Annotated in this window: 56 protein-coding genes and 2 pseudogenes; 26 read left to right on the top strand and 32 right to left on the bottom strand. The window is 60.2% G+C overall.

Annotated features, from left to right (window positions below):
* Positions 1-19: 19 nt before the first annotated feature.
* The 5 genes from AB4Z35_RS25140 (at position 20) to AB4Z35_RS25120 (ending at position 5,954) form a co-directional block, all read left to right on the top strand.
* On the top strand, positions 20-1,045 hold the full coding sequence (locus AB4Z35_RS25140) for an ABC transporter substrate-binding protein (RefSeq protein WP_442100013.1): 1,026 nt from the start codon (positions 20-22) through the stop codon (positions 1,043-1,045).
* Entirely contained in the window at positions 1,042-1,986 is a 945-nt protein-coding gene (locus tag AB4Z35_RS25135) for an ABC transporter permease (protein ID WP_008003976.1), read from the top strand. Before AB4Z35_RS25140 ends, AB4Z35_RS25135 begins: the two co-directional genes overlap by 4 nt.
* Positions 1,987-1,992: 6 nt before the next feature.
* Positions 1,993-2,802, top strand: coding sequence for an ABC transporter permease (locus tag AB4Z35_RS25130; protein ID WP_007976227.1), 810 nt, complete (start codon positions 1,993-1,995; stop codon positions 2,800-2,802).
* Positions 2,803-2,818: 16 nt separating this feature from the next.
* Positions 2,819-3,973, top strand: a complete 1,155-nt coding sequence (locus tag AB4Z35_RS25125) for an ABC transporter ATP-binding protein (protein WP_442100012.1) — start codon at positions 2,819-2,821, stop codon at positions 3,971-3,973.
* Positions 3,974-4,238: 265 nt separating this feature from the next.
* Positions 4,239-5,954 (top strand): amidase, encoded by a 1,716-nt coding sequence (locus AB4Z35_RS25120; RefSeq protein ID WP_442100011.1) that lies wholly within the window; start codon positions 4,239-4,241, stop codon positions 5,952-5,954.
* A 360-nt stretch (positions 5,955-6,314) separates the two neighbouring features.
* Here AB4Z35_RS25120 and AB4Z35_RS25115 read toward each other — a convergent pair whose 3' ends face one another.
* On the bottom strand, positions 6,315-7,313 hold the full coding sequence (locus AB4Z35_RS25115; RefSeq protein ID WP_008003985.1) for a bile acid:sodium symporter family protein: 999 nt from the start codon (positions 7,311-7,313) through the stop codon (positions 6,315-6,317).
* Positions 7,314-7,397: 84 nt separating this feature from the next.
* On the opposite strand from AB4Z35_RS25115, the gene AB4Z35_RS25110 reads away from it, so the two are divergent.
* A complete protein-coding gene (locus tag AB4Z35_RS25110) occupies positions 7,398-8,186 on the top strand; it encodes an AraC family transcriptional regulator (protein ID WP_442100010.1) in 789 nt (262 codons plus the stop codon).
* A 673-nt stretch (positions 8,187-8,859) separates the two neighbouring features.
* On the opposite strand, the gene AB4Z35_RS25105 is transcribed toward AB4Z35_RS25110, so the two are convergent.
* Positions 8,860-9,960 carry a polyamine ABC transporter substrate-binding protein gene (locus tag AB4Z35_RS25105; protein WP_442100009.1) on the bottom strand — a complete coding sequence of 367 codons (1,101 nt, stop codon included), beginning with the start codon at positions 9,958-9,960 and terminating at the stop codon, positions 8,860-8,862.
* A gap of 469 nt (positions 9,961-10,429) precedes the next feature.
* A complete protein-coding gene (locus tag AB4Z35_RS25100; protein WP_442100007.1) occupies positions 10,430-11,755 on the bottom strand; it encodes an OprD family porin in 1,326 nt (441 codons plus the stop codon).
* A gap of 349 nt (positions 11,756-12,104) precedes the next feature.
* On the opposite strand from AB4Z35_RS25100, the gene AB4Z35_RS25095 reads away from it, so the two are divergent.
* Positions 12,105-12,725, top strand: a complete 621-nt coding sequence (locus AB4Z35_RS25095) for a glutathione S-transferase family protein (RefSeq protein ID WP_442100006.1) — start codon at positions 12,105-12,107, stop codon at positions 12,723-12,725.
* Positions 12,726-12,835: 110 nt separating this feature from the next.
* Here AB4Z35_RS25095 and AB4Z35_RS25090 read toward each other — a convergent pair whose 3' ends face one another.
* Positions 12,836-14,242 carry a purine-cytosine permease family protein gene (locus tag AB4Z35_RS25090; protein WP_442100005.1) on the bottom strand — a complete coding sequence of 469 codons (1,407 nt, stop codon included), beginning with the start codon at positions 14,240-14,242 and terminating at the stop codon, positions 12,836-12,838.
* Positions 14,243-14,566: 324 nt separating this feature from the next.
* Here AB4Z35_RS25090 and AB4Z35_RS25085 point away from each other — a divergent pair, with 324 nt between their 5' ends.
* From AB4Z35_RS25085 to AB4Z35_RS25050, 8 genes are all read left to right on the top strand, one after another.
* The gene (locus tag AB4Z35_RS25085) at positions 14,567-15,052 is read left to right on the top strand and encodes a flavin reductase family protein (protein ID WP_442100004.1); all 486 of its coding nucleotides are present in this window, start codon (positions 14,567-14,569) and stop codon (positions 15,050-15,052) included.
* 228 nt (positions 15,053-15,280) lie between these two features.
* Positions 15,281-16,324 carry an LLM class flavin-dependent oxidoreductase gene (locus AB4Z35_RS25080; protein ID WP_442100003.1) on the top strand — a complete coding sequence of 348 codons (1,044 nt, stop codon included), beginning with the start codon at positions 15,281-15,283 and terminating at the stop codon, positions 16,322-16,324.
* Between the two features lie 194 nt (positions 16,325-16,518).
* On the top strand, positions 16,519-16,668 hold the full coding sequence (locus AB4Z35_RS25075) for a hypothetical protein (RefSeq protein ID WP_442100024.1): 150 nt from the start codon (positions 16,519-16,521) through the stop codon (positions 16,666-16,668).
* A 91-nt stretch (positions 16,669-16,759) separates the two neighbouring features.
* Complete coding sequence (locus AB4Z35_RS25070; protein WP_442100002.1) at positions 16,760-17,437, top strand: isochorismatase family cysteine hydrolase; 678 nt, start codon at positions 16,760-16,762, stop codon at positions 17,435-17,437.
* Between the two features lie 5 nt (positions 17,438-17,442).
* Entirely contained in the window at positions 17,443-18,804 is a 1,362-nt protein-coding gene (locus tag AB4Z35_RS25065; protein ID WP_442100001.1) for a purine-cytosine permease family protein, read from the top strand.
* Positions 18,805-19,245: 441 nt separating this feature from the next.
* Positions 19,246-19,779: a DUF3304 domain-containing protein gene (locus AB4Z35_RS25060; protein WP_442100022.1), complete on the top strand. Its 534-nt coding sequence runs from the start codon at positions 19,246-19,248 to the stop codon at positions 19,777-19,779.
* Complete coding sequence (locus tag AB4Z35_RS25055; RefSeq protein ID WP_442100000.1) at positions 19,767-22,085, top strand: T6SS phospholipase effector Tle1-like catalytic domain-containing protein; 2,319 nt, start codon at positions 19,767-19,769, stop codon at positions 22,083-22,085. The genes AB4Z35_RS25060 and AB4Z35_RS25055 overlap by 13 nt, the downstream gene beginning before the upstream one ends.
* A 37-nt stretch (positions 22,086-22,122) precedes the next feature.
* Complete coding sequence (locus AB4Z35_RS25050) at positions 22,123-22,644, top strand: DUF3304 domain-containing protein (protein WP_442099999.1); 522 nt, start codon at positions 22,123-22,125, stop codon at positions 22,642-22,644.
* Between the two features lie 13 nt (positions 22,645-22,657).
* On the opposite strand, the gene AB4Z35_RS25045 is transcribed toward AB4Z35_RS25050, so the two are convergent.
* The 5 genes from AB4Z35_RS25045 to AB4Z35_RS25025 form a co-directional block, all read right to left on the bottom strand.
* Positions 22,658-22,894, bottom strand: a complete 237-nt coding sequence (locus tag AB4Z35_RS25045) for a hypothetical protein (protein WP_442099997.1) — start codon at positions 22,892-22,894, stop codon at positions 22,658-22,660.
* A 56-nt stretch (positions 22,895-22,950) separates the two neighbouring features.
* On the bottom strand, positions 22,951-24,297 hold the full coding sequence (locus AB4Z35_RS25040; protein ID WP_442099996.1) for a glutamine synthetase family protein: 1,347 nt from the start codon (positions 24,295-24,297) through the stop codon (positions 22,951-22,953).
* A 20-nt stretch (positions 24,298-24,317) separates the two neighbouring features.
* A complete protein-coding gene (locus AB4Z35_RS25035; protein ID WP_008000492.1) occupies positions 24,318-24,872 on the bottom strand; it encodes a helix-turn-helix domain-containing protein in 555 nt (184 codons plus the stop codon).
* A gap of 25 nt (positions 24,873-24,897) precedes the next feature.
* Complete coding sequence (locus AB4Z35_RS25030) at positions 24,898-26,187, bottom strand: NAD(P)/FAD-dependent oxidoreductase (protein ID WP_442099994.1); 1,290 nt, start codon at positions 26,185-26,187, stop codon at positions 24,898-24,900.
* Positions 26,188-26,394: 207 nt separating this feature from the next.
* Positions 26,395-26,730, bottom strand: a complete 336-nt coding sequence (locus tag AB4Z35_RS25025; protein WP_442100021.1) for a hypothetical protein — start codon at positions 26,728-26,730, stop codon at positions 26,395-26,397.
* Positions 26,731-26,998: 268 nt separating this feature from the next.
* On the opposite strand from AB4Z35_RS25025, the gene AB4Z35_RS25020 reads away from it, so the two are divergent.
* Together AB4Z35_RS25020 and osmE are read left to right on the top strand one after the other, a co-directional pair.
* Complete coding sequence (locus AB4Z35_RS25020) at positions 26,999-27,238, top strand: hypothetical protein (protein WP_442099993.1); 240 nt, start codon at positions 26,999-27,001, stop codon at positions 27,236-27,238.
* A 13-nt stretch (positions 27,239-27,251) separates the two neighbouring features.
* A complete protein-coding gene (osmE, locus tag AB4Z35_RS25015; protein ID WP_442099992.1) occupies positions 27,252-27,602 on the top strand; it encodes an osmotically-inducible lipoprotein OsmE in 351 nt (116 codons plus the stop codon).
* 143 nt (positions 27,603-27,745) lie between these two features.
* Here osmE and AB4Z35_RS25010 read toward each other — a convergent pair whose 3' ends face one another.
* From AB4Z35_RS25010 to AB4Z35_RS24965, 10 genes are all read right to left on the bottom strand, one after another.
* The gene (locus AB4Z35_RS25010; RefSeq protein WP_442099991.1) at positions 27,746-27,946 is read right to left on the bottom strand and encodes an SPOR domain-containing protein; all 201 of its coding nucleotides are present in this window, start codon (positions 27,944-27,946) and stop codon (positions 27,746-27,748) included.
* A 117-nt stretch (positions 27,947-28,063) separates the two neighbouring features.
* Complete coding sequence (locus tag AB4Z35_RS25005) at positions 28,064-28,762, bottom strand: alpha/beta hydrolase (RefSeq protein WP_442099990.1); 699 nt, start codon at positions 28,760-28,762, stop codon at positions 28,064-28,066.
* 42 nt (positions 28,763-28,804) lie between these two features.
* Positions 28,805-29,578 (bottom strand): 1,6-dihydroxycyclohexa-2,4-diene-1-carboxylate dehydrogenase, encoded by a 774-nt coding sequence (locus AB4Z35_RS25000; protein WP_442099989.1) that lies wholly within the window; start codon positions 29,576-29,578, stop codon positions 28,805-28,807.
* A 178-nt stretch (positions 29,579-29,756) separates the two neighbouring features.
* On the bottom strand, positions 29,757-30,770 hold the full coding sequence (gene benC, locus AB4Z35_RS24995; protein ID WP_008000509.1) for a benzoate 1,2-dioxygenase electron transfer component BenC: 1,014 nt from the start codon (positions 30,768-30,770) through the stop codon (positions 29,757-29,759).
* A gap of 10 nt (positions 30,771-30,780) precedes the next feature.
* Entirely contained in the window at positions 30,781-31,269 is a 489-nt protein-coding gene (gene benB / locus AB4Z35_RS24990; protein ID WP_442099988.1) for a benzoate 1,2-dioxygenase small subunit, read from the bottom strand.
* The gene (gene benA / locus AB4Z35_RS24985; RefSeq protein ID WP_442099986.1) at positions 31,266-32,630 is read right to left on the bottom strand and encodes a benzoate 1,2-dioxygenase large subunit; all 1,365 of its coding nucleotides are present in this window, start codon (positions 32,628-32,630) and stop codon (positions 31,266-31,268) included. Before benA ends, benB begins: the two co-directional genes overlap by 4 nt.
* A 258-nt stretch (positions 32,631-32,888) precedes the next feature.
* Complete coding sequence (locus tag AB4Z35_RS24980) at positions 32,889-33,848, bottom strand: AraC family transcriptional regulator (RefSeq protein WP_442099985.1); 960 nt, start codon at positions 33,846-33,848, stop codon at positions 32,889-32,891.
* Positions 33,849-33,901: 53 nt separating this feature from the next.
* Positions 33,902-34,831: a catechol 1,2-dioxygenase gene (gene catA, locus AB4Z35_RS24975; protein ID WP_442099984.1), complete on the bottom strand. Its 930-nt coding sequence runs from the start codon at positions 34,829-34,831 to the stop codon at positions 33,902-33,904.
* 55 nt (positions 34,832-34,886) lie between these two features.
* Positions 34,887-35,177 carry a muconolactone Delta-isomerase gene (gene catC, locus AB4Z35_RS24970; RefSeq protein ID WP_442099983.1) on the bottom strand — a complete coding sequence of 97 codons (291 nt, stop codon included), beginning with the start codon at positions 35,175-35,177 and terminating at the stop codon, positions 34,887-34,889.
* A gap of 10 nt (positions 35,178-35,187) precedes the next feature.
* The gene (locus AB4Z35_RS24965) at positions 35,188-36,327 is read right to left on the bottom strand and encodes a muconate cycloisomerase family protein (protein ID WP_442099982.1); all 1,140 of its coding nucleotides are present in this window, start codon (positions 36,325-36,327) and stop codon (positions 35,188-35,190) included.
* A gap of 124 nt (positions 36,328-36,451) precedes the next feature.
* On the opposite strand from AB4Z35_RS24965, the gene AB4Z35_RS24960 reads away from it, so the two are divergent.
* Positions 36,452-37,339, top strand: a complete 888-nt coding sequence (locus tag AB4Z35_RS24960; RefSeq protein WP_442099981.1) for a LysR family transcriptional regulator — start codon at positions 36,452-36,454, stop codon at positions 37,337-37,339.
* A 25-nt stretch (positions 37,340-37,364) separates the two neighbouring features.
* Here AB4Z35_RS24960 and AB4Z35_RS24955 read toward each other — a convergent pair whose 3' ends face one another.
* Together AB4Z35_RS24955 and AB4Z35_RS24950 are read right to left on the bottom strand one after the other, a co-directional pair.
* Positions 37,365-37,604: a DUF1652 domain-containing protein gene (locus AB4Z35_RS24955; protein WP_442100020.1), complete on the bottom strand. Its 240-nt coding sequence runs from the start codon at positions 37,602-37,604 to the stop codon at positions 37,365-37,367.
* A gap of 125 nt (positions 37,605-37,729) precedes the next feature.
* A complete protein-coding gene (locus tag AB4Z35_RS24950; protein WP_442099979.1) occupies positions 37,730-38,629 on the bottom strand; it encodes a polysaccharide deacetylase family protein in 900 nt (299 codons plus the stop codon).
* A gap of 197 nt (positions 38,630-38,826) precedes the next feature.
* Between AB4Z35_RS24950 and AB4Z35_RS24945 the strand changes: the two genes are divergently transcribed.
* Positions 38,827-39,507, top strand: a complete 681-nt coding sequence (locus tag AB4Z35_RS24945; protein ID WP_442099978.1) for an SOS response-associated peptidase family protein — start codon at positions 38,827-38,829, stop codon at positions 39,505-39,507.
* 297 nt (positions 39,508-39,804) lie between these two features.
* Positions 39,805-40,263, top strand: coding sequence for an REP-associated tyrosine transposase (locus AB4Z35_RS24940; RefSeq protein WP_442100019.1), 459 nt, complete (start codon positions 39,805-39,807; stop codon positions 40,261-40,263).
* Between the two features lie 108 nt (positions 40,264-40,371).
* Here AB4Z35_RS24940 and AB4Z35_RS24935 read toward each other — a convergent pair whose 3' ends face one another.
* The 3 genes from AB4Z35_RS24935 to AB4Z35_RS24925 form a co-directional block, all read right to left on the bottom strand.
* A complete protein-coding gene (locus tag AB4Z35_RS24935; protein WP_442099977.1) occupies positions 40,372-40,518 on the bottom strand; it encodes a hypothetical protein in 147 nt (48 codons plus the stop codon).
* A 66-nt stretch (positions 40,519-40,584) separates the two neighbouring features.
* The gene (locus AB4Z35_RS24930) at positions 40,585-40,896 is read right to left on the bottom strand and encodes an AzlD domain-containing protein (protein ID WP_015095729.1); all 312 of its coding nucleotides are present in this window, start codon (positions 40,894-40,896) and stop codon (positions 40,585-40,587) included.
* Entirely contained in the window at positions 40,896-41,594 is a 699-nt protein-coding gene (locus AB4Z35_RS24925; protein WP_033052535.1) for an AzlC family ABC transporter permease, read from the bottom strand. Before AB4Z35_RS24925 ends, AB4Z35_RS24930 begins: the two co-directional genes overlap by 1 nt.
* Positions 41,595-41,763: 169 nt before the next feature.
* Here AB4Z35_RS24925 and AB4Z35_RS24920 point away from each other — a divergent pair, with 169 nt between their 5' ends.
* The 4 genes and pseudogenes from AB4Z35_RS24920 to AB4Z35_RS24905 all read left to right on the top strand — a co-directional run.
* The gene (locus tag AB4Z35_RS24920) at positions 41,764-42,699 is read left to right on the top strand and encodes a sensor domain-containing diguanylate cyclase (protein ID WP_442099976.1); all 936 of its coding nucleotides are present in this window, start codon (positions 41,764-41,766) and stop codon (positions 42,697-42,699) included.
* Positions 42,700-42,983: 284 nt separating this feature from the next.
* The gene (dapA, locus tag AB4Z35_RS24915; protein ID WP_442099974.1) at positions 42,984-43,859 is read left to right on the top strand and encodes a 4-hydroxy-tetrahydrodipicolinate synthase; all 876 of its coding nucleotides are present in this window, start codon (positions 42,984-42,986) and stop codon (positions 43,857-43,859) included.
* Between the two features lie 60 nt (positions 43,860-43,919).
* The gene (locus tag AB4Z35_RS24910) at positions 43,920-44,282 is read left to right on the top strand and encodes a DUF2784 domain-containing protein (RefSeq protein ID WP_442099973.1); all 363 of its coding nucleotides are present in this window, start codon (positions 43,920-43,922) and stop codon (positions 44,280-44,282) included.
* 36 nt (positions 44,283-44,318) lie between these two features.
* Positions 44,319-44,480: pseudogene (locus AB4Z35_RS24905) on the top strand (LysR family transcriptional regulator); the annotation flags it as partial.
* A gap of 31 nt (positions 44,481-44,511) precedes the next feature.
* On the opposite strand, the gene AB4Z35_RS24900 reads toward AB4Z35_RS24905, so the two are convergent.
* Positions 44,512-46,056, bottom strand: a complete 1,545-nt coding sequence (locus AB4Z35_RS24900) for a sensor domain-containing diguanylate cyclase (RefSeq protein WP_442099972.1) — start codon at positions 46,054-46,056, stop codon at positions 44,512-44,514.
* 85 nt (positions 46,057-46,141) lie between these two features.
* On the bottom strand, positions 46,142-46,669 hold the full coding sequence (locus AB4Z35_RS24895) for a DUF3087 domain-containing protein (RefSeq protein WP_442100017.1): 528 nt from the start codon (positions 46,667-46,669) through the stop codon (positions 46,142-46,144).
* 234 nt (positions 46,670-46,903) lie between these two features.
* Here AB4Z35_RS24895 and ppnN point away from each other — a divergent pair, with 234 nt between their 5' ends.
* Both ppnN and AB4Z35_RS24885 read left to right on the top strand, forming a co-directional pair.
* On the top strand, positions 46,904-48,277 hold the full coding sequence (gene ppnN / locus AB4Z35_RS24890) for a nucleotide 5'-monophosphate nucleosidase PpnN (protein ID WP_007985294.1): 1,374 nt from the start codon (positions 46,904-46,906) through the stop codon (positions 48,275-48,277).
* Between the two features lie 89 nt (positions 48,278-48,366).
* The gene (locus AB4Z35_RS24885) at positions 48,367-48,813 is read left to right on the top strand and encodes an NUDIX hydrolase (protein ID WP_442099970.1); all 447 of its coding nucleotides are present in this window, start codon (positions 48,367-48,369) and stop codon (positions 48,811-48,813) included.
* Positions 48,814-48,865: 52 nt separating this feature from the next.
* On the opposite strand, the gene AB4Z35_RS24880 is transcribed toward AB4Z35_RS24885, so the two are convergent.
* The 6 genes and pseudogenes from AB4Z35_RS24880 to AB4Z35_RS24855 form a co-directional block, all read right to left on the bottom strand.
* The gene (locus AB4Z35_RS24880) at positions 48,866-49,441 is read right to left on the bottom strand and encodes a hypothetical protein (RefSeq protein WP_442099969.1); all 576 of its coding nucleotides are present in this window, start codon (positions 49,439-49,441) and stop codon (positions 48,866-48,868) included.
* Positions 49,431-50,606 carry an SEL1-like repeat protein gene (locus AB4Z35_RS24875; protein ID WP_442099968.1) on the bottom strand — a complete coding sequence of 392 codons (1,176 nt, stop codon included), beginning with the start codon at positions 50,604-50,606 and terminating at the stop codon, positions 49,431-49,433. The genes AB4Z35_RS24880 and AB4Z35_RS24875 overlap by 11 nt, the downstream gene beginning before the upstream one ends.
* An 80-nt stretch (positions 50,607-50,686) precedes the next feature.
* Complete coding sequence (locus tag AB4Z35_RS24870) at positions 50,687-51,973, bottom strand: SEL1-like repeat protein (RefSeq protein ID WP_442099966.1); 1,287 nt, start codon at positions 51,971-51,973, stop codon at positions 50,687-50,689.
* A complete protein-coding gene (locus AB4Z35_RS24865) occupies positions 51,973-53,784 on the bottom strand; it encodes a phospholipase D-like domain-containing protein (RefSeq protein ID WP_442099965.1) in 1,812 nt (603 codons plus the stop codon). The genes AB4Z35_RS24870 and AB4Z35_RS24865 overlap by 1 nt, the downstream gene beginning before the upstream one ends.
* Positions 53,781-54,536: a DUF2345 domain-containing protein gene (locus AB4Z35_RS24860; protein WP_442099963.1), complete on the bottom strand. Its 756-nt coding sequence runs from the start codon at positions 54,534-54,536 to the stop codon at positions 53,781-53,783. Before AB4Z35_RS24860 ends, AB4Z35_RS24865 begins: the two co-directional genes overlap by 4 nt.
* 4 nt (positions 54,537-54,540) lie before the next feature.
* Positions 54,541-55,366: pseudogene (locus AB4Z35_RS24855) on the bottom strand (type VI secretion system Vgr family protein); the annotation flags it as partial.

Genomic DNA, 55,366 nt, shown 5'->3' with positions numbered 1-55,366 from the left:
CAACAATGAGGGCGTGAAAATGGTGTTGAACAAACGTGCGACCGCGGTTCTTTTTGCGGGACTGCTGAGCGTGACCAGCCAGGCGCTGATGGCGGCTGAAAGCGTCAACTTCGTGAGTTGGGGCGGCAGCACCCAGGATGCGCAAAAGCAGGCCTGGGCCGACCCGTTCAGCAAGGCCAGCGGCATCACCGTGGTGCAGGATGGCCCGACCGACTACGGCAAACTCAAGGCCATGGTCGAAAGCGGCAACGTGCAGTGGGACGTGGTCGACGTCGAAGCCGACTTCGCCCTGCGCGCCGCCTCCGAAGGCTTGCTCGAACCCCTCGATTTCAAAGTCATTGACCGCGACAAGATCGACCCGCGCTTCGTCAGCGATCACGGCGTCGGCTCGTTCTTCTTCTCCTTCGTCCTCGGCTACAACGAAGGCAAGCTTGGCGCCAGCAAACCTCAGGACTGGTCCGCGCTGTTCGACACCAAGACCTACCCCGGCAAACGCGCCCTCTACAAATGGCCAAGCCCTGGCGTGCTGGAACTGGCGCTGCTGGCCGACGGTGTAGCGGCGGACAAGCTCTACCCGCTGGACCTGGACCGCGCTTTCAAGAAACTCGACACCATCAAGAAAGACATCGTCTGGTGGGGCGGCGGCGCGCAGTCGCAGCAACTGCTGGCCTCCGGTGAAGCGAGCATGGGCCAGTTCTGGAACGGCCGGATTCATGCCCTGCAAGAAGACGGCGCCCCAGTCGGCGTAAGCTGGAAGCAGAACCTGGTCATGGCCGACATCCTGGTCATTCCAAAGGGTTCGAAAAACAAGGACGCGGCGATGAAGTTCCTGGCCAATGCCAGCAGTGCCAAGGGCCAGGCGGACTTCTCCAACCTGACCGCCTACGCCCCGGTCAACGTCGACAGCGTGCCGCGCCTGGACTCGGTGCTGGCCCCTAACCTGCCGACCGCTTACGCAAAGGATCAGATCACTCTTGATTTCGCGTACTGGGCCAAGAACGGTCCGGCCATCGCGACACGGTGGAACGAATGGCTGGTCAAATGAAAATGACGGTAACCGCGTCTCGTCCATCCACGGCCTCCGGGAGCGCCACCGGCGCTGCCGGTTCGGCAGTCGGCCAGAGCGTTGCGAAGCAACCCTCGCCGTCGCTGAAGCAACGTTGGCGTGGCGCCAGTAACCTGGTCCCCGCCCTGCTGTTCCTCGGTCTGTTCTTTCTGGCGCCGTTGATTGGCCTGCTGTTGCGCGGCGTGCTGGAACCGGTGCCGGGCCTTGGCAACTACGAGCAACTGTTCGCCAACTCGGCCTATGCCCGGGTGTTGCTCAACACCTTCTCGGTGGCCGGGCTGGTCACACTGTTCAGCCTGCTGCTGGGCTTCCCGCTGGCCTGGGCAATCACCCTGGTGCCGCGCGGCTGGGGCCGCTGGATCCTCAACATCGTGCTGCTGTCGATGTGGACCAGCCTGCTCGCCCGCACTTATTCCTGGCTGGTGTTGCTGCAAGCCTCCGGGGTGATCAACAAGGCGCTGATGGCGATGGGCATCATCGATCAACCGCTGGAGATGGTGCACAACCTCACCGGCGTGGTGATCGGCATGAGCTACATCATGATCCCGTTCATCGTGTTGCCGTTGCAGGCGACCATGCAGGCCATCGACCCGATGATCCTGCAGGCCGGCTCGATCTGCGGTGCCAGCCCCTGGACCAACTTCTTCCGGGTGTTCCTGCCGCTGTGCCGGCCGGGGCTGTTTTCCGGCGGGCTGATGGTGTTCGTGATGTCCCTCGGTTACTACGTGACCCCGGCCCTGCTGGGCGGTGCGCAGAACATGATGCTGCCCGAGTTCATCATTCAGCAGGTGCAATCGTTCCTCAACTGGGGCCTGGCCAGCGCCGGCGCCGCGTTGCTGATCGTGATCACGCTGGTGCTGTTCTACTTCTACCTGAAGCTTCAGCCGGAATCCCCGGTTGGCGCCAGCAACGCGAGGTAAGCCGTCATGCTCCTGACCCCCAATGCCATGAGCCGGCGCATGCGCTTCGGCCTGTATGCCACCACCGGGCTGATCGGTCTGTTCCTGCTGCTGCCGATCGTGTTCATCGTGCTGCTGTCGTTCGGCTCGTCGCAATGGCTGGTGTTCCCGCCACCGGGCTGGACGCTGAAATGGTACGGCCAGTTCTTCTCCAACGCCGACTGGATGAACGCGGCGATGGCCAGCCTCAAGGTGGCGGTGCTGACGACGTTCTTTGCCGTCGCGCTGGGCCTGCCGACCGCGTTCGCCCTAGTGCGTGGACGTTTCCCCGGCCGGGAAATGCTCTACGGCCTGTTCACCCTGCCGATGATCGTGCCGCTGGTGATCATCGCCGTGGCGGTGTACGCGCTGTTCCTGAAACTGGGTTACACCGGGACCATGTTCGCGTTCGTGGTCAGCCACGTCATCGTCGCGTTGCCGTTCACCATCATCTCGATCATCAACTCGCTGAAGCTGTTCGATCAGTCAATTGAAGATGCGGCAGTGATCTGTGGGGCTTCGCGCCTGCAAGCGGTGTTCAAGGTGACCTTTCCGGCGATCCGTCCGGGCATGGTGGCCGGCGCCCTCTTCGCCTTCCTCGTCTCGTGGGATGAAGTGGTGCTGAGCGTGATGATGGCCAGCCCGACCCTGCAAACCCTTCCCGTGAAAATGTGGACCACCCTGCGCCAGGACCTGACGCCCGTGATCGCCGTCGCCTCGACGCTGCTGATCGGCCTCTCGGTATTGGTCATGGTGATCGCCGCCGCTCTGCGCCGGCGCAACGAAATCAGCGCTTGAGCGCCAGGAGTACGACATGAGTGCAGTGATCAAAGATTCCGCGCAGCAAAATGACAAACCCCTGGTCAGCCTGCGTAACCTGAACAGACACTATGGCGATTTTGCCGCCGTGGACAACATCTCGCTGGACATCAAGGACGGTGAATTCCTCACCTTCCTCGGCTCCAGCGGCTCCGGCAAAAGCACCACGCTGTCGATGCTCGCCGGCTTCGAAACGCCGAGCAGCGGCGAGATCCTGGTCAATGGCCAGTCGCTGATCAACGTGCCGCCGCACAAACGCGATATCGGCATGGTGTTCCAGCGCTACTCGCTGTTCCCGCACCTGTCGGTGCGCGACAACATCGCGTTTCCGCTAGCGATTCGCAAACTGGCCACTGCCGAACGGGAGCGCCGGGTCGATGCGATGCTCAAGCTGGTGCAGCTTGAGCAATTTGCCCATCGCCGCCCTTCGCAACTGTCCGGTGGCCAGCAGCAGCGCGTCGCCATCGCCCGTGCGCTGGTTTACGAACCACGCATCCTGCTGATGGACGAACCGCTGGGCGCGCTGGACAAAAAGCTGCGCGAAGACTTGCAGGACGAACTGCGCCAACTGCATCGACGCCTGGGCATCACCATCGTCTACGTGACCCACGATCAGGAAGAAGCCATGCGCCTGTCCCAGCGCATCGCGATTTTCAGCCACGGCAAGATCGTTGGCCTGGGCAGCGGCTATGACCTGTACCAGAATCCGCCGAACGCCTTTGTCGCCTCATTCCTCGGCAACTCGAACTTCCTCAAGCTCAAGGCCCAGGGTAATGCGGTGGCGACTTTCGAAAGCCAGGCGCTGTCGATCCGCCTCACAGCCGGCCTGCAAACCGGTCAGGACGTGCTGCTGATGGTGCGTCCGGAAAAAGCCCTGGCCCTGAGTAACGAACAGGCCGTTGCCGAACCGCTGGCCGCTGGCTGGAACGAAGTCTCGGCCAAGGTCGTGGAAGTGTTGTTTCTCGGTGAAAGCCAGACCTGCAGCGTGGTCACTTCGGGTGGCACCTCGATGACGGTCAAGGCGCTTTCCGCCGCCGGCATGCCGCTCAAGGCGGGCGACCCGGTGCGCGTGCGCTGGGCCACGGCCGATGCCTGCGTCTACACCGAATGGGCCGAAAGCGACCTGAACAAGGCCGCCGGCGCGCATTGACCCCATGGCCCACAATGGTGGGCCGCTGCTAAAGTGTCACCCTCGGGCCACCACAACGTCGGGTTGTGGTGGCCTTTTTTCTGTCGCCTGTAAGATAAATTGGACAACGGATTCCTAAAATCCCGGTTTAATGCTAAATAGTGCTCAGTATTTTTAACACCCGACCCTGTCGTGCCACACAGTGCAACGAGAATAACGATATGAAAGTCCATTTCGAGAAAAGTGAAGTGTTTGGGACCCTCCACCTGCAATCGGCGGTGGCAGCATGATCGAAGTCACCGAAGTTTCCATTGCCGAGCTGCGTGCAGCGCTCGAGTCCGGCCAGACCACCTCGGTTGAATTGGTCCAGGCCTATCTCGCGCGGATCGATGCCTACGATGGCCCCGAAACCTCCACCGCCCTGAACGCGGTCGTGGTTCGCAACCCCGAAGCGCTCGCCGAAGCACAGGCCGCCGATGCCCGTCGTGCCAAGGGCCAGACGCTGGGTCCGCTGGACGGCATCCCTTACACCGCCAAGGACAGCTATCTGGTCAAAGGGCTGACCGCTGCATCGGGCAGCCCGGCTTTCAAAGATCTGGTCGCCTATCGCGATGCGTTCACCATCGAGCGCCTGCGCGCCGCCGGGGCCATCTGCCTGGGCAAGACCAACATGCCGCCGATGGCCAACGGCGGGATGCAGCGTGGCGTCTACGGCCGCGCCGAGAGTCCGTACAATGCTGATTACCTCACCGCCCCTTTCGCCTCCGGCTCGTCGAACGGTGCCGGCACGGCTACCGCGGCCAGCTTCGCCGCTTTCGGCCTGGCGGAAGAAACCTGGTCGAGTGGTCGCGGCCCGGCTTCGAACAACGGTTTGTGCGCCTACACGCCTTCGCGCGGGGTGATCTCGGTACGCGGCAACTGGCCGTTGACGCCGACCATGGACGTGGTCGTGCCGTTTGCCCGGACCATGGCCGACCTGCTCGAAGTGCTCGACGTGGTGGTCGCCGATGACCCGGACACCCGCGGTGACCTGTGGCGCTTGCAGCCTTGGGTGCCCATTCCGAAATCGTCTGAGGTACGCCCGCAATCCTATGCCGCGCTGGCGGCAAACAGCGATGCGCTCAAAGGCAAGAAGTTCGGCATTCCGCGCATGTACATCAATGCCGACCCTGAAGCGGGCACTTCCGAAGCGCCGGGCATCGGTGGCCCGACCGGCCAGCGCATCAACACCCGTCCTTCGGTGATCGGCCTTTGGGAACAGGCACGCAAGGCCCTCAAAGCCGCTGGCGCCGAAGTGCTCGAAGTGGACTTCCCGCTGGTCTCCAATTGCGAAGGCGATCGTCCTGGCGCGCCGACTGTGTTCAATCGCGGCATCGTCTCCAAGGAATTCCTGCACCACGAATTGTGGGACCTGACGGCCTGGGCGTTCGATGATTTCCTGCAGGCCAACGGCGATCCGAAACTGAATCGCCTGGCCGATGTCGACGGCCCGCTGATCTTCCCTCACGACCCGGGCACCCTGCCCAACCGCGAGGGCGACCTGGTCGCCGGCATGGACGAATACGTGCGCATGGCCGAACGCGGCATCACGCCGTGGGACCAGATCAGCACAGTACCGGACGGCCTGCGCGGGCTTGAAAAGACCCGCAAGATCGATCTGGAAGACTGGATGGATCGCCTGGGACTCGACGCGGTGCTGTTCCCGACGGTCGCCGATGTAGCGCCTGCGAATGCCGATGTCGATCCGCATTCGGCGGATATCGCCTGGAGCAACGGTATATGGGTCGCCAACGGCAACCTCGCCATCCGTCACCTCGGCGTGCCAACGGTCACCGTGCCAATGGGCGTGATGCCGGACATCGGCATGCCGGTCGGCCTGACGTTTGCCGGGCGCGCTTATGACGACTCGTCGTTGCTGCACCTGGCATCGGCGTTCGAGTCGACAGGGAACAAACGCATGATCCCGCCGCGTACCCCGCCATTGGCGACGGACAAGCAGTAATGTAGGAGCTGGCTTGCCAGCGATGGTCGTCAACGAAAACGCGTGTGAGCTGGATAAACGCGGGGCACTTGACTCCATCGCCAGCAGGCTGGCTCCTACAGTTTCAGCGTGGGCGCGGTCTTTTGTGGGAGCTGGCTTGCCTGCGATGGTCGTTAACGATAACGCGTGCGAGCTGGATAAACGCGGCGCACTTGAGTCCATCGCCAGCAGGCTGGCTCCTACAGTTTCAGCGTGGGCGCGGTCCCCTGTGGGAGCTGGCTTGCCAGCGATGGTCGTTAACGATAACGCGTGCGAGCTGGATAAACGCGGCGCGCTTAAGTCCATCGCCAGCAGGCTGGCTCCTACAGGTTTCCGGGATTATCAGGGATCGACCTGAGCCATCAGTTCCGGAATCGATTCCGGCCGATTGGCAAAACGCTGCGCCAGCACCGCACAGACCATCAGTTGAATCTGGTGGAACAGCATCAACGGCAGGATCAACACGCCAATGGTGCTACCGGCAAACAACACCTGCGCCATCGGCACTCCAGTCGCCAGGCTTTTCTTCGAACCGCAGAAAAGAATGGTGATGCGATCTTCCTGATTGAAGCCGAACGCCTTGCCCAGTACGGTCGAAGCCACCAACACCAGCGCCAGGACCACGCAGCAAGCCACCACCAGCCCAACCAGATCCAGCAGCGGAATCTGGTGCCAGAGGCCCTCGATCACTGCCTCGCTGAACGCGCCGTAGACCACCAGCAGAATCGAGCCCTGATCGACGAATTTCAACCAGCTCTTGTTGCGCGCCACCCAGTTGCCGATCCAGCGCCGCGCGATCTGCCCGGCAATGAACGGCAGCAGTAACTGCACGCTGATCTTGAAAATGGCGTCGAGGGTCGAGGCGCCTTCGCCGTGGACATTCAGCAGCAGGGTCACCAGCAACGGCGTGAGAAAAATCCCGAACAGGCTGGACGCCGCCGCGCTGCAGATCGCCGCCGGGATGTTGCCCCGCGCCAGCGAAGTAAAGGCAATCGCCGACTGCACCGTGGCGGGCAGCGCACACAGATACAGCATGCCCATGTACAGGTCATTGCCAATCAGTGGCGACAGCAGCGGTTTGAGCGCCAGGCCGAGCAATGGAAACAGCACGAAGGTCAGGCTGAACACCAGCAAATGCAGGCGCCAGTGCCCGGCACCGGCAATGATCGACTCGCGGGACAGCTTGGCGCCATGCAGAAAGAACAGCAGCGCGATCGCGATGTTGGTCAGCCAGCCAAAACCGACCGCGACCTGACCGCTGGCGGGCAGCAGGCTGGCCAGCGTGACCACACCGATCAGGGTCAGGGTGAAGTTGTCGGGTAACAGACGGGGGCGAGTCATGGGTTGATCATCCGGGGGTTGCCAGTACGTGAAAGCGACTCTAACGTGACTGGATATTACCGACTAACGCCGATGAGCCCACCGATGCCGCCTAAAGGACAAGACAAAAGTATCCGGCGCAGTATTCCCGGGCTGTCCAGCCTGCCACGACCACTCTACGGCCGTACCGAATCGCTGCCCAATCGCGCCCTGACCCGGCGCCACAGCCACCCGTGGGTGCAGCTTTCCTATGCGATTCAAGGCGTGCTCGAAATACAGACCGGCGTCGGGCGTTTCGTCGCCCCGCCGGAGCGTGCCGTGTGGATTCCGGCGGGCATGCCGCACCGGGTGTTCAGTTCGCCGCGCACGGAAATGCGCAGCCTGTACATCGATTGCAGCGTCTCGACATGGGCGCCGCCAGGTTGTCATGTGTTGGGGGTCAGTGATCTGTTGCGCGAGTTGATCCGTGCCTTCAGCCAGATTCCGGTGGAATACGACCAGAACGGTCCGCACGGTCGGTTGGCCCAGGTGATTCTGGATCAGTTGGCGCAAGCGCCACAGATCGACCTGATGCTGCCCCTGCCCCAGGACAGCCGATTGCGGCAAATCGCTCAAAGCCTGGAGTCGCACCCGGAGCAACAAACCACACTCAGCCACTGGAGCGACAAATTCGGTGTCACCGAGAAAACCCTCAGTCGCCTGTTCCTGCGCGACACCGGCCTGACCTTTCGCGCCTGGCGTCAGCGCTTGCGTTTGCTTGGCGCCCTGACGCCACTGGAACAGGGCGAACGAGTGACCGACGTCGCGTTGGCCTGTGGCTACGACTCTACGTCGGCGTTTATTGCCGCCTTCCGCCAGCAGTTCGGCGAAACACCCGGAGAATTCTTCCGCTGAGCCCTGCACCGTACAACCTGTAGGAGCGGGCTTGCTCGCGATGGCGGTGGGTCAGTCGACACCTGCATTGACTGACACTCCGCATTCGCGAGCAAGCCCGCTCCCACAATGGATGTTCGTCATCCGCAGGATTTGTGTTCGGCATCAATCAACTGTGGGAGCGAGCTTGCTGGCGATGGCGGTGGGTCAGTCGACACATTCATTGCCTGCCAGACCGCTATCGCGAGCAGGCTCGCTCCCACACTGGATCTTTGTCACCCACGGGATATGTGTTCGGCATCAATCAACTGTGGGAGCGAGCTTGCTCGCGATGGCGGTGGTTCAGTCGACACATTCATTGCCTGCCAGACCGCTATCGCGAGCAAGCTCGCTCCCACACTGGATCTTTGTCATCCACGGGATGTATGTTCGGCATCAATCAACTGTGGGAGCGAGCTTGCTCGCGATGGCGGTGGGTCAGTCGACACATTCATTGCCTGTCAGACCGCTATCGCGAGCAAGCCCGCTCCCACAATGGATGTTCGTCATCCGCAGGATTTGTGTTCGGTATCAATCAACTGTGGGAGCGAGCTTGCTCGCGATAGCGGTGGATCAGTCGACACCTGCATTGACTGACACTCCGCCTTCGCGAGCAGGCTCGCTCCTACAGGGATTTCACATAAACATCCCGGTGTTACTGATCGGATTTGATGCTGGTCCAGACCCGTGTCCGCACGCGCTCAAGCTTTTGCGGCAATGGCTGCACGACGTATAGCGTCTTCAATGCCTCGCTGGTCGGTGTCAGGTCCGGGTTGCCGGTGATGTCCTTGTCGATCAGTGCCAGCGAGTCCTTGTTGGCATTCGGGTAACCGAGGAAGTCGCTGATCGGCGCGATGACTTTCGGGTCCAGCAGGTTGTTGAGGAATTCGTGGGCCTCGGCGACGTTCTTGGCGCTTTTCGGGATAGCGAAGGTGTCGAACCAGATCGGCGCGCCTTCTTTCGGCAGGCGCCAGTCGACGACCACGCCGTTGCCCGCCTCTTTGGCGCGATTGCCGAATTGATAGAAGCTGCCGGAGTAACCGATGGCTACGCAGATATCGCCGTTGGCTATGTCGGTCATGTACTTGGCGGAGTTGAAGTAGGTGACGTAAGGGCGGACCTTGAGCATCAACGCCTTGGCTTTTTCGTAGTCGTCCGGGTTCTGGCTGTTCGGGTCCAGCCCCAGGTAATGCAGGGCCAGCGGCAGGATCTCCGACGGCGAGTCGAGCATGGCTACGCCGCAGGCCTTGAGCTTCTCCATGTTCTCGGGCTTGAACACCAGGTCCCAGCTGTCCACCGGCGCATTCTCGCCCAGCGCTGCCTTGACCTTGGCCGGGTTAAAACCGATCAGCACGGTGCCGTACATGTAGGGCACGCCGTACTGGTTGCCCGGGTCGTTCTTGTCCAGCAGCTTGAGCAACGCCGGGTCCTGGTGCGACCAGTTCGGCAGTTTGGACTTGTCGAGTTTCTGGAACACGCCCGCCTTGATCTGGGTTTCGATGAACTGGTTGGAGGGCACCACCAGGTCGTAACCCGAGTTGCCGGTGAGCAGCTTGGCTTCCAGGGACTCGTTGGTGTCGAAGGTGTCCCAGGTCACCTTGATCCCGGTGTCCTTGGCAAAATCCTTGGGCACGGAAGGCAGGATGTAATCCGCCCAGTTGTACACCCGCAATTCGCGCGGTTCGGCGTGCACCGCGCTGGCCAGCAGCGACAGTCCGCAAACGGTGGCGCCCAGCATGCGTTTCATTGAGTCCATGGATCGTTTCCCCAAGTGTGGCGTGAGTTCGATGGTTTTTATGTTCTGTACACGGCAGCGGTCTTGAAAATAACCAAGGGCAAGGAAGTGGAGATTCTGGTTGTGGTTTCAACCTGGGTGGCTGACTCAGCCACCCGCGTCTGATTCTTGCTGATGGCGTGGCCGGTTCACAGCGTGAGGCAGGCCAAAAGGAGATCCAAACGGCCAAAAAACGTGTCCGCATTGATCATCGTCTCGAGGCCGGCACATCCAACAGAGGTGTCGACTGACCTGACGCCTTCGCGAGCAAGCCCGCTCCCACAGTTTTGATCTTCAGTGAATGCCAATCCCACGGACGGCCACAGTACCTTGTGGGAGCGGGCTTGCCCGCGAAGAGGCCGGCACATTCGATATCAATGTTGCCTGACACACCGCCATCGCGAGCAGGTCGGATCGCCGCACCGTCGCTCCTACAGGGGGTTGTGCGTGATTACAGCAGCGACAACGTGTAATTGATGATGAACCGGCTCTGGTCCACATTACGGCCCGCATCGGTATTGGACCTGGCATTGCGCAAAGTGAACCCCACCCCTTTGAACGTGCCCGATTGCAACACGTAGTCCAGGGTCATGTCGCGTTCCCACTCGGACTGATCGCTGGCGTTTTGCGCCTTGATGTCCGTGCCCTTCAAGTACGCGATCGAGGCTTTCAGGCCCGGCACACCCAAGGGTGCGAAGTCGTAGGTGTATTGCCCGAAATTCGTCTGTTCTCCGGCCCGGGCAAAGTTCTGGATCATCTTGTCGGTGGGCAGGTAGACACTGCCGCCGCCCGCCCCTTTGTCCACCAGGCTGCCCTGGTTGGGCTGGACGAAGTTGCTGCCATCGCCCACGCGCTGATGCCCCACCGTGACCGCGTGTCCCCCATGGGTGTAGGTGACCATCGCCGACCAGGTGCTGTTGTCGATTTCACCGTCGTTGTCGTCGGTGTAACCCGATACCCGATAACCTTGTGCGCGGCCGGAGGCAGAGCTGTTGGCACCGCTCGACGTGGTACGGAAATAGCGCAGGTCGGTGGTCAGTGAGCTGGCGCTGTCGATGGGCAAAATGTGCGTCAGGCCGAGAAAGTTCTGGTTGTAGAAGTCTTCCAGTTGCGCGAAGTAATACTGGGTCTTCAGATTCCTGGTGAGGTTGTAGTCAGCACCGGCGTAGTAGAACTTGTTGCTGTCCTGCGTGCTGCCGGCGACCGACAAGCCTGTACGGTCCGTCGAGGCGCGCCCTACCGCGTGCTCCAGCACACCGCTGGTCAACGTCAGGCCATCGATGTCGCTCGAGGTGACCTGCGCGCCGGTAAACGATTGCGGCAACACACGAGCATCGTTCGCCAGCAGGATCGGCAACTTCGGCAGCAAGGTGCCGTAGCGAAATTCAGTTCTGGCAAGGCGCATTTTCGCCGTAGGGCCGAAGCTGCTCCAGGTGTCGGCCGCGCCGTCGCCGTCCGAAGGAATCATGCCGCTACCGACGTGGCGACCTGCCCCGCTGTCCAGTGTGATGCCGAGCAACGCCTGGGCATCGAGCCCGAACCCCACCGCGCCCTGCGTAAACCCGGACTCATAGCGCAACACAAACCCCTGGGCCGCCTCTTCGGTTTTCGAAGGATCCGCTGCGCCATCACGATTGTCGCTGTTGAAGTACAGGGTGCGCATCGAGAGGCTGGCCTTGCTGTCTTCGAGAAAACCATTGGTTGCGGAATCGGCGGCCTGTGCACACAGCGAACCGGTGGCCAGCAGGACTGCGGTGGGAATGGCGCGTTTGAACATAGGGTGCTCCTGGGTGTTTCTTATCGTTATTTGAAGGTTTCACCGCCAGTCAGGGCCCGATTGCCGCCCACGCAACAACGCTCAACACGAACGCGACAACAGGCGCGCTCGATGAGTGATGCGAATCGTTCGAGGTGAGGGTTGACTGACTGGCTTGTGAAACTCTTAAAACATTTCGGCAGGCTATTATCAAACGCGGTGAAAGTAGTTTTCGCGGAGGGATAAGCCTTGTCGTGCAGGGGTATGGACGATCACTGTTTTTGCATATCGGTGCAGCGGATTTTCACCATACTGACATCATCGGCAGTGTTCGGTGGCTGCCTGTATGTCACGACAAGAGCAATGACTCATGAACGATCAAATCGAGCTGTACGGCGCCAGCACTGGCAACAGTCTGCGGGCCGCGATTGCCCTGGAAGAAGCCGGCATCGCCTACACGGCATGCAGGCTCGACCTGTATGCACAGGAGCATCGTGGGTCGGCCTTCCTGGCGCTCAATCCCGCCGGGAAAGTCCCGACCCTGGTCGATCACGGGACAACGCCGGCGCTGGTCATCAACCAGTCCAACGCCATCATCCAGTACGCCGATGCCAAGGCGCCGGGACGGCTGGCACCGGCGCAGCCGGGACCTGCGCGCATCCGGGTGATCGACCGCTATTTCTTTTTCGTGACCGATGTCATCGGCCCCAGCCATGCCGCCTTTTTTCTGCACCAGGCGGGGCAGGACAAGGCGGCGGCGATCATCGATCTGCGGGTGATCGAGCAACTGACTTACGCGGAAAGTTTTCTGACTGCCGGTTTCATGGCCGGAGAGCAGTTCTCCATGGCCGACATTTCGGCATTTACCATCGCCACAGCGTTCCGTGATCGACTGGAATGGAAAGAGCTTCCGCAACTTTCGCGCTGGTTCGACTCGGTCGAAGCCAGGCCGGCGGTACAACGCGGCCTGAATGTGTTCAAGCATTCCTGAGCGGTTGCCGAACACAGAAATGCCGCCATATCGCTCCTACAGAATCCTTAACCGAATAGCATTGTGGCGACGCGCCGGGCATTTTCAAACGAACACCAAACACTTTTGCCTCAGTCGGTGTAGCCGAGCTCTACCGAGCGGCTTTCCTGCGACTGGTTTCGTGTTGCGAGGCAGTAATACAACGGGCACGTCACCACCAGCCCCACCAGCCACGACAGGTCCGCGCCGTCCACCAGATTGGCGTATGGCCCGACGTACAAGGAAGTATTGGCGAATGGCAGCTGCACGATGATGCCGATGAAGTAAGCAATGATCGCGTGCAGGTTGAAGCGACCGTAGATGCCGCCGTCAGCCTGGAAAATCGACGCGATGTCGTAGCGGCCGCGCTTGATCAGGTAGAAGTCGATCAGGTTGATCGACGCCCACGGCACCAGCACCAGCAACAGCGCCAGAATCAGGCCGATGAACTGCGAAATGAAATTCGCCGAAGCACCCAGCGCCACCACGCAGCAGCCCGCCAGCACGATGCTCGACAACACAACGCGCACCTTGATGCTGGGCGTCCACTGGCTGGCGAAGGTCTGGATAGAAGTGATGATCGACAGCACCGCGCCATACAGATTCAAGGCGTTGTGGCTAATGATGTTGAGCAGGAACAACACCATCAGGATCGGCCCCAGCCAACCGGTGGACTGCTTGACCGCGGCCATCGCCTCGGTGCCTTCCGGGGTTGCCAGTACTGCAACGGCGCCGAAGGTAAAGGACAGAATCGTGCCCAGGGTCGCACCCAGATAGGTGGCAAAGAACGGCCGGGTGATGCCGATATCCGCCGGCAGGTAGCGCGAGTAGTCCGACACGTACGGCGAGAAGCTGATTTGCCAGATGATGCCCAGCGACACCGTGGCCAGCCAGCCGGACAGGTTGAACCCACCGCGAGTGAAGAAGTCCGCCGGCAAGTCATGGGCGAAGATATAGAGGAAACCGGCGAGCAAGGCACTGCCCATCACCCAGGTGCCGATGCGGTTGAGGGTGTGGATGAAACGGTAGCCAATCACGCCGATGGCGGTGGCACTGAGGGCACCGATGAGAATGCTGGCCGGCACCGGAACCGACGGCGCAATGCCGACAATCGATTTGCCTGCCAGCACGATGTTGGAAATGAAGAACCCGATGTAGATCAACGCCGCGAAGAACACGATCAGCAGCGCGCCATAGCGGCCGAACTGACCACGGCTCTGCACCATCTGCGGAATGCCCATGCATGGCCCCTGGGCCGACGCCAGCGCAATCACCACGCCGCCGACCATGTGCCCGAGCGCAATCGCCAGCAAACCCCAGAACAGGTTGAGGTGGAACACCTGGACCACCATCGCGCCGGTGACGATGGGCAGTGGCGCAATGTTGGTACTGAACCACAGGGTGAAAAGATCGCGGGCCTTCCCGTGGCGCTCTGCGAGTGGAACGTAGTCGACCGTGTGGTTCTCGATCAACGGATCTTGCCGGGACATCTGGGACATGTGCATGAACTCGAGTTTGTCTGTTCTTATCTTTGTATGAAGCCAAACCGGGGGGACTCTTTGGTCGCCCCTCAGATGCCGACCATATTATGGTATTCCAAGCTTTAAACAAGACTGATCCGGTCTTTGAACAAGCATCTGAGCTGCCATCCTGCCCGATTCACGCCAAACCTGGCTAGCTGAAAGCCCCGTAATCATTGAGTTACCGACGAAAGCCGTACGTTTATCGGGTCACCTAAAAAGACCTTGCAATCGATGTATTACGGTATACCATCAGACCTACAAACACATAAAAACCGCGTCACACCCGCCGAGGACCGTCCAATGATCGATGCCGCCATCTACAAACAAGTCATGGGTTCGTTCCCGTCCGGAGTGACCGTGATCACCACCCTGGATGACGGCGGGCAAATCGTCGGCCTGACCGCCAGCGCCTTCAGCTCGCTGTCGATGGACCCGGCACTGGTGCTGTTCTGCCCCAACTACAGCTCCGATTCCTACCCGGTCCTGATCAAGAACAAACGCTTCGCCATCCACGTGCTTTCCGGCGGCCAGCAAAACGAAGCCTATGCCTTCGCGCGCAAAGGCAAGGACAAGGCACAAGGGATCGAGTGGACGTTGAGCGAGTTGGGCAACCCGATTCTGGCCAACGCCACGGCGGTCATCGAATGTGAGCTGTGGCGCGAATATGAAGGCGGCGACCACGCCATCATGGTCGGCGCGGTGAAAAACCTGATCGTGCCCCGGCAGAGCAGCGGGCCACTGGTGTATTGCCACGGCAAGATGGGTGCCCTGCCCGTTCTGGCCTGAACCCTCTGATATCACCGCATCCCCTGTGGGAGCGGGCTTGCTCGCGAAGAGGCCGGCACACTCAACATCGATGTCGCCTGGCACTCCGCCTTCGCGGGCAAGCCCGCTCCCACAGAACCCGGGGTTGCCGGCAGAGAAATGTTTTGCAGACATTTCGTATTATGGTATACCAATAACTATCAGGCCCGCAGTCGACAGGCCAACAACAACAGATCCGAGGTAAGCGTCATGAAGTTTTCCCTGTTCGTACACATGGAACGTTGGGACGAAAGCGTCAGCCACCGCCAGTTGTTCGAAGAACTGACCGAACTGACGCTGATGGCCGAGGCCGGTGGTTTCAGCACCGTGTGGATTGGCGAACACCACTCCATGGAATACACCATCTCGCCAAGCCCGATGCCGCTGCTGGCTTACCTCGCGGGCAAGACCACCACCATTCACCTGGGCGCCGGCACCATCATCGCGCCGTTCTGGCATCCGCTGCGGGTGGCCGGTGAGTGCGCATTGCTCGACGTGATCAGCAACGGACGCATGGAAGTCGGTTTGGCCCGCGGTGCCTACCAGATCGAGTTCGACCGCATGGCCGGCGGCATGCCGGCGTCCTCCGGCGGCCAGGCGCTGCGGGAAATGGTTCCGGTGGTGCGTGCACTGTGGAACGGCGACTATGCCCATGACGGTGACATCTGGAAATTCCCGACCTCCACCAGCGTGCCCAAGCCGATCCAGCAGCCGAACCCGCCGATGTGGATCGCCGCCCGCGACCCGGACTCGCACAACTTCGCCGTGGCCAACGGCTGCAACGTGATGGTCACGCCGTTGATGAAAGGCGACGAAGAAGTCCTCGACCTGAAGAACAAATTCCAGGCCGCCCTGGACAACAACCCGGACGTGCCGCGCCCGCAACTGATGGTGCTGCGTCACACCCACGTGCACACCGCCGACGATCCGCAAGGCTGGGAAGTCGGGGCCAAGGCGATCTCGAAGTTCTACCGCACCTTCGATGCCTGGTTCGGCAACAAAACCACCCCGGTCAACGGCTTCCTCGCGCCGAGCCCGGAAGAGAAATTCGCCGGTCGCCCTGAGTTCGAACTGGAGAGCCTGCACAAGACCGCCATGATCGGCACCCCGGAAGAAATCATTCCGCGCATCAAGTACTACCAGGAACTGGGGGTCGACGAATTCAGCTTCTGGTGCGATAACAGCCTGCCCCACGCGGAGAAGAAAAAATCCCTGGAGCTGTTTATCAAGCATGTGGTGCCAGCGTTTCGCTGATTGTGCCGCCCTGCTCCCGGATGCGAGGCCGAGGGTCAGCACACCTCAACTGTGGGAGCGGGCTTGCCCGCGAAGGCGTCATCACAGCCAGCATCCATGTTGACTGACCCGGCGCTTTCGCGAGCAAGCCCGCTCCCACAGGGATTGATGTGCCTGCGCGAGCAGGTTCGCCCCCACAAGAGTCGATTCCAATGATGACTGGTCGTCTCCCATCACTCGCCTTTCCCTCCGGCGCCGCGCGGGCTTACCTGCGCGGTGAATGGACCGCTTCGCACCTGCATTTCAAGCGCCTGCGCGCCAGCGTTTCGGCCAAGCAGAACGGCTTCTGGCAAATAGTTCACTGAGCCCACCCGAACAGCCAATCACGCACCCCGCGTCTCGCCATTGCATGGCGCGTACGGTGCATCGTGTTTCGCCTTTGATCAGGTTTGCCCAATGAACAATAACAGCGCGCTGTTGATCATCGACATGCAACAGGAGGACGGTTTCGTCCTCGAAAACTTCGCCACGGTAGTCGCCCATACCGCCGCCCTGCTCGCGACAGCCCGTCGCCAGCGGATGCCTGTCATCTATACCCGCCACATCAATCAGGCCGACGGCAGTGACCTGCCCCCCGGCGAACCCCTGGCTGCCGACGGTGGCCCCGGCAGTTACCGCGCCGGCACCCGGCAAGTGGAAATCATCGAGTCGCTGATGCCGCAATCCGGTGAATTGATCATCGACAAGGGCCGTTACAGCGCCTTTCACCGCACCGACCTCGACACTCGACTCAAGGCATTGGAGGTCGACACACTGATCATCTGTGGCGTGTTGACCGACGTCTGCGTGCTCACCAGCGTGTTCGACGCCTTCGCCCTCGGTTATCAAGTGCGCCTGGTCAGCGATGCCTGCACCACGACCACCCTGGCCGGGCACTACTCGGCGTTGTTGATCATGGCCAACTGGGTCTACTCGCTGGAAATCCTCACGACTGAACAATGCCTGCGCGCCCTGCAACAACTCGATTACGCCAGCCTGATCCCCGAGCGTCCGGACCTGTTTGCCCACCAGCCCCATGAGCTGCCCGGCACCATCGCCCGTCTGCAATCCCGTCTCGTCCGGACTCAGGAGTGATCGCCATGCAAGTCGAAAAAAGAAGCATCGATTTCATCCCCGAAACCGAACGCCACGGCAAGCCGGGCTCGCTGTTCTATATCTGGTTCGGCGCCAACATGAACATCACCACCATCGCGTCCGGTGTGTTGCCGGTGGTGATGGGGCTCAACCTGTTCTGGAGTGCGTTGGCGATCATCATCGGCTCGTTGTTGGGGGCGATTTTCATGGCCTCCCACTCGGCACAGGGACCGAAGCTGGGCATTCCGCAAATGATCCAGAGCCGAGCGCAATTCGGCGTATTGGGGGCGGTATTGCCGCTGCTGTTCGTGATGCTGATTTACCTGGGCTTCTTCGTCAGCAACACCTTGCTCGCGGCCCAGGCGCTGGAATCCGTCAGCCCGCTGCCAATGTCCGGCAACATCTACCTGATCGGTGCGTTGTGCTTCGTTGTCGCCCTCTATGGCTATCGGTTGATTCACCGCTTGCAGAAGCTGCTGTCGATCCTGTCGCTGGTGGTGTTCGTGGCCGCCACGGTGCTCACCTTGCAGTTGCCGATCCCGGCCGAACAATGGTTGCCGACAGGCTTCTCGTTGTCGAAATTCCTGGTGGCGGTGAGCATTGCCGTGACCTGGCAGCTGTCCTACGCGCCTTACGTCGCCGACTATTCGCGCTACCTGCCGAGCAGCACGCCGACCGCCCAGGTGTTCTGGTACAGCTACGCCGGCACGGTCAGCGGCGGCGCGTGGATGATGATTCTCGGGGCGATTCTCAGCGTCGGCATCGGCGACTTTTCCAGCAACGTCGGCGGGCATGTCGCCGGTTTGTTCGGCGCTGGCGCGGTGCTGCTGTTCGCCTTCATCGTCTACGGCCAGGTGTCGATCAACGTGTTCAACCTGTACGGCGCGTTCATGTCGACCATCACCGTGATCGAACCTTTCGCCCGACTCAAGGTGACGCCGCGCGTGCGCGGCGTGTTCATGCTGCTGATCAGCCTGGTGGCCACGGCCCTGTGCACCATCGGTCAGGACGACTTCATCAACTTCTTCCTGAACTTCATCTTCTTCATGAGCTACTTCCTGATCCCGTGGACGGCAATCAATCTGGTGGACTACTACTGCCTGCGCAAAGGCCAATACCAAATTGACGACATCTTCGACCTCAACGGGATCTACGGGCGCGTCAACCGGATTGCCTGCGGCAGTTTCCTGCTGGCGATTGCCCTGGAAATTCCGTTCATGAACACCACGCTGTATGTCGGCCCGGTGGCCACGGCGCTGGACGGGGTGGATCTGGCGTGGATCGTCGGGTTGCTGGTGCCGGCGTTGAGTTATTACTGGCTGATGAAGCTTGGCAAGCGTGCGCCAGTGTTGGATTCAGTGACGTAAAGATAAACGGGTGACAGGAAAAGATCGCAGCCTGCGGCAACTCCTTGTATTTCGACTATCGCTCCGTCAGGAGCGATAGTTCTCGACTGATCATCGAGGGATGGGATCTGAAAGGCGCGCAGCTCCTCAGGCGTTAAGCCTGCAACAACGTAGCAGGCTAATTACCGGATGCATCCTACAAAGCACACGGAAACGTCCTATTTCTAACTAAATCAACTTCGCCAAAGCTATGCAGCCCCAGGACCGGGGCGCAAACGCAGCTCTTCCTGCTCGCCCCATTCAGACCAGGAAGGCCTGACCATGCTCACCCAACTGTCCACCTCCTTCGATGACAGCCGCCTCAAACGCTGGGGCCGTAACCTTGACCATGGTCCCGATGTCCTCGCCTTCCCCGGCAGCAAACGCCCTGGTCACCTCTTCACCCATCGCGTCGAACGGCTTATGCCGAGATTGTCATTCGCTACGTTTCCGCTGTCCTTGTTCTGCGTTCTAGTCGGTACGTTGTTCGCTCAAAGCACCCAGGCTGGCACGCTTGAAGCAGTCAATCACACCCACTGGGCCATCAATCGATTCAGCGTTGAGGGTCGTTCGGGGATCGACATCATTGGGCCGTACCAGGGCGGGGGTGGGGGGTGTTGTTACAGCGCGCCGTCGCGCTGGAAGTCGGGGATGACAGTGCGTGTTGATTGGGAGACTGGTGCCAGTGGAGTGAGCGATCTCGCCGACGAGTTCCCTGGGTTTGCCGATCGACCCAAGTACTTGGCATGGATAGATAAAGTCGATGCTCAAAAACGCCAACACAGCAAAGTCGTGCCAGTCCCGGACTACACCGACCAAAAAACCTGCGGCCTCACCGTGCACTTCCTGCCCTGCGACGAGCTCCAGGTCACCACCTCCTGCCACGCCTACGGCAGCCCCGACTACCCGATCAAGACACCGCTGCATTTGCCGGAGCCGCAATCATGTCCGAAGTGAAACATGCCCTCGTCAGCTATCCGCCAGCGTTCCCGCTGGAAGGGCGTTTGCCCCGCCAGGCCTATCAGGTCCAGCAGAACCTCTCGCGCCAACGCCAGCAGGAGAGTGACTACCATGATGCCCTGTGTGTGGCCGCCGGCCGCCGGGTGCTGAGGCCATGCTGCAAGTCCTTGCACATCAGCCTGTTCTTCGACGGCACCGGCAATAACCTCAACAATGACCTGTACGAATCCACTCCGCCCCACCCGACCAATATTGCCCGGTTGTTCCGCGCCAGCATCGGCGACGGCCATGCCGGCGGCACTGCGCACAACGCCAGGGCCCAGCACCTGACCGATGCCGCGGGTACGGGCTATGGCCAGTACTTCAAGTACTACATGCCCGGTGTGGGGACGCCTTTTGCGGAAGTCGGTGATCTGGATTACACCACGCTGGGTTTGGCCGGCGCCTGGTACGGCGAGGAACGGATCAACTGGGGCCTACTGATGATCATCGATGCCCTGCGCCGCGCGCTGGGCCAACCACGGCTGGACGACGCCAGTCTGCTGGCGGCGGTCAAGGCCATGGGCACGGTACCGGGCATGGAGTGGGCGACGGGGCAGACGAACCGCCGCGTCGAGTTTCGCAAGCAGCTCAAGGCCATTGAAAAACCACTGCACATCGCCTTGAGTCAGCCGCAGCCCGGTATCTCGAAACTCTTGGGTATCAAGCTGTTTGTCTATGGTTTTTCCCGTGGCGCGGCGGCGGCGCGGGCCTTTGTCGCTTGGTTGAATGAGCTGATGCGTTATACGCCAGCACTGAAACTGGGCGAACTGGAGCTCCCCGTCAGCGTGGAGTACCTGGGGCTGCTGGACACCGTGGCCTCGGTGGGCTTCGCCGATATCGTGCCGGGTGCGAACGGTCATATGAGCTGGGCCGATGGCAATCAGGAGTTACCCGGTGGCGGACTGGTCAAGCGCTGTTTGCACCTTGTGGCCAGTCATGAGCAGCGATTGTGTTTTCCGTTGGAATCGATTCGGCGTGAGAGCGGTGTGTACCCGGTCAATAGTGAGGAAGTGATCTATCCGGGTGTGCATTCCGATCAGGGTGGGGGGTATCCGCCGGGGGATCAAGGAAAGGCTGGTAACAAGGACAGCATTGAAGGCGATGGTTTGTTGTTGTCGCAGATCGCGCTGAATGATTTGTATGCCGATGCCTTCGCTTTCGGGGCCCCCTTCAAAGTACCAAAAAATACATTGCCAATAGAGTTACGTGATGAACTCTGGCGGGCTATGGAAGATGATTTGGCACAACAGTTTGATGTTTCTACAAGTCTGGTTACGCGCTTCAACGCCTGGCGCCAACTAACACTGAGACTACCATCTGTTACTCAACCGCTACCCACCGATCAGACAGAGCGATACCAACCGCTACCATCCACTATTACCCTCGAACAGGCCGTGCGCGAGCAACTCGGCTGGATCACCGCCTGGCGCATCGACCGCTATGCCTTTGCCAGTCTGAGAAAGACCGCTTTCTATCTCCAGGCGAGCGATACCCACGCTGATCCCGACACACGAGCCACCGCCGAGACCACGCGTAAAAAAGCCCAGGCGGATATTGAAAAAAGCCGCCGCCAACAACGCGCCCGCGAACGCGACGGGCGCACGCCGAAAACGCCCCTGGCGCCCGGAATCCCGGATTTCGATCCGGACCTTGCAAGAACCCAATTGCGCGAAGCGGCCGAGGAGTTCCATGCGAACTACCACGATCCCGATCACCTGGCCTCAAGTCTGAGCCGAGTACTACCGGCCAACGCCCCGTCTGTAGCCGTCCTGCGCATCATCACCGCCGATGCGCGGGTCGAATGCCGGCAGATGAAGGCCGCCGGTCGGGCCAGGGTCAGCGAGTTGTTTCCACCTCCGGAGCGTGAACGCAATCACTGGGACGAAAAAAGCCGTGGCAATGTCGACGAGAGCCGCAATGCCAATCAGCCGGCGGGACTGCTGCGTGCACTGTTCGATGATCAGGTCCACGACTCTCGCGCCTGGTTCCTTTATTCGTTCGGGCGCGAACCACTGGGCAGCTACTTTCGCGAACGCATGGTGTTCTTCGGTGAAGCCAGCCGCAGGGAACTGGCGCTCAATCCCGAAACGCAGGCGGCAATGCTGGCGAGCGGCACGCCATTGCCAGGCTATGCACCTGCCCTGGCGGCACGACCTCCCGTCATGGATGCCCAGCGCCTGGCTGAGGTCCACCAGGCCATCGACGCCATCTGGGAAGACTTTTACAGCAAGCTCGGCGAGGCAGACGATGCACAGGCCTGACTCGGTGGTTCGACACTCGGTAAAAGGAACAAAACCCATGTCCCATCGCACTGCGTGTCGCCTGCCGATCCGGGCTCTAGCGGGCTTGATTACGGCCGTGCTCCTGCAAAACGCCGAGGCCAGCTCTCTCGAAGCCATCAATCACACCCACTGGGCCATCAACCGCTTCAGCGTGGATGGTCGGTCGGGTATCGACATTGTTGGCCCATACCAAGGTGGCGGTGGGGGGTGTTGTTACATTGTACCGACTCGCTGGAAGCCGGGGATGTCGGTGCGGGTTGATTGGGAGACAGGAGTGGCTTATTCCGATGACTTTCCTGGTTTTGCTGATAGGCCCAAGTACTTTGCGTGGAAGCAAAAAGTGAATGCGCAAAAACGCCAACACACCAAAGTAGTCCCCATCCCAGACTACACCGGCCAAAAAACCTGCGGCCTCACCGTGCACTTCCTGCCCTGCGACGAGCTTCAGGTCACCACCTCCTGCTACGCCTACGGCAGCCCCGAATACCCGATCAAGACCCCGCTGCATTTGCCGCAGCCCCAATCATGTCCTAATTAATGCGGTGATTTCGTCACAGCGACGAGGCCGAAACTCTGAATGCCATGACTGCAGATACGGGTAGGGTCCCTGAAAAACAATTGGCTTCCGAGCCGCCTTCGCTGGCTACGCCATGCACACCAAATTCCAGGCAAAAAAAATCCCAGGCAGCTGATGGACGCCTGGGATTTAAAAATGCATAAACCGTGGTGGTGAACGCGGCGCGAATATTACGGAATATTTCACCCTGTAACAAGATATTTTTATTCACTATCCAGTTACTAAACGTTCTAACCCCTTCAATATCCACATATTTTCTAAGGTCGACTAGAGAAACCAGCGATACTCCCGCGCGCTGATGTCATGCAGAAATGCCAGATGATCCTGACGTTTGTTTTCGCAGTAGACGTCCACGAACTCCGCCCCCAAGCCTTCGCGCAGCTGTGAGTGACTTTGCATGGACTGCACCGCTTCGAGCATTTCCAACGGAAAATCGATGCCACTGCTGCGGTCTTCGTTGAGTGGTGCAATCGGCTCGCGCTCCCCTTCCAGACCTTGCTCCAACCCCACCAGAATCGCCGCCAGTACCAGATACGGGTTGGCATCGGCGCCTGCCAGGCGATGTTCGATGCGCAGGTTTTTGACGTCCGAGTCCGGTACGCGCAGGCAAGCATCGCGATCCTCAAAGCCCCAACTGGCGCGGGACGCGACGTTCACCGTGCCACTCAAGCGACGCATGGCGTTGTGGTTCGGGGCAAAAACCGGCATGCAGTGCGGCAACACATCCAGGCAACCGGCCACGGCATGGCGCAGCGCCCGCTGGCCGTTCGCCGCCAGCAGGTTGTTGCCGGCCTGGTCATACAGGCTGACATGCACGTGCATGCCGCTGCCGGGGTGCTGCAGGTAGGGTTTGGCCATGAAGCTGGCGCGGTAGTTGTGCTTGAGCGCCACGCCCCGGGTGCTGCGGCAGAACAGGGCCGCCCAGTCGGCGGCGCGCAGGCCGTCATCGCAATGGCCGAAGTTGATTTCGAACTGACCCGGGCCGAGCTCGGCGGTGATCACTGTGGCATCAATGCCTTGCGCTCGCGCCGTCTCGACCATTTCATCGAGCACCGGGGCGAAACGCGACAAGCGCTCGATGTGCATGTTCGGCTGATCATCGGCATCGCCAGTCAGCTCATCACGGGGAAATTGCGGCAAGCCGTCCTTCAAGCGGCTGTCGAACAGGTAGAACTCCAGCTCGAAGGCCACCACCGGGAAAATGCCCTTGCGCTTGAGCCGTTCCAGCACCTGCGCCAACACTTCACGAGGTTCGAATTCGATGGGTTTTTCCGTGCCATCCGAGGTGATCAGCATTTGGCCCAGAGGCTGCTTTTCCCAGGTCACGAGCTTCAACGTGCCAGGCACCAAACGACGGGGCGCATCCGGGTCGCCGTCGTTGAAACAGTAATCACCGATCTTGAACAACCCGCCCTGAGTGCCGAGCAGCACGCAGTTCTGCGGCAGCTTGAGCACACTGCCGGCAGCCACTTTTTCCAGCATCTCGATCGGGTAGCGCTTGCCATAGAAATGCCCCGGAATGTCCAGGGAGATCAGGTCGACGTAACGCACTTCGGGGTTGCAGTGGCGGAAGTTGCGAACCTCGGCCAGCAGATCAGAGCACACGGCATCCATCGTTTTGTTCCTTGTTGTTGTCAGGTGTAAACCCAAAGCACGCGGGTCAGTTGGTCGGACAGGTTGCCGTAGCGGCAGTGCGCATGGCTGGCCAGTTGAAAGCTGTCGCCGGGATGCAGGGTCACCGGTTCGTTGTCGTCGAGCCACAGGGTCAACTCCCCTTCGAGGACGTAACCGCCCTGCTCCGAGCTGTCCTTCATGTGCCGGTCGCCGCTGCTGGCGCCGGGCTCAAGCTGGCTTTCGAGCATCGAAAAGGACGCGCGCATTTTTGGCGAAACGAGGATGTCGGTAATGCCATCGGCGTAGTACAGCGTGCGGCGCTCGTCCGGGCGGGTGACCCAGGACAACGCCATGGGTTTGGGCAGGCTGTAGAAATAGGTGGTCGGCACCCCCAGGGTTTCGCTGATCGCGGTCAGGTCCGCCACCGTCGGGCGCGACAGACCGCGCTCGACCTGGGACAGAAAACCGACCGAGCGGCCGATTTTGTCCGCCAGTTCCTTCAGGGTGTACTTTTTGTGTTTGCGCAGGTCCTGGATCAGGATCGCCAGCGCCGAGATTTCTTCTTGCATGTCCATCCAGAGGCTTCCAAAAAGTGTCGCTTCAAATACTGTCGCGCAGTCGATACCAGGCCTTGCCGATGGCTTCCAGCGGCGCGGCCAGGTATTTTCCACCGGGAAAACTGCCGTTGTTCAGGCCTTGGTACAGGGACAGTTCGTCGGGCTGACCGAGTACCGCGTCGGACACCGCCCGCGCCGCGGCCAGTGTCGGCAGCACGCCATGCCCGGAATACCCCTGCATCCAGTACAGATCACCCCGCCGCCCGATATCCGGCGTGCGCTTGAGGGTCAGGTCGATATGTCCGCCCCAGGCAAACTCCAGCCCGACGCCGGTGAGTTGCGGGAACACGCGCTCCAGGAACGGCCGGGTCGCGGCGGCGATGTCCTTGGGCATCCCGCCCAGGTAAGTGCAACCACCGCCGAACAGCAGGCGGTTATCCGGGGTGCGCCGGAAATAATCGAGCACGAACTGGTTGTCGGTCACGCACACGTTGCTCGGCAGCAGCGCGGTGGCTTGCTCCTTCGTGAGCGGCGCGGTCGCGACCTGATAAGTCCCGACCGGCAACACGCAACTCGCCAGTTGCGGATCGAGTCGATCGAGGTAAGCGTTGCATGCCAGCACCAGCACGTCGGCGCGAATACGACCGCGCTCGGTGGTCACCACAAACCCGTCGCCTTCCTCGCCATAGCTCAGCGCCTTGCTTTGCTCGTGGATGCGGCCACCGGCCCGCTCGATCGCATCGGCAAGGCCCTGGGCCAGTTTCAGCGGGTTCAAATGCCCGCCCTCGGGGTCGAACAGGCCGGCCTGATAACGCTCGCTGGCCACCCATTCCGGCAGCTGTTGCCGGGGGATGAATTGCAGTTTGTCGTGGCCCCACTTGTGGCTGGCCTCGTGCTGCCACTCGGTCAGCAGGCCTACCCGACGCGGCATCACCGAGGTCCAGAGATGGCCGGCGCGGTAGTCGCAATCGAACTCATGCCGGCCAGGCAAATCACGCAGTTCGCGCGCCGCCCAGCGCATGCCGTCCCACAGACGCCGCGCCCGCTCATAGCCCAATGCGGCTTCCAGCGGTGGCATGTCGCACGACCAACCGAGAATCGCCTGCCCGCCATTGCGCCCCGAAGCGGCCCAGGCCACCCGACTGGCCTCGAGCAAGGTCACGCGCTTGCCGGCCAGCGCCAGGCGCAAAGCCGTGTGCAATCCACTGAAACCGGCCCCGATGATCAGCACTTCAGTGTCTTGCTCACCTTCCAGTGCGGCTCGATTGAGCAGGCGATCGGCGCAGGTATGGGCGTAGTAACTGGCGACATGCCGGGTGGATTGCTGAAACATATGGCCTCATGAAATTTTGTATTTGTAATTTCATGAAAAAATACACTGTAAATTTCACGCAGGCAAATGGCGCGCAAAAATAATCCCGCCCAGGAGGACTGGGGCGGGATTATTTGTTCAGACGCGTGCAGTGCATCGGGTCGACACCGAGGATCTGCGCCGCCACGTTATTGCTGGTGTGACGCCCTGATTTTCACTCTCTCGCGCTTACAAGCAGTCGCGCACGATTTTGCGCAGGTCGTCGGATTTGGCCCAAGGTGGCCCCTGATACAGCGAAATCTGGCTGCCGTTCTTGTACTTCACGATATCCACCACTTCGTCGGCCGTGATCACACTCGGCGCGGTGATCCGGAATCCGTTGGATATCGAAACCTGGGTAGTATTCGAGACTACCTTTTGCCAGGCAGGCAAAACGCACGCCGCATACTCTTTTGGCGTTTTCTCACTGTGCTTGCTGACATTCGGCTCGCCCGGTACCAGTGACGCCGGCAACGAACACCCGGCCAGCAACGCCAGCACGAATCCCCCCATCAACATCCGCATGTGGCTTCCTTGAATTCGAAAAAAGAAAATGTAGCTTGCCGTCGTCCGCACATCCATCCCCAACGATTCAGCGACTGACATTGATATCGGCTCCCCCCGTTAGTTCCTTAAGTTCAGAAAAGCCATCCATCTTTCTTGAGTAGGGCAGCGTACTTTCACGTTCGCGTTGTTTTCCCGACCAAAGGGAACCCCGCTGATTCAGACGAATACAACATCTTGTCCGGTAAACAGGTCTAAAATTCCGGTGTGCAGAGTTCAGGAGGTCATCATGTGGCTTAACGAATCGGAGCAGGAACTTCGGCGTGATCTGCAAGGGCTTGCGTCAGACTTGCGCTGGTCGGCCGTGGAGCTTTTGCGCATCGAGCAGCAATTGCGCCTGCTCGGGAACGACATAGACGCGCTAGCCGTTCAAAAACTGTGTGCTTTGTTTCAGGGTGATGAAGAAAAACTGTCCGGCTATGCCGAGGAAGTGAAAGCCAAGGTCATTAGCCGCAACAAGGCTCAATAGCGGGAGCGCTGCCATGAACAGGCCTCTATCCACGCTGGTCGTCGCACTGACCGCGTTGGCAGGCTGCAGCACCAACTCGATCTACCAGGACCAGCCGCTGGTTGCGAAAGTCAATACCGGCATGAGCCAGGAGCAAGTCCGGCAAATCGGTGGCCAGCCCCTGGCGGTCACCGATCGCACCGTCGAACCCGGTACGTGCTTTGACTACAAACTGACTCAGGCCGGCCATCAGCAAACGTTCAATGTCAGCTTTGACGGTCGGGGCATGGTCGACCACAAGAGCTTTATGACGTGCGCGGAGTGGAGCCACATGCAGCAAAAGGCCCGAGAACCCTCCCGCCCCAGCGGTGGCGGTGGCTATTAGCGCCCTGTAGGAGCGAGCTTGCTCCGGGCGGCGTTCCGACGATGGTCGCTAACGATAACGCGTGTTTCCTGGCTAAACTCGGCGCGCTTGAGTCCATCGCGAGCAAGCTCGCTCCTACAGGAGATTGCCGTAGAACCGGGGCTTCACTTAGCTTGATGGCTGCGCGCAGGCCTGCCGGCACGAGCCCTGTAGCCGGGCAGCGACGCGGCAAACGCCAGAGCTTCTTCCCGACTGTCAAATGAACCCAGTCGGTCACCCTGGGTGCATACCCGCCAGGGGCCGTTGTTCACACTGAGTACGTCATAACCGTTCATGTGCATTTTGTTCAGCATCGGAACGCTCATAGTCACCTCCTCATGGGCAGTGATATCAGGTTGACTTGCTTACCTTACACCCACCCTTCTCCAAAATACCGACCAGACATCGCCATGGAAATTCCCGATTCGGGTTGCACCTGGACCCTAGCCCTTGGCCAGCGCCGTCGCTGCCCTGTCGATGAATGCCGCCACTTCGGCGGGCATCGACGCCAATGACGCATGGCTGGCGTTCAAGGTCAGAATCTCCCGGGCGTTGAGCCGCTCGGCCATCCATTGCTGGTTCTGTGGCGCGATCATCCGGTCTGCGGTCGAAATCTGATACCACGATGGCTTTTTCTTCCAGGCCACCGTGCCAATGGTGTCACCGAAGGTACTCGCCAGCGGCGCTTTCTGGGTGAGGCCCATGACCAACCCTTCGGTCGCCGGCAGATCCTGGCAGAAGCTTTCGTGATAGAGCTCAGGCTTGACCCATAGGTAACCGTCGCTATCTGGCGTCAGGTTAGCCGCTGCCGCAGGCAGATGACGTTGCGTGATGCCGCCGGGACTTTCACCGGCGTCCGGCGCGAACGCGGCGATGTACACCAGCCCGACTACATTCGGCATATCACCCGCTTCAGTGATCACCGCGCCGCCATAGGAATGCCCCACCAACAGCACAGGACCGGGCACCTGGGCGACCATCTTGCGCGTGCGCTCGGCATCATCAGCCAGCGAAGTCAGCGGCAACTCGACGGCACGAATGTGCGTGTCACCCCGGCTGAGCAATTTGACGATGACCTTGTTCCAATGGGCAGCGCCGCCCCAGAAACCATGGACCAGCACGATCGTGGGTTTGTCACTCATCACCATGTCTCCGTTTGCCGATGGGGTTGTCTGTCGCTCGCGTCAGCCTTGATCGCCGCCGCCCACGGGCATGACCATGCCGGTGATATAGGACGCTTCGTCGCTGGCCAGAAACAGAATAGCCGCCGCCTGCTCATCCAGGGTGCCGTAGCGTTTCATCAAACTGCTGTCGAGGGTCTGGTCGACGATCTGCTGATACCAGAGTTTTTCCTGCTCACTCTGCTCGGCACCGTTGCGGGGTATGCGTCGCGGCGGTGCTTCGGTACCGCCAGGAGCGGTGGCATTGACCCGTACGCCACGACCGGCGGTTTCGAACGCCAGACAAGCGGTCAAGGCATTCACCCCACCCTTTGCCGCACCGTAGGGCACGCGGTTGAGGCTGCGGGTGGCAATGGAGGAGACGTTGACGATCGCCCCGCTGCCCTGTTCCAGCATGAACGGCAGCGCGGCATGGCAACACCACAAGGTCGGGAACAGCGAACGGCGAACCTCGGCCTCGATCTGCGCCGCTTCATAGTGCTCGAACGGCTTGGCCCAGATCGTGCCGCCGACGTTATTGACCAGCACATCGAGGCGACCGAATCGCTCGACAGCGGTTTGCATCACTCGACTGCACTCCTCGTATTGCTCGAGGTCGGCGGTCAGGGCCAACACCTGAGTGGTCGATGCGAGCTGTTGCTGCACTTCGAACACCAGGTCGGAACGGTCCACCAGGATCAGCTTCGCCCCTTCTGCGGCCATGCGCTCGGCTACCCGCTGCCCGATGCCTTGGGCGGCGCCGGTGATCAGTGCGACTTTTTCGTGAAATCGGTTCATGGACACCTCAAATAATTCCGGCCAATCAAGAAAGTGCAGGCCAAACGCGGTCCTGTGGGAGCGAGCCTGCTCGCGATAGCGGCCTCACAGGCGACATCAATGCTGAATGTTCCGGCCTCATCGCGAGCAGGCTCGCTCCTACATTGGATCTTTGCCAATCAGGGAATTTGTGCAGAACTCAAGCCGCGCTGGCGGCGAATTTCTCAAAGTAGAAGTTCGCAGGCGCGATGCCTTGCTCGCGAATGAACTGGCTGACCGCCTCGACCATCGGCGGCGGGCCGCACAGGTAGACGTCGACGTCGCCATCGTTCAAATGCTTTGGCTCGATGTGCTGGGTCACGTAGCCCTTGAGCGGATGTTGGCTCTCGGGGCTGGCGACGCAAGCGCTGAAGGTGAAGTTGGGGATGCGCGCGGCGAAGGCTTCGAGGCGGTCGATTTCCACCAGGTCGAAATCGTGGGTCACGCCGTAGATCAAATGCAGCGGATGATCACTGCCCTGCTCGGCGATCTTCTCCAGCATCGCGGTGAACGGCGCCAGCCCGGTGCCACCGGCCAGCAGCAACAGCGGCCGACGGATGTCGCGCAGGTAGAAACTGCCCAACGGCCCCGCCAGGCTCATGCTGTCGCCGGCCTTGGCCATGCCGGTCAGGAAACTGCTCATCAAGCCGCCCGGCACGTTGCGGATCAGGAAACTGACCTCGCCGTCACGCTGCAACGAGCTGAACGAGTAGGCACGAGTCTGCTCACTGCCGGGAATCCCCAGGTTTACGTATTGCCCCGGCAGGAACGCCAGTTTGCTCAGGGCTTCGCCCTTGATCGACAGCGCTATGGTGCTGTCGGACAGTTGGCGCACGGCGCTGATGGTCGCGTCGTAACTGGCCTGGCGGGTACGGCAGACTTCCGAGGACGTCGGCACCCGCACCACGCAGTCGCTGCGGGCGCGCATCTGGCAGGTCAGGACAAAACCCTGCTCGGCCTCTTCTGGGCTGAGGGCGTCTTCGATGTACTCCTCGCCCAGATCATAAGTGCCGGCTTCGGCAAAACACTTGCAAGTGCCGCAGGCGCCGTCGCGGCAGTCCAGCGGAATATTGATGCCCTGGCGGTACGCGGCATCGGCCACGGTTTCGCCGGCATTGGCGTCGATGAACCGGGTGACGCCGTCTTCGAAATTGAATGCAATGGAATGGGTCATGACGGCCGCCTCACAGGTGGTAAACATCGATGACCTGACGAACATAGTCGTTCTTCAGGATCACTTTCTTGGCCAGGATCAGCGGGTTTTCACCGCGCACGTCGAGGGTGTAGAAACTGCTGCCGAAATAGCTGYCGACGGTCTTGTAGCGAAAGCTCAGGGTGTGCCAGTTGAAACGCACCTTGCACAAACCGTCGGCCTGTTCGAGCAGCTCGATGTTGCTGATGTTGTGGGAGGTACGGGTGTCCGGCACGCTGGCGCTGGAGCGCTCGGTCTTGATGCGGAAGACGCGGTCTTCCAGGCCGGTGCGGTTGCCGTACCAGATCAACGAGATTTCCCGTTGTGGGTCTTCGGTCAACTCGTCGTTGTCGTCCCACGATGGCATCCAGAACGTCGCATCCGGTGCGTACAGCTCCAGCCATTCGTCCCACTGGCGGTCGTCGAGGTAGCGCGCTTCGCGGTAGAGAAAATCGCGCACGGTGTCAAAGGATATGGTCATTGCACGTCCTCCACGGCGATCAGTTTCGACTGCTCGGCGGCAAGGGCCTTGAGCATGGTCTGCTGCCAGTACTTGTGTTGCAGCACGAACAGGCCTTCGTCTTCGGTGCGTACGCCGCTGAGCAGCGGGTGCAGGTCGATCTCTTTGGCGGCTTCGTCTGCGCCTTCGATCCAGTGCTCGGCACCGCGGGACATGTCGTTCCAGGTGGTGACGCTGCCCTGGTAACTGGTCTGGCAGGAGCGGAACTCTTCCAGATCGTCCGGCGTGGCCATGCCGCTGACGTTGAAGAAATCCTCGTACTGACGAATCCGGCTGGAACGCGCGTGGTCGCTTTCGCCTTTGGGGGCGATGCAGTAAATGGTGATTTCCGTGCGGTTGACCGAGATCGGCCGGGCAATGCGGATCTGCGAGCTGAACTGGTCCATCAGGTACACGTTGGGGTACAGGCACAGGTTGCGTGAATTCTCGATCATCCAGTCGGCGCGGGCCTTGCCGAAATCCTGCACCAGCTCATCGCGACGCTCGTACAGCGGACGGTCCTCGGGGTTGGCCCAACGGGTCCAGAGCAGCATGTGGCCCTTGTCGAAGGAATAGAAACCACCGCCCTGCTTGGCCCAGCTGCCGGCGCTCATGGTCGGGTTGCTGTCGCCGGCCTCGCGTTGCTTGCGCTGGTTCTGGGTGGCGGCATAGTTCCAGTGCACGGAGCTGACGTGGTAGCCATCGGCGCCGTTTTCGGCGGTGAGTTTCCAGTTGCCTTCGTAGATGTAGCTCGACGAACCGCGCAGCACTTCCAGGCCATCGGCGGACTGGTCGACGATCATGTCGATGATCTTCGCCGACTCGCCAAGGTGCTCGACCAGCGGCAGCACATCGGCTTTCAGGCTGCCGAACAGGAAGCCGCGATAAGACTCGAAACGCGCCACGCGGGTCAGGTCGTGGGAGCCTTCGCAGTTGAAGCTCGCAGGATAACCGGCGTTGGCCGGATCCTTGACCTTGAGCAGCTTGCCGGAGTTGTTGAAGGTCCAGCCGTGGAACGGGCAGGTGTAGGAGCTCTTGTTGCCGGACTTGTGCCGGCACAGGGTCGCGCCACGGTGGCTGCAGGCATTGATGAAGGCGTTGAGCACACCGTCCTTGTTGCGCGCGATGAAGATCGACTGGCGCCCCATGGTGGTGGTGTAGAAATCGTTGATGTTGGGGATCTGGCTTTCGTGGGCCAGGTACAGCCAGTTGCCTTCGAAGATGTGTTCCATCTCCAGATCGAACAACCGCGGGTCGGTGAACATCTCGCGTTTGCAGCGATAGAGGCCTTGCTCGGGATCGTCTTCAAGCAGGGAATGCAAATATTCGGGTCGCAGGGTCATGGCCGCCGCCTCCATTGTTATTGTTCAGGCAGGGCCATGCTAGGACGGGGGGGCAGACTGGAATATCCGCGGGGTGCAGACCTTTATCCGTTTTGTGCAGGGTGAATTGTCTGTAGCAGCTGCCGAGCCTGCGAGGCTGCGTTCGAGTGCGAAGCGCTCGCCAACCGCAAAAACGCGGACTGTCTGAATTACAGCGTGAGCCCATTTACGACGGCTACGCCGCCGAACGCAGCCTCGCAGGCTCGGCAGCTGCTACGGTCAATGCCGGCGTTTGAGGGTGTCCGACGGCAACTCGCCGAACTGCCTGCGGTAGCTGTCGGAGAACCGGCCAAGGTGCAGGAAGCCGTAGTCCATCGCCACTTCCGTGACGTTGCGCACGTTGCAGGTCGGGTCGCTCAAGCAGGCGTTGATGCGTTCCAGGCGTTTCTGGCGCAGGTAGTTTTTCGGTGTAAGGCCGGCATTGCGCTCGAACAGGCCATACAGCGAGCGCAGGCTCATGTGGGCCTGGCGCGCCAGCTCTTCGCTGTCGATGTCCTGCTTGAGGTTATTGGCGATGTAATCGGCAATCGCTTCGAACGTGGCCGTCTGCGAGCCCGGTTCGAGGCGGCAGACGTTGGTTTTCATCAGGCTCAGCATCTTGCTGGCGATGATCTGCGCGTAATGCTCCTGCACCCTGGGGATCTGCTCGCTGGCCTCGGCCTCCTGGCAAATCATCGCCAGCAGGTTGACGAAACCTTCCAGCTCGCCCAGTTGATAGCGGTTCTCCAGGAACCGCACGCCCTGTCCCGGATACTGCCAGCGCTGCTCATCGCAAACGGACTCGAACAACCGGGTGGGAATCTTCAGGATGAATTTTTCGCAATCGTTGGAGTACGTCAGGTCCACCGGATCATCGGGATTGATCAACAGCAGCTCGCCGGGGGCGAAGTAATGTTCCTGGCCATGCCCGCGCCACAGGCAATTGCCGCGCAGCAACACTTGCAGGTGATAGATGTTCTCCAGTGCGCCCGACGTCACTCGCACGCTGGCGCCGTAGCTGATGCGGCACAGGTCGAGGCTGGCGAATTTGCGGTGGTCGAGACTGGCCAGCGGCCGTCCCGCACGGGGCATGAGGATGCAATGGTTGCCGACATGCTGATTGACGTAGCCCGACACCGCGTAAGGGTCGGCGTGGTCGAATACTCTGCTGCGCTGACTCAACAGTTGAGCTTGCATCATCGGTCGTTAACGTCCATCGCGAGCAGGCTCGCTCCTACAGGGAATCAGGCCAATCAGTCTTCCAGTGCGCGGACCCGCTCGTGGCGCTGTTGCTCCTCAGGCTGGGCAGACGACTGCAAGGTGAAGTCGAAGTCGATTTCAGCAAAACGTCCACTCACACCATGGGCCGCCGCACGCTGCTGATCGTCGCTGAAAGTGATTTTGGCGATCAGTTCGTCGCGGGTGGCGTAGGCGAAATCGTCGTGCAGGTACTGATCGCCGTCGAGGTTGATCTGGGTGGTCAGGTGGCGGTGATCCGGCGCGGAAATGAAGAAGTGCACGTGCGCCGGACGCTGGCCATGACGGCCCAGTTGATCGAGCAGTTGCTGGGTCGGACCATCCGGCGGGCAGCCATAACCCGACGGCACGATGCTACGGAAACGATAGCGGCCTTCGGCGTCGGTAACGATACGGCGACGCAGGTTGAACTCCGACTGCGTGGTATCGAAATACGAGTAGGTACCACCGGTATTGGCGTGCCAGACATCCACCACGGCACCGGCCAGGGGTTCGCCGGCGGTGTTGAACACGCGGCCTTGCATGAACAGGGTCACGCCCGGATCGACGCCGTCATCCAGGCGCGCCTCGCCCTCGGACAACGGCGCACCGGCCACGTACAGCGGGCCTTCGATGGTGCGCGGTGTGCCGCCGGATTTGCCGGCCTGCTCGTCTTCGGCGTCCATCAGCAGGTCGAGGTAATGCTCCAGGCCAATACCGGCCACCAGCAACCCGGCTTCCTGGCGCGCGCCCAGCACGTTGAGGTAGTTGACGGCTTTCCAGAACTCTTCCGGGGTCACGGCCAAGTCTTCGATGATGTTCACCGAATCACGCAGGATGCGGTAGACCAGTGCCTTGGTCCGTGGGTTGCCGGCGTCGTTGAGCAGGCCGCTGGCTTCTTCGAGAAATTTCTGGACTTCGGCAGTGTGGGAAATCTTGACGTTCATTTTGCTGGGTTCCTCATCTTGTAATTATTAGCGTAGCGCGCTGAACAGGCTGGGCTCAGCGGTCATCGTCACGGATGGAAGAAGGATGCCGGCACATCGCGTCGATCTCGATGGCCATGTACGGAAACAGTGGCAATTGCATCAGCAGGTCATGCAGTTCCTGAACGCTGTCGACATCGAACACGCTGTAGTTGGCGTAGTGCCCGGCGATGCGCCACAGGTGGCGCCACTTGCCTTGCTCTTGCAGGCGCTGGGCCAGGGCTTTTTCGTCAGCCTTGAGTGTGGCGGCCGCTTGCGGATTTATGTCGACCGGCAGGTTCACGGTCATTTTTACGTGGAACAGCATAATGCTCTCCTCAGGCTTGATGAATGGTCTTGTCGCGGCGGAAGAACGCCAGGCGCTCTTCATCCAGGCTCAGGCCCAGACCCGGCGTTTTCGGCACATGCAGTTCAAAATCGCGATACACCAGCGGTTCGCTGAGAATGTCTTCGGTCAGCAGCAGCGGGCCGAACAGTTCGGTGTCCCACGCCAGCTTGTTCAGGGTGACGAAGGCATGGGCCGAGGCCATGGTGCCCAGGCCACCTTCCAGCATGGTGCCGCCGTACAGGGCGATACCGGCCGCTTCGGCGATGCAGGCTGTACGCAATACAGCGCGTGGGCCGCCGTTCTTGGCAATCTTCAGGGCGAACACCGAAGCCGCGCCTTCGCGGGCCAGGTTGAACGCATCTTCCACGCACTCGATGGATTCGTCGGCCATGATCGGCGCCGGGCTCATGGCGTTGAGGCGAGCCATGCCGGCGCGGTTGTTGCGCGAGATTGGTTGTTCGATCAGGTCGATGCCGTTGGTTCCCAGAATCCGGCAAGCCCGCAGTGCCACCGCTTCGTCCCAGGCCTGATTGACGTCGACCCGCACGCTGGCGCGGTCACCCAGGGCTTTCTTGATCGCAATCACGTGGGCCAGGTCGCGGTTGACCTCACCGGCGCCGATCTTCAGYTTGAAGATGCGGTGGCGACGCAGGTCGAGCATTTTTTCCGCTTCAGCGATGTCCTTCTCGGTGTCGCCACTGGCCAGGGTCCAGGCCACCGGCAGCGCATCGCGAACACGACCGCCAAGCAATTCGCTGACCGGCAGGCCCAGGCGTTTGCCCTGGGCGTCGAGCAGCGCGGTTTCGATACCGGATTTGGCGAAGGTATTGCCACGAATACTGCGTTCCAGGCGCAACATGGCGGCGTTGACGTTGCTGCTGTCCTGGCCGGTCAACAGCGGTGCGAAGTGCGTGTCGATGTTGGTCTTGATGCTGTCCGGGCTTTCATTGCCATAGGCCAGGCCACCGATGGTGGTGGACTCGCCGATGCCTTCGATGCCGTCGGCGCAACGCACGCGAATGATCACCAGGGTCTGGTTCTGCATGGTATGCATCGCCAGCTTGTGCGGGCGGATGGTTGGCAGATCGACGATGATCGTCTCGATCGACTCAATGGCTGTTGCAAGCATTTCGATACCCGTCAGGTTCTTGAAGTTCTGGAATCGATTCTCGTACGGCTTTTTTCCTGAAGCCAATATAGAATTGGTCTGACTTGATACCTTAAAGGTATGCAACTGATTGACTGGAGGCTCCATGGAACTGCGGCACCTGCGTTACTTCCAGGTATTGGCCCAAACCCTCAATTTCACCCGCGCGGCCGAGTTGCTGCACATCGCCCAACCGCCCTTGAGCCGGCAGATCCAGCAACTGGAGGATGAACTGGGGGTGATGTTGCTGGAGCGCGGCCGACCGCTGAAGCTGACCGACGCCGGGCGGTTTTTCCATGAGCACTCCACCGCCCTGCTCGAACAACTGAACAAGGTCTGCGACAACACCCGGCGTATCGGGCTGGGTGAGAAAACCTGGCTGGGTATCGGTTTTGCGCCGTCGACCTTATATGGCGTGCTGCCGGAACTGATCCGGCGGTTACGCAGCGGCGAGCCGCTGGAGCTGGAGCTGGGGCTGTCGGAACTGACCACCTTGCAGCAGGTGCAGGCGCTGAAGGCCGGACGAATCGACATCGGCTTCGGCCGCATCCGCATTGACGACCCCGCTATCGTCCAGACCGTGCTGACCGAAGACCGTCTGGTCGCCGCCCTGCCCGCCGGCCACCCGTTGCTCGCCGGGCCCATCAGCTTGCGGGAACTGGCGAAGGAACCCTTTGTGCTGTACCCCGGCAATCCACGGCCGAGTTACGCCGACCATGTGATTGCCCTGTTCGAATCCTACGGCGTGAGCATCCACGTCGCGCAATGGACGAACGAACTGCAAACGGCGATCGGTCTGGTGGGGGCAGGAATCGGAGTCACGCTGGTACCGGCCTCGGTGCAATTGCTGCACCGCGACGACATCGGCTTCACCCCGCTGCTGGAAGACAACGCCACCTCGCCGATCATACTCAGCCGACGGGTTGGCGATGTGTCGCCGGGGTTGAACCATTGTTTGCGGATGATTGATGAGCTGCTGCCGCCAGAGCCGTAAGGTAATGATGACCTGCCAGCAGTGATCAGCCCGAAAACGTCCGACGCCCGGCCTTCATCCCGGTACGCAACTTGCCGACAAAATCAGAGATGGCGCGCACGCTGGTCAGTTCGGCGGTCGAGACGCCGCTGATCAACAGCTCAACCCGCCCGGTGACGGGGTCGCAGACTTCGATACGCAGCATTCCGAGACTCTCCGTGCATTCGCACGACAGCGGTTCAAAACCGGACTCCACGATGTTGCAAAGAACTGAAACAGGCACCATGGCCATGGCCGTTGCCTCGGCGACAGTTGATCGGGTTGGATCCGTTTCAGGTTAGATACACTTTGCCGATTCTGCACCGGAAATCATTCAGGGTAGTGTTTTCCATCTCTCATTTCTGCACGTTTTCAATGGGTGTTCCCGCCCCAGATCCAGTTCCAGAACCCCGGCAACTCGACCGGCTGCGAATCGTCGCGCACGGTTCGCGCCATGGCCGCCCGCCGCAGCGCCGACTGATCGTCGTAAAACGGCTTGTCGGCGGTTTTCACCCCGGTCTCCCGGGCGCTGTCGAGCAGAATCTGCAGGTATTCACGGGTATGTCGGGCGGTGTAGCGATTGAGATCGTGGAACGTCACCACCACCGGAATCACTCCATCGACCACCGGCAATTCGCCGCGGGCAATGCGTTCGCGTACCTCAGACATCGAGCGCAGCATGTGCGACCGGCGTCGGGGGCTAGCATTGAAGCCCCAGATCTTGCCGTCATTGGCGCTCAAGTCCGTGAGCAGCACGTGCAGGCCATGCCGCTGATAAGCGGCGAAGGTGCGTTTGTCGTAGTTCCAGAATGGCGGGCGCAGCAGGATTGGCGGGGCACCGGTGATCGCCGCAATGTCGGCGCTGCCATCGGTCAGGGACTGCTCGAGTTCTTGCGGTTCCAGCGAGCGATGGTTGGTGTGCCAGGGCGTGGCGGTGTGAAACCCCAGAATGTGACCTTCGGCATGTTCGCGCCGCATGATGTCCCGGCCCAGCTCGCTGCCACCGGCCCGCGGAGCGCGGGTTTGCACGAAGAACACGGCTTTGATGCCCGGTTGCAGCGGGTTTTGCGCCAGGCTCTCAAGCACCGTGACGGTCGGATTCCACCAGCTCGATGCACTGGGACCGTCATCGAAGGTCAGCAGAAACCGGATCGGTGGTTGCGTATTTAGACGCTGCTCGGTCTGAGGAGTCATTTCAATCGGTGCGGCGATACAGCCCAGCAGACCCACTGCCAAGGCGCACACCATTAAACATTTGAACAACTGTTTCATCTTTTGCCTTGGGCCAGACCATCAAGGTCGATACTTCAACTGGCAAGAATCCTTCGCCCGTTCATCCGTCATCGGCCCGCATCGAAACGGCGGGCCGAGGTTGGATAAGGTACACAGAGTTTGGTTCCAGTGCTTGCCAAGCCCGTTTCGTTGCCACCAACTAAACTGAAAAAAATGCTCAACCAGAGTGTCAGGCCATGTGCGGACGACTGTCGCAATACCGCGGGATTCACGACTTCGTGGCGGTGCTGAGCATCCCCGACGCGCTGATCAACCACGTTGGCAACGAACCCCTGGCACACTACAACGCCGCACCCACCACGCAACTCGCTCTGCTGCATCTGGAGAATGGGCGCCTGCACGCCGACGCGGTGCGTTGGGGTTGGCGTCCGCACTGGGCGACGGATCGCACGGAGCCGATCAATGCCCGGGTCGAGAAAGTCGCCCACGGCCCGTACTTCCGGACAATCTGGCCCCATCGCGCAATCTGCCCGATTGATAACTGGTTCGAATGGGTCGATAGCGGCGACTCGACGAAGCAACCCTGGCTGATCCGTCGACGGGATCACGCCCCGGTTTTCTGCGCGGTCATCGGCCAGTACCCCATCGGCGGAGCCCCTCACCGGGAGCACGACGGCTTCGTGATCCTCACCGCCGACAGCGCAGGTGGACTGCTTGACGTGCATGACCGACGACCGGTGGTGTTCTCGCCCAAGCTGGCGCGGGAATGGCTGGACCCGGACACGCCCAAGGAACGAGCCGAGGAAATGGCGTTATCCCAGGGCGAGGTCAGTGACGTATTTGAGTGGTACAAGGTTGACAAGGGCGTTGGCAATGTCAGGAACCAGGGTGCTGCGCTAATCAATAAAGTTCCATGAAACTGTCAATAACGACAAAGCACCGCCTGAAAGACGTAAAAGCCGGTCGCGCACGGGCCCTGTAGCAGCTGCCGAAGGCGGCGTTCGGCTGCGAAGCAGTCGCAGACCGGCGTTGCAATGCACCCGACTGGCAATCCGGATGACTGAATGACGATCGTTACATCCGAACGCAGGCTTCGCCAACTGCTACAAAAAGCCGGTCGCGCGCAGTCATATCCAGTTGCGATAGGCGTCAACCAAACCGGGTTGCAACGCGGTAGATTCCAAGCCTCTTTTCAGCAGATAAGGGGCAATGGAATGCCTGTCAGTTCGAATGCCGGTCATCTGCGCATTGGTCGCTTTTCAGAGCCGGGACGCATTTATCTGGTAACCACGGTGGCTCATCAACGGCAGTCGGTTTTTACCGATTGGCGAATGGGTAGACTGGTTGTCCAGGAGTTGAGCCATACGCAAGAGGAAGGTTGGGTTGATTTTCTGGCCTGGGTCGTGATGCCAGATCATATGCATTGCCTGGTGCAACTGCGGGATAAAACATTGGCCGAGCTGATGTGCCGAATCAAATCCCGCAGTAGCCTGGCCGTCAATCAAGCGCTGGAACGGCAAGGGCGCTTGTGGCAGAAGGGTTACCATGATCGAGCGGTTCGCCGAAAGGAAGATGTAAAAAATCTTGCTCGATATGTGATTGCCAATCCAATTCGGGCGGGACTGGTTGAGCGAGTCCATGATTATCCACTGTGGGATGCGTGTTGGCTCTGATGTACTGAGTTGACAGGTCTGCGACTGCTTCGCAGCCGAACGTCGCCTTCGGCAACTGCTACAGAAGACTACATACGCTTGAAGGCGGGGCCTTGTCGTATTGGCTGATCAGAACTTGCGGTCAGGCTCTGACAGTTCCTTACCGTCGTCAGGGTGTTTCCAGTCCGGTACCGAACGTTTCTGCTTCTCAATCTCTTCTTCCGTGGGTTCGTCCTCGTCTTCTTCCGGGTCCGGTTGCTTGGGTTCATTGGCCATGTTCACCTCTCTTCCTGAAGGGATCGGTCACCACTTTTAAGCGTAGAACAGATCCCCCTGCCCCGCTCAAAGCCACCAGCGCAACAAAAAGAAGAACCCCATGCTCAACAGCATGCTGAGCAACGTATTGCGCGTGTAAAGCACCAGCCCGACCGCCACCAGCGAGCTGATCAGATAGGGATTGTCCCAGTGCAGATTCAGCTGTTTTTCCGGCATGAACACAATCGGCCCGCAGATGGCGGTCAACATGCCCGGTACGGCAAACCCCAGGAACTGCCGGGCATTGCTGCTCAGGCGTACCGGCAGTCGCGGTTCCAGAAAAACATAGCGGTTGAGGAACACCAACACGCCCATTCCGACAATCACTGCCCAGACCATCATGTGCGTCCACCGTAGAATTTATTGCAGACAAACCCGGCGGTCATGCCCGCCAGCCCCGACAGCACCAGCGCCGAGCCCCATTGCCAGTAACTGAACAGCACCGAGCAGAACAGCGACACCGCCACGCAAACCACGGTCGGTACGTTGCGTACCACTGGCGTGATCAGGGCAATGAAGGTGGCCGCGATGGAGAAATCCAGGCCCAGGTGCTCAAGACCGGGAATGCTGCTGCCGAGCACAATGCCCGCCAGGGTGAACAGGTTCCAGGCGATGTAGAACGTCAGGCCCACGCCCAGGGCGTACCAGCGGTTGAACTGCTGTTTGTCGTGCTGGCTGGTCAGGGCGAACAGCTCGTCGGTGAGTAAAAAACCCAAGCCCGCACGCCAGCGCCCCGGCAATGGCGAAATCACCGAACGCAGGCTCATCCCGTAAAGCAAATGCTGGGAGGTCAGCAGCAACGTGGTGAGCAGGATCGAAAAAATCCCGGCACCGCCCTTGAGCATGCCGATCGCCACCAATTGCGCGGCACCGGCAAACACAATGCCCGACAGGCCCTGGCCTTGCAGGGGCGTAAGGTTGGCTTCGATGGCCATGGAGCCGGCCAGCAAGCCCCAGGGCGCGGTGGCCAGGGACAGCGGCATGATCGCCACGGCGCCGCGCAGAAAGGCACTGCGCGGCATGGTTGAGTTGGACATAACGTTCTGCAGACAGGGAAAGACCCCAGACTTTGCCAGCTGTGGCGGCCAAAGGCTTGAACAATCTTGCTCACTGATATGACGGGTGCCATTCATCGGCTGCCAGCTTGATTCGCCAATGTGGTAGCAACATGATGGCGCTGCATTTTCCTTCGAGGCCAGGCCCTTCATGAGTTCAGTCGAAGCCGACAGCGACGTATACAAAACCCTGCTTGAGTCAACCCGGGCGATTCCCTGGCGCATCGACTGGAAAACCATGTCCTTCAGCTACATCGGGCCACAGATCGAAGAACTGCTGGGCTGGAAACAGGACAGCTGGGCCTCGGTCAACGACTGGGTCGAGCGCATGCACCCGGATGATCGCGACTACGTGATGGACTTCTGCGTCTCGCAATCCCGGGCCGGTATCGATCACGAGGCCGACTATCGCGCACTCACCCAAAGCGGCGAGTACGTATGGATCCGCGATGTGGTGCATGTGGTGCGCAAGGACGGTGAGGTCGAGGCGCTGGTGGGCTTCATGTTCGATATCAGCGAGCGCAAGAAAACCGAAGAGCACCTGATCCGCCTGCAAAAGCAGCTCGAAGAGTATTCCTTCCAGGACGGCCTGACCGGCATCGCCAACCGGCGCATGTTCGACACCGTGCTGGAGCGCGAGTGGAACACTGCCCAGCGCACCGGCTTGCCGTTGTCGGTGATCGTGCTGGATATCGATTACTTCAAGCAGTACAACGACCATTACGGCCACATCAAGGGCGACGAATGCCTGCGCCGCGTCGCGCAAACCTTGTCCCTGGCGGCGAACCGGCCACGGGATTTCATCGCCCGGATCGGCGGTGAAGAGTTTGTCTGGCTGTTGCCGGAAACCGATGCCGAGTCCGCACGGCTGGTGGCGCACAAATGCCTGCACCTGATTCGCCAGCAGCAGATCCCCCATGAATTCTCGAACGTGTCGAAGCTGCTGAGTGTCAGCCTCGGCGTCGGCACCACCACGGCATCGATGCATGCCACGGCCCTGGAATTCGTCGAACAGGTCGATCACCTGCTCTACAAGGCCAAGCACAATGGCCGGATGCGCGCCGAGTTCGCTGATTTTCGTGATTGACAAACGGCGCGCCGGCTTTTAAAACTGGGCGCCTCACTCAGGGTGTAAGCAAGTATGTCCGCAACCTTCAATCTCGATTCTTCCGTCATTGGCTTGATTGCCAAGGCGCAAGGTTGCGTTGCGCACGCCCTCAAATCGAAGAAACAGTCGCTCATGTGACCGGGGCGCGCTGTCCCGTCAGATGAGCTGACAGGACATTGAGCGCGACGGCCCCCGCCCCCTTGCTTACTCTCCTTCCATGCCCCTGACGGTGACGAAATCGGTCAACCATCAGGAGAAAATGCATGTCAGCGTTTCAAGGTATCTGGGTTCCACTGGTCACACCGTTCCACAACGACGCCATCGATTTTGTCGGCTTGCGGCGGCTGGTCAGCCATCTGCTGGAAAAAGGCGTCGACGGTCTCATCGTTTGCGGCACCACGGGCGAGCCGGCGGCGATGGGCAAACATGAGCAACTGGCGGTGCTCGATGCGGTGCTGGAGTTGGTGCCGGCGCATCGAGTGGTCATGGGCCTGGCCGGTAACAACCTGACCGAGTTGTTGCAGTTCCAGAGCGAGATCCTCAAGCGTCCGGTGGCGGGTCTGCTGGTGCCGGCGCCGTATTACATCCGCCCTTCCCAGGCCGGCCTGGAAGCGTTTTTCCGCACGGTCGCCGATGCCTCCAGCGTGCCGCTGATTCTCTACGACATCCCCTACCGTACCGGCGTGGCCTTCGAACAGGCGACCCTGCTCAACATCGTCGCCCACGAGCGCATCGTCGCCATCAAGGATTGCGGCGGTAATTTTTCGAACACCCTCGCCTTGCTCAATAGCGGCTATGTCGACGTACTGTGCGGTGAAGACAACCAGATCTTCAATGCCCTGTGCCTGGGCGCCAAAGGCGCGATTGCCGCGTCGGCGCATGCCCACCCCGAACTGTTCGTGCAGTTGCACCGGCAGATCCGCGACAATCGGTTGGCCGATGGCCGCGCCACGTTTTTCCGTTTGCTGCCGTTGATCAACAGCCTGTTCCTGGAGCCCAACCCGGCCCCGGTGAAAACCGCGCTGGCCCTGCAAGGCTTGATCGGTGACGAATTGCGTGCACCGATGCAACGCAGCAGTGAATCGATGACCGAGCGTTTGAAAGGCGTGCTCGGCGCATTGGGCCGCGACAATCGATAGAGCGCCCGCCACCGGTCCGAGTACCATGAAGCGATTCGTTCAGCCATCAGGGGCACCGACATGCTGTACCGAATCGCTGCCGATGGGCTGATGCTGTTTCACTTGCTGTTCATTGTGTTCGTGTTGTTCGGCGGGTTGCTGGTGCTCAAATGGCGCCCCCTGATCTGGTGGCATCCGCCCGCCGCGTTGTGGGGTATGGCGGTGGAGTTCTTCCACCTGCCCTGCCCGCTGACCGACTGGGAAAACCGCATGCGCCATGGGGCCGGGCAAACCGGCTATGGAGGTGGATTCATCGAGCATTACGTTTGGCCGGTCATTTACCCGGCGGGCCTGACACCCGGCATTCAGTTGGGATTGGGCGCCGTGGTGCTGGTGATCAACGTGCTGGTCTATCTTCGATTGATCCGGCAATGGGCCGCCTGAATCTTCAACTACCCGCCAAGGACTGAACACATGCTGTCGACCGTATCCTATGCGGCGCGGCAACTGGTGGAGCGCTTCGATGCGTTGCTGTTCGACCGTCGCCGCTACCGTCTGCAACTGATCCCGGCGGGCGAGTTGCTGGTCAACGAAGCGACGCGGCTGATGCAGGACGTCTCGCGCCTGACCCGACGGGTCCAGGGAACGGACCGGTTTGCCTGACACCCGACGCTCAGTTGGCAATCACGCTTATGTTCCGGCCACTGGCCTTGGCCACGTACAGCGCCTTGTCTGCCGCACCGATCAGGTCTTCGGGGCGGACCAGGGAAGCGGCATTGCCGGCACACACGCCGACGCTGACAGTCACGCTGCCTTCCGGGCTGTCGCTGTGGGCAATTTCGGCCTGTAGCACCGCGAGACGGATTTTCTCGGCCACCAGAAATGCCCCCACGTAGTCGGTACCGGGCAGCACCACGGCGAACTCTTCGCCACCATAGCGGGCGGCCAGGTCTCCGGGGCGCTTGATGTTGTCCGTGATGATCGCACTGACCTTGCGCAAACACTCATCACCGGCCAGGTGACCATAGCGATCGTTGAACGGTTTGAAATGATCGACATCAATCATCAGCAGCGCCAACTCGGACTGACTGCGCCGGGCACTCCCCATTTCGGCATCGATGAAAGCGTCGAGCAGACGCCGGTTGGCCAGCCCCGTCAGCGCATCCTTGAGGGCCAGGCTTTCGAGGTTGCGATTGACTTCCAGGAGCTTGTCCTGGGTGTCCAGCAACTCGACCTGCACCACATTCTGCTGCTTCATCAGCTTGATAAGCCGGAATCCCAGTACGCTGAGAAAACTCAACAATAGCGTGACGATGCCGGCGCTGAGCAGCGTCTCCTTGCGCCAGCTGCCAAGCACTTCATCCTTGTTCAGCGCGGTAAAAACGATCAGCGGATAACCCTCGACCCGGCGATACCCCGTCACCCGCTCGACACCGTCGATGATCGACGTGATCGTGGCAGTACCCGCACCGCCCCTGGGCAGCAACTGGGTGAACAACGGGCTCTTGGCGAGGCTGGTGCCGATCTCCGTCTCCTTGAAGGGTCTGCGAATGACAATGGTGGCATTGTCGGCGATCAGGTTGATCACGCCATTGCTACCCATGTCGATGCTGTCGTAGAGCTGCAGGAAATGACTGAGGTAAATCGACGCCAGCGCCACGCCGGCAAAGCTGCCGTCGGGATGATTGACCCGGCGCGAAACCGTCATGATCCATTCACCGCTCGAACGGCTCTTGATCGACGGCCCGATGTGCGGCCCACGACTGGGGTTGTCGCGATGGAAGATGAAGTATTCGCGGTCGGCGTTGTTGACGCCGGTTTGGCCGGCGCCATTGGAATTGGCGATCCACTGCCCTTTTTCGTCGAACACGAACAAGCCATGGAGCTGGCTCAACTCACTGCGCTGGGCGTTGAGCAGGGGCGGCAGCCGGGATTGATCCACACCATCGTGTTCCAGACGATCGACCAGGGTGAACAGCAGTGTGTCGGCCTGCTTGATCGTTGCCTGAGCTTGCGATGCCAGGGTCTGCGCAAGGTTGGACATCGCCACTTCCTTGTCATGCAGGTAGTACTGGCGCGAGCTCCAGGCTTCCCAGATCACGATAGCCGTCATCGACAGGCACACCGCGACCAGCAGGATCACCACCGAGCGGATCTTGAGCCGGGTCACGGTTGGCCGGAGCATTTCAATATGATCGTTGATCGACGGATGTCCCATGTTGCTCCCTGAGGGTCTATGACTGGGCGAACCTTCCTGAATCGCCTTTTTTGCGCACTATGCCTGATCCAGGCTCGCAACGATGTTAGCGCGACGCCTGCTTTACCGCCTCCAGCCACGCCGGATCCAGCCGCGTCTGTTCGGTATCGATGCCCAGCGCTTGCATTCGTTCCCTGTGCTGATCCATTTCGCGGATCAGTTGGCTGTGGTCGCTGGAGTTGCCATCGAGCTGATGCATCTGGTTCAACCCCAAATGGTAGAAACGCAACAGCTTCATCGCAACCGGGTCGCCCTTTTCCACGGCCGTCGTTACATGATGCATGACATTGGTAACACTCATCAGGCTGCGCTTGAGTTGCCAACTGTAGACTGCCGGCGCCATCCATTCCTGGCGCCAGAACACTTTGCGCATCAGCGCCACCATCGCCAGCACCGCAACAAACACGCCACCGACGTTGAATTGCAGATTGTCGCCCCCCGGCGTGCCGAACAGAGCCACCGCCGCCGTGGACAACACCATCGCCAGCGCCAGAAAGATCAGGGCAATGATGACCGTGCTGCGCCGCGTCTGTTGCCGGTAGGTCTCGGCGTTCATGGGCTGGATTTCGAACATTGCGTCGGGTTTCCTGAGCTTCAATGGTAAAAAGGGGTCTGAGACAAAAAGACTGCGGGCCATTATCGCCTGCGCGAGGGATTTAGCTATGCTGGGGCTCCTTTTCATCTTTTCATCGTCAAGTGGGGGACATGGCGAGACCGCGCAGTTCGTGCCATCTTCTTTCATGAATACACATTATTCGGATGCCATTCGTGGTTGCTGTGTGAATGACATCGTTTTAAGGATCATTGAATGACCCAACGCCAAGTTATCAACGCCTCCGTCAGTCCCAAAGGCAGCCTGGAAACGCTCTCGCAACGGGAAGTCCAGCAATTGAGCGAAGCCGGTTCCGGCAGCACCTACACCCTCTTCCGCCAGTGCGCCCTGGCCATCCTCAATACCGGCGCCCACGTCGACAACGCCAAGACCATCCTTGAAGCCTATAAGGATTTTGAAATCCGCATTCACCAGCAGGACCGCGGCGTACGCCTGGAACTGCTGAACGCCCCGGCCGACGCCTTCGTCGACGGCGAAATGATCGCCAGCACCCGGGAAATGCTATTCAGCGCCCTGCGTGACATCGTCTACACCGAAAACGAACTCGACAGCCAACGCATCGACCTGAGCAATTCCCAGGGCATCAGCGATTACGTCTTCCACCTGCTGCGCAACGCCCGCACCCTGCGCCCCGGCGTCGAGCCGAAGATCGTGGTGTGCTGGGGCGGGCACTCGATCAACACCGAAGAATACAAATACACCAAGAAAGTCGGCCACGAACTGGGCCTGCGCAGCCTGGACATCTGCACCGGTTGCGGCCCCGGCGTGATGAAAGGCCCGATGAAAGGCGCGACCATCGCCCACGCCAAGCAACGCATCCACGGCGGCCGCTACCTGGGCCTGACGGAGCCAGGGATCATCGCCGCCGAAGCGCCGAACCCGATCGTCAACGAACTGGTGATCCTGCCGGACATCGAAAAACGCCTGGAAGCCTTCGTCCGCGTCGGCCACGGCATCATCATCTTCCCGGGCGGCGCCGGTACAGCCGAAGAGTTCCTGTACCTGCTCGGCATCCTGATGCACCCGGGCAATGAAGGCCTGCCCTTCCCGGTCGTCCTCACCGGGCCGAAACATGCCGCGCCGTACCTGGAACAACTGGACGCGTTCGTCGGCGCGACCCTGGGCGACGCCGCCAAGCAGCACTACCAGATCATCATCGATGACCCGGCCGAAGTGGCGCGGCAGATGACCCAGGGCCTCAAGGCGGTCAAGCAATTCCGCCGCGAGCGCAACGATGCGTTCCACTTCAACTGGCTGCTGAAAATCGACGAAGGCTTCCAGCGCCCGTTCGACCCGACCCACGAAAACATGGCCAACCTGAAACTGAGCCTCGACCTGCCGTCCCACGAACTGGCGGCCAACCTGCGCCGCGCGTTCTCCGGCATCGTCGCCGGCAACGTCAAGGACAAGGGCATCCGCCTGATCGAAGAACACGGGCCCTACCAGATCCGTGGCGACGCGGCGATCATGCAACCGCTGGACCTGCTGCTCAAAGCCTTCGTCGCCCAGCACCGCATGAAACTGCCGGGCGGCGCGGCGTATGTGCCGTGTTATCGGGTGGTGGCTTAACCCTTTCGGTGTAGTAACGCCGACATGAGTTTTACCGCCGCGAGCCGCAGTGAAAGCTGCGGTTCGCGGCACTCTATGGAAAGAAAAAAATGCGCCAACGTAATTCCGCCAGGCTGCTGGTAATCAATCCCTCGCAACAGGTTCTGCTGTTTCACTTCCAGCACAAAGGCGATGCCCTCGACGGCCAAAGCCACTGGGCGACACCCGGTGGAGGTCTTGAGCAAAGCGAATCTTTTGAAGCCGCTGCCATTCGCGAACTGTATGAAGAGACCGGTCTGTGTGTCGCCGATGTCGGTGACAGCATCGCCGAGCGCCGCTTTTCGATGATGCTGCCCAGTGGTGAAACGGTCCTGTCCTTCGAGCGCTATTTCGTTGTTCATACCGACAGTGACCGCCTGTCCCGTGAGGGATGGACGGCCAGTGAAGTGCGGGTGATGGCGGATCACAAGTGGTGGTCCGTGGAAGATCTGTTAACGACCAGCGAAACGGTCTGGCCAGAACAGTTGATCGAGATGCTGGAGAACGCACTGAATTAACGAGCGTTACGCAAACATCCCCCTGTAGCAGCGAGCTTGCTCCTACAGGGAATCAATGCACCTGACCGCTGGCCGAATCACCTTGGCGAACCAGAATCTCATTGTCCTTGCTGATGGATTGCTTGATATTGTGACCGATGAGGCCTATCACCTGACCCTCCCGTGAACACGTCACCTCGACATACCCCCCCCCGCCAAAATACTCCACGCGATAAATACGCAACTGATCCACGGTTCGCATCGCGAAGGATTCAATCTCGAATAGATCCTCGACCCCTACTGATTTGGGGATCATATTCTCGATCGTGATATTTCCAGCGTCATGCAGGAGAACTATTGCCCCGTCCGGGCGAGTGACTTTCACGCCGCCTTCTACCTTTTCCACCACGCCGCCAGAAACTTGGGCGCCAACGAAGTTACCTTCGCGGTCTACCTGAACATAGCCATCGCCTGCAGCCGTTTCAGCTCCTTGTGGGGCTGCCTCAAACTCTACGTTTATTTTGCCTGCTTTAAGTTTGGTCATTGTGCTGCTCCTTGCAGTTGCCGGAATTGGCGGTGTTTTAGCGTTCTGCGTTGCTGGCGCAACAACCGGCCAGCGCGCAGCAAAAAAAAACAGATCAGGACTCACCGAACAGACTCCATCTAATGTTTTCTTCGGCGATGGTGACCCGGTCGGCGAGCAGGAAGCGGCTATGGCTGCGCTGGACATTCAGGGTCGGCATAATTTCGCCTTTTTCGAAACGTCGGATCTTGTCGACGATGCCTTCGGCTTTCCAATAGCCAGTCTGCGGGCAGGCTTGGCCACTGTTGCAGGTCAACCTGGGGAAAGGTGCGCGGATGAAATCGGGAGAGTCCGGCAGCGGTCGGCCGGTGGCGGGGTCGAGGACCTTGGCCTCGACGAGTTTCTTGATCAGCGCCGGGCTGGGTTTTTCTGGCGGGACATTGGCCAGGCGGGCTTCGAGCCATTGCAACTTGCCGTCCCAGACGGGGAGCTTGGCCGGGGGTAGCGGGAGGATTTCGTTGATTTCGGGGACTTTGGGGTTGGCGTAGGAGTAGCCATAGAGCACTTTCCAGATTTTTTTGTAGCGATCGGCGCGTTCGAGGTCTTCCTGTTGGTCGAGGTAATACAACTCATCTGAGGGAGATGGGTTAAGAAAACCTTTAGACAAGCGGGAAGCCGCAGTGCTTGAGCCGCCAGCAACACCCATCTGCAAAACTTCGATTGCTTCGCTGTATTTTTTATCGCTGAGAAGATAGTTCGACAGAATAGTTGCAGCTCTACCGTGCCCCTGTTCTGCAGCGCATCTACGCATCTGCCGAGCAATAGTTGGGGCAATATTCTTCGGCGCCAACTTGTCACCTACATCGTATTGGGCTTGGGCATTGCCCTTATCCGCAGCCTTGCGAAAGTAACGTAAGGCCATTTCCGGATCCTGTTTCAGCCCAGCCGAACCCTGCTGCAGGAAAATCCCGACGAAGAAGTACCCAGTTGCCACACCGGCATCGATCAATTGCTGACTCAGGCGTAGATGCTCATCGCCTCGCAACTGGAAACGGCCGCGCATGGTACCGTTCTGCAGGTTTATATTGGCCTTGTAGTGGCCGTTCTCGGCGGCAATGCGATACAAACGTTCGACTTCGACATCAACAGTCTTTTCCTGCTTGAGTTGGTTGTTTTTTTGCAACCAGCGGGCGTACTGGAACAGCACGTCGGCGTCGGCACTGGACTCAGGAATCTGCTCATGGGCGCAGGTGAAGGCCAGATCAGCTTTGATCCCGGTAAGCGGGTCCATGGTGGCTTTCGTCACACGGGCGTCAAGGGTGCAAGCGCCAAGCAGCACCGAGCTCAGTAGCGTCATGGCAAGACGACGGCTCATCCGAGCAGGCCCCAGTTCACCTCATACTGTCTCTCGGTGTACTTGTCAGAGAGCGGCCAAATGCGTGGGCGATAGAAACTGACCAGCGCCGTTGGCATGATCTCGCCTCGTTCGAAATGGCGAGCGTCGTTTCGTTGCATCAACAAATAATGCCCTCGGCCGGACCAGTGGAACTTCCAGTAACCGGTTTGCGGGCAGGGGTTGCCACTCAAACAGGTCGGCCCGAGGAAGTTGGTATCGCTGAACGCCGGCGACCCCGGAATGGGTCGGCCGGTGGCGGGGTCGAGGACCTTGGCCTCGACGAGCTTCTTGATCAGCGCCGGGCTGGGTTTTTCCGGCGGGACATTGGCCAGGCGGGCTTCGAGCCATTGCAGTTTGCCGTCCCAGGCGGGGAGCTTGGCCGGTGGCAGGGGAAGGATTTCGTTGATTTCCGGGACTTTGGGGGAGGCGTAAGAGTAGTTACTCAACACTTTGCGAATCTGACCGTAACGGTTGGCGCGTTCTAGGTCTATTTGTTGACCGAGATAGTACAGCTCATCCGAAGGATCAGAGCTTTGAAAACCATTGCTTAAAAAAGAAGCAGACGAGCTGTTTCCAGCAGCTACTCCGAATTGGAATGCCTCAAGCGCTTCTTGATATTGCCCCCTACCTTGAAGATTGACCCCTAACTCTGTAGCCGCTTCACCATGGCCCTGTTCGGCGGCGCATTTACGCATCTGTCGGGCGATAGATGGGGCAATGCTCTTTGGCGCCAGCTTGTCACCCACATCGTATTGGGCCTGGGCATTGCCCTTATCCGCAGCCTTGCGAAAGTAACGTAAGGCCATTTCCGGATCCTGTTTCAGCCCAGCCGAACCCTGCTGCAGGAAAATCCCGACGAAGAAGTACCCCGTTGCCACACCGGCATCGATCAATTGCTGACTCAGGCGTAGATGCTCATCGCCACGGAGCTGGAAACGGCCGCGCATGGCGCCGTTTTGCAAGTTGATATTGGCCTTGTAGTGGCCGTTCTCGGCGGCAATGCGATACAACCGTTCGATTTCGACATCGACAGTCTTGTCCTGCTTGAGTTGGTTATTCTTTTGCAACCAGCGGGCGTACTGGAACAGCACGTCGGCGTCGGCACTGGCTTCAGGAATCTGCTCATGGGCGCAGGTGAAGGCCAGATTGGCTTTGATTTCTGTTAGAGGTTTCACATGAGGTTCCTTCTTCATATAGTTAAAGGTACTGCGGCTATCGCAAGCCGCCAGCAACAGGCAGGAAAGCAATAAAAAGCGACGCATTAGTCGAGGTCCCACAGCTTGGCTTTTCCGTAGAAAAATTCGATGAGTGGGGCGTAAGGCACCGTCTCGTCTTGTTGGTGATCTTTGTTTTTTTTGATGATGTCCTGCCAAGCATCGAATGCATCACCCGCATCATCCTGCACCCCCTTTCCATCCGTATGCAGATCCCACAACCGCCGCCGCATTGCCTGGGTAACGCTCGCCCACTCATGGGCAATGTTCAGCTCGCTATCCACCTGCATGCTGCGGGTGTTGATGTTGGCCGAGCCATGGGTGGTGAACACGTCGTCGACGATCATCAGCTTGGAGTGGATGTACACCTCCATCCATTTCTTGCCCGCTGGCGAGTCGGGGGCCACCAGCGAGCACACGTGGACTTTCAGGCCGGGAATGTCCTCCGGGACGATGGTGCTGTCCTTGATCTGCTTGATGTGCCAATCAAGGTTCTCCTGCCATTCGGCCAGTTCCCGGTGCCCCATGCGGTCGCGGGGTTCGGGGCGTGGCCGGGGCGGGGCGTTTTTTTTCACCTCTTCGATGCGTTGTAACTTGGTGACCTCGGGAATGGTCTCGGCCCGGCCCAGGCTGGCGAGCATGCGCTGGGTATTGCGGGTGCCGTCGCCCACGCTGTCGTCGCCGGCATTGGTGATCACGAACAGGTGCAGGGGGCCATGGATGCCGGGGTCACGACCGGCCCTGGTCTGGCCGGCTGCGACCGATTTGATCAGTTCGGCCAGGGGCGGCCAGCGGAAATACTGGTTCTCGATGTAGATGAACTGCGTCGCGTTGTTCACCGCTTGCAGGTAGAGCGTCTCGATGTCGCGTTTGCCTTCCTGGGCCTGGGTGCGCAGGATTTGGGCGATCTGCCGTGTTGCGCCCGGGGTGCATTGCAGTTGCTTCCCCACCTCCTTGGCCTGACGCAAGTCGAGCAGGTCTTCACCGGTTTCCTTGAGCCAGGCGCTGGCAAAGTTGTGGTGCAGGTGTTCCAGGATCGGTCCGCTGACCTGGCTGGAGATGTCCTGGCGCGGGGTATTGCCTCGCGGGCCGGCGTTGGGTGCAGGCTTGCTGCCTTCGGCGCGGTTCAGCGCCGAATGGGAATCAGTGTCCCAATACTCGTCGAGCATGTTGTGGCCCATGACGAAGCCGACGGCGCTATCGGGTAGTTCGTAGTCGACCAGCACCGTCTTCTGGTGGTGCGAGGGTGCGAACTTCAGGGCTTGCCGCATCTTTGTACTGATGTGCGGGTCGAGGCTTTCGTATTTCACCCAATGGGAGATTTCTGCCCTTTCTTGCCAGCTGAAACCACGGCTGACGAACGCTGGCAGGCCACTCGCGACCTGTTGAGCCACCTTGTTGCCTGCGACCGCGCAGCGGGTAAACCACTCGCGGTCTTCGGCGTATTGCGCCTCGGTGGAGCGCTGCAGCGCTCTATCAGCGATACGAATCGAGCCTTTGCCGGGCAGGTTGGCTTCGCCCCCCATACCCGCCAGATTAAATGGCATCTCCCAGCCCAACACCCGAACCTTGACGCCTTCTTTGGCCTTGGCCTTGAGCAACTCGCCGATACTCGGCGACTGTCCTTTGCGGATGAAATACATCGACGGCTGAAAGCCCCAGCAGATAATATCGACGGACTTTTTCGCCGCGGCGATGGCCTCGTGCACGGCCTTGAACGCTTCCTCGCCGTTGATCAAGGGCTGATAGGTGGCTCCCACCGGGTGGTATTCGGTGTTGCACACATACCAGGGCGCCGTGCAGGTGGCCTGGTTGGTGTGCTGGAGTGCGATGGGCACCACGCATTCGAATTGAGTCATTGGGTTTTCCCTTCCTGATCGGTGATGCCCATGTGCGTGGCGTACTGCCCGCGATGATCGGTGTGCGACGCGGGCTGATTGACGCCGGTATCGGTTTGCGAGGGGTGGTTGTGCAGGCCGCGATTGGCCAGTTGCGCCTGTTCGGCGTTGCGGTAATCGGTGGGCACCGGGATCTGGTAGGCCGCGCCGTTGGCCATCACCAACCGGTAGCCCCGGGTCACCACCTTATGGTCAATCGACACTTGCCCGGTCCTGTCCAGCACGCCTTGCTTGAGTACCGCCCCGTCGGCGTACAGGGTGTAGGGCATGCCTGCCCAGCCTTGGCTGGAGGCGTTCGGGGCTGGTGACACGCTCAGGTTGATCACTTGCCGGGACAGGCTTTGCGGATAGTCCGGATGCGTGGCCTTCATGCTCGCCGGGCCGCTGTATTCGAAATGCGCTGCCTTGACCTTGTGGTCGCCCGCCGTGCCCGATTCGATGCCGCTCTGTTCCAGGGTGAGGTAGCTGCCGCCGCCGTTGAGGACGATTTTCTTCTTCGCTGTGATGTGGATTTCGTCTTCGGTGCTGGTGATGTCCAGACCATGGCGGGCGATCAGCTCCAGACGATCGTTCTGTGCCTGCACGCTCACCGGCCCCTGATTGGCGATCAGCTTGATCCCCAGCTTGCGCACGAACAGGCTCAGGCCCTGGCCGACGCCAATGAACAGGCGCTTGACCACGCTGAGGTCGGCTTCGCCCCCGGCGTTGAGCATCAGGTTGTCGTGCGCCGCCAGTTGCAGGTGCTTCCCGCTGGTGAGGGGCCACGTCCGCCGGCTCGGCGTGGGCGGCCTGGGCGTCGACCGACAGCTGCTGCAGCTGTTCGCCGGCCTGTTGCAGGCGGCCGACGGCAGCGTCCATGTCCAGCACCGGGCCCTGCGCCTTGGCCTGCGCATCCGCGCTGATGAACAGGCCCTTGCCGCCACGAATGGCACCATGACCATCGCTACGCAGCTCAAACCCTTCCCCCCGCTTCTGCTTTTTGCCATCCACCAGATGCCCCAGATTCAGCTGGCTCTTGCCSCCAWACTCGGTACTGAGCTTGACGTGCTCCTCCCCYCGCCGGTCTTCCATGCGCAATTTATTGTTGGCCGGGGTGCGCAGCACGTTGCGGGTGTAGTCGCGCTTGCCCAGGGTCACGTGGTCGGGGTGCTGGTCGTCGTGCAGGGCGTGGGCGATGTAGGGTTTGTCGGGGTCGCCCTGTTCGAAGGCGATCGCCACTTCGGTGCCGGCGAGCAGCGGCAGGTGCAGGCCGTGGGTGTCGCCGGCGTAGGCGCGGGCCTGGCGCAGCCATTTGCTTTCCTGGCCGGGTTTCCAGGTGTCGCGGTCGAAGAGGAATTTGACCCGGTAGCGGCCTTCCAGGTCGATGTCGGCGTAGGGGTCACTGGCCTTGGGGCTGGTGACCCGCGCCGGCAGGGTGCCGGCGATTTGGGGTTTGGGCGGGATCGGCGGACGAAAGCACAGGCGTTCGGCGTAGGGCATGGCCTGGAAGTGGCATTCGAAGCTGCGGTCGCGGGCGGCGTGGGTGGTGAGGCCGGTGAGCACC

It is taken from the genome of Pseudomonas sp. KB_15, assembly GCF_052114525.1.
Lineage (GTDB): Bacteria > Pseudomonadota > Gammaproteobacteria > Pseudomonadales > Pseudomonadaceae > Aquipseudomonas.
This window is presented reverse-complemented; position numbering and strand designations above follow the sequence as displayed.

Excerpts from the sequence above, each read along its gene's own strand:
- AB4Z35_RS25140 (WP_442100013.1), top strand. The coding sequence starts at position 20 with ATGGTGTTGAACAAACGTGCGACCGCGGTTCTTTTTGCGGGACTGCTG.
- AB4Z35_RS25135 (WP_008003976.1), top strand. The coding sequence starts at position 1,042 with ATGAAAATGACGGTAACCGCGTCTCGTCCATCCACGGCCTCCGGGAGC.
- AB4Z35_RS25130 (WP_007976227.1), top strand. The coding sequence starts at position 1,993 with ATGCTCCTGACCCCCAATGCCATGAGCCGGCGCATGCGCTTCGGCCTG.
- AB4Z35_RS25125 (WP_442100012.1), top strand. The coding sequence starts at position 2,819 with ATGAGTGCAGTGATCAAAGATTCCGCGCAGCAAAATGACAAACCCCTG.
- AB4Z35_RS25120 (WP_442100011.1), top strand. The coding sequence starts at position 4,239 with ATGATCGAAGTCACCGAAGTTTCCATTGCCGAGCTGCGTGCAGCGCTC.
- AB4Z35_RS25115 (WP_008003985.1), bottom strand. The coding sequence starts at position 7,313 with ATGACTCGCCCCCGTCTGTTACCCGACAACTTCACCCTGACCCTGATC.
- AB4Z35_RS25110 (WP_442100010.1), top strand. The coding sequence starts at position 7,398 with ATGCCGCCTAAAGGACAAGACAAAAGTATCCGGCGCAGTATTCCCGGG.
- AB4Z35_RS25105 (WP_442100009.1), bottom strand. The coding sequence starts at position 9,960 with ATGGACTCAATGAAACGCATGCTGGGCGCCACCGTTTGCGGACTGTCG.
- AB4Z35_RS25100 (WP_442100007.1), bottom strand. The coding sequence starts at position 11,755 with ATGTTCAAACGCGCCATTCCCACCGCAGTCCTGCTGGCCACCGGTTCG.
- AB4Z35_RS25095 (WP_442100006.1), top strand. The coding sequence starts at position 12,105 with ATGAACGATCAAATCGAGCTGTACGGCGCCAGCACTGGCAACAGTCTG.
- AB4Z35_RS25090 (WP_442100005.1), bottom strand. The coding sequence starts at position 14,242 with ATGTCCCAGATGTCCCGGCAAGATCCGTTGATCGAGAACCACACGGTC.
- AB4Z35_RS25085 (WP_442100004.1), top strand. The coding sequence starts at position 14,567 with ATGATCGATGCCGCCATCTACAAACAAGTCATGGGTTCGTTCCCGTCC.
- AB4Z35_RS25080 (WP_442100003.1), top strand. The coding sequence starts at position 15,281 with ATGAAGTTTTCCCTGTTCGTACACATGGAACGTTGGGACGAAAGCGTC.
- AB4Z35_RS25075 (WP_442100024.1), top strand. The coding sequence starts at position 16,519 with ATGACTGGTCGTCTCCCATCACTCGCCTTTCCCTCCGGCGCCGCGCGG.
- AB4Z35_RS25070 (WP_442100002.1), top strand. The coding sequence starts at position 16,760 with ATGAACAATAACAGCGCGCTGTTGATCATCGACATGCAACAGGAGGAC.
- AB4Z35_RS25065 (WP_442100001.1), top strand. The coding sequence starts at position 17,443 with ATGCAAGTCGAAAAAAGAAGCATCGATTTCATCCCCGAAACCGAACGC.
- AB4Z35_RS25060 (WP_442100022.1), top strand. The coding sequence starts at position 19,246 with ATGCCGAGATTGTCATTCGCTACGTTTCCGCTGTCCTTGTTCTGCGTT.
- AB4Z35_RS25055 (WP_442100000.1), top strand. The coding sequence starts at position 19,767 with ATGTCCGAAGTGAAACATGCCCTCGTCAGCTATCCGCCAGCGTTCCCG.
- AB4Z35_RS25050 (WP_442099999.1), top strand. The coding sequence starts at position 22,123 with ATGTCCCATCGCACTGCGTGTCGCCTGCCGATCCGGGCTCTAGCGGGC.
- AB4Z35_RS25040 (WP_442099996.1), bottom strand. The coding sequence starts at position 24,297 with ATGGATGCCGTGTGCTCTGATCTGCTGGCCGAGGTTCGCAACTTCCGC.
- AB4Z35_RS25035 (WP_008000492.1), bottom strand. The coding sequence starts at position 24,872 with ATGGACATGCAAGAAGAAATCTCGGCGCTGGCGATCCTGATCCAGGAC.
- AB4Z35_RS25030 (WP_442099994.1), bottom strand. The coding sequence starts at position 26,187 with ATGTTTCAGCAATCCACCCGGCATGTCGCCAGTTACTACGCCCATACC.
- AB4Z35_RS25025 (WP_442100021.1), bottom strand. The coding sequence starts at position 26,730 with ATGCGGATGTTGATGGGGGGATTCGTGCTGGCGTTGCTGGCCGGGTGT.
- AB4Z35_RS25020 (WP_442099993.1), top strand. The coding sequence starts at position 26,999 with ATGTGGCTTAACGAATCGGAGCAGGAACTTCGGCGTGATCTGCAAGGG.
- osmE (WP_442099992.1), top strand. The coding sequence starts at position 27,252 with ATGAACAGGCCTCTATCCACGCTGGTCGTCGCACTGACCGCGTTGGCA.
- AB4Z35_RS25010 (WP_442099991.1), bottom strand. The coding sequence starts at position 27,946 with ATGAGCGTTCCGATGCTGAACAAAATGCACATGAACGGTTATGACGTA.
- AB4Z35_RS25005 (WP_442099990.1), bottom strand. The coding sequence starts at position 28,762 with ATGAGTGACAAACCCACGATCGTGCTGGTCCATGGTTTCTGGGGCGGC.
- AB4Z35_RS25000 (WP_442099989.1), bottom strand. The coding sequence starts at position 29,578 with ATGAACCGATTTCACGAAAAAGTCGCACTGATCACCGGCGCCGCCCAA.
- benC (WP_008000509.1), bottom strand. The coding sequence starts at position 30,770 with ATGACCCATTCCATTGCATTCAATTTCGAAGACGGCGTCACCCGGTTC.
- benA (WP_442099986.1), bottom strand. The coding sequence starts at position 32,630 with ATGACCCTGCGACCCGAATATTTGCATTCCCTGCTTGAAGACGATCCC.
- AB4Z35_RS24980 (WP_442099985.1), bottom strand. The coding sequence starts at position 33,848 with ATGATGCAAGCTCAACTGTTGAGTCAGCGCAGCAGAGTATTCGACCAC.
- catA (WP_442099984.1), bottom strand. The coding sequence starts at position 34,831 with ATGAACGTCAAGATTTCCCACACTGCCGAAGTCCAGAAATTTCTCGAA.
- catC (WP_442099983.1), bottom strand. The coding sequence starts at position 35,177 with ATGCTGTTCCACGTAAAAATGACCGTGAACCTGCCGGTCGACATAAAT.
- AB4Z35_RS24960 (WP_442099981.1), top strand. The coding sequence starts at position 36,452 with ATGGAACTGCGGCACCTGCGTTACTTCCAGGTATTGGCCCAAACCCTC.
- AB4Z35_RS24955 (WP_442100020.1), bottom strand. The coding sequence starts at position 37,604 with ATGGTGCCTGTTTCAGTTCTTTGCAACATCGTGGAGTCCGGTTTTGAA.
- AB4Z35_RS24950 (WP_442099979.1), bottom strand. The coding sequence starts at position 38,629 with ATGAAACAGTTGTTCAAATGTTTAATGGTGTGCGCCTTGGCAGTGGGT.
- AB4Z35_RS24945 (WP_442099978.1), top strand. The coding sequence starts at position 38,827 with ATGTGCGGACGACTGTCGCAATACCGCGGGATTCACGACTTCGTGGCG.
- AB4Z35_RS24940 (WP_442100019.1), top strand. The coding sequence starts at position 39,805 with ATGCCTGTCAGTTCGAATGCCGGTCATCTGCGCATTGGTCGCTTTTCA.
- AB4Z35_RS24935 (WP_442099977.1), bottom strand. The coding sequence starts at position 40,518 with ATGGCCAATGAACCCAAGCAACCGGACCCGGAAGAAGACGAGGACGAA.
- AB4Z35_RS24930 (WP_015095729.1), bottom strand. The coding sequence starts at position 40,896 with ATGGTCTGGGCAGTGATTGTCGGAATGGGCGTGTTGGTGTTCCTCAAC.
- AB4Z35_RS24925 (WP_033052535.1), bottom strand. The coding sequence starts at position 41,594 with ATGTCCAACTCAACCATGCCGCGCAGTGCCTTTCTGCGCGGCGCCGTG.
- AB4Z35_RS24920 (WP_442099976.1), top strand. The coding sequence starts at position 41,764 with ATGAGTTCAGTCGAAGCCGACAGCGACGTATACAAAACCCTGCTTGAG.
- dapA (WP_442099974.1), top strand. The coding sequence starts at position 42,984 with ATGTCAGCGTTTCAAGGTATCTGGGTTCCACTGGTCACACCGTTCCAC.
- AB4Z35_RS24910 (WP_442099973.1), top strand. The coding sequence starts at position 43,920 with ATGCTGTACCGAATCGCTGCCGATGGGCTGATGCTGTTTCACTTGCTG.
- AB4Z35_RS24900 (WP_442099972.1), bottom strand. The coding sequence starts at position 46,056 with ATGGGACATCCGTCGATCAACGATCATATTGAAATGCTCCGGCCAACC.
- AB4Z35_RS24895 (WP_442100017.1), bottom strand. The coding sequence starts at position 46,669 with ATGTTCGAAATCCAGCCCATGAACGCCGAGACCTACCGGCAACAGACG.
- ppnN (WP_007985294.1), top strand. The coding sequence starts at position 46,904 with ATGACCCAACGCCAAGTTATCAACGCCTCCGTCAGTCCCAAAGGCAGC.
- AB4Z35_RS24885 (WP_442099970.1), top strand. The coding sequence starts at position 48,367 with ATGCGCCAACGTAATTCCGCCAGGCTGCTGGTAATCAATCCCTCGCAA.
- AB4Z35_RS24875 (WP_442099968.1), bottom strand. The coding sequence starts at position 50,606 with ATGGACCCGCTTACCGGGATCAAAGCTGATCTGGCCTTCACCTGCGCC.
- AB4Z35_RS24870 (WP_442099966.1), bottom strand. The coding sequence starts at position 51,973 with ATGCGTCGCTTTTTATTGCTTTCCTGCCTGTTGCTGGCGGCTTGCGAT.
- AB4Z35_RS24865 (WP_442099965.1), bottom strand. The coding sequence starts at position 53,784 with ATGACTCAATTCGAATGCGTGGTGCCCATCGCACTCCAGCACACCAAC.
- AB4Z35_RS24860 (WP_442099963.1), bottom strand. The coding sequence starts at position 54,536 with ATGCTCAACGCCGGGGGCGAAGCCGACCTCAGCGTGGTCAAGCGCCTG.